This is a genomic window from Shewanella sp. ECSMB14102, from assembly GCF_000813075.1.
GTDB classification, from domain to species: domain Bacteria; phylum Pseudomonadota; class Gammaproteobacteria; order Enterobacterales; family Shewanellaceae; genus Shewanella; species Shewanella indica.
This window is the reverse complement of record NZ_JWGX01000038.1, coordinates 1-57671: the sequence shown is the minus strand read 5'-3', so window position 1 is coordinate 57671 and position 57671 is coordinate 1. Positions and strand designations below refer to the sequence as shown.

The following is a 57671-nucleotide window of genomic DNA, read 5'->3' as shown; positions in this document are numbered from 1 at the left end:
TGAGTAGGTAGTCACAGGCGCCGAGCTCCAACCCCAGGATCTGATCGCCTTCACTATCGCGGGCGGTGAGGAATATCAGCGGGCAGAGATAACAGGCCGCCAAACGAGGGTAGATACAAAAGCCATCTTCACCGGGCAGCATTACATCGCAAAGGATCAGGCTGAAACTGTCACTGTCCTGACGGGCGAGTGCGGCTTCGGCATTGTCCAGATGAACCAGCTCGAAACCTTCGTTGGCCAGATAGGTGCAAATAAGCTCAGCCAGTGGCAGATCATCCTCGATCAGGAGTATTTTTTCTTTCATAGCAGATCCCAACTCAGGCCCCGCCGTCTGCGGCTGACGGGCTCATAGATAGCCACTCTGAGCAAGCGGCTGGCAACTGTGCGGTTTTGCTGATCCCTGAGCTCGATAAGCGTATCCCTGACCAGGCTCAATTGCAGCTTGTAACTGAAGTCTCGGCGTTGATGAAAACAGGTCAAAGGTGCCGTGCTATGGGCCAGCCAAAGGCACAGAGAGCGAGGCTGTTGGCTGTGAAATTCGAGTTGCAGTTGCAGCCTGCATTCCGATTCCTGATTGGTCATGGCGCAGGTATCCGGTGCCAGCCAAAGCTCTTCTCCCAAGGCGCTTGCCCAGGGGCTTGTCAACATGAGTAACCACAGTAGCCATCGACTCATAGAAGCCTCAAAACCGATAACTCAAACCGATGAAACCTGAGAGATAGCCATCCTTGTCTATCATGGGACTGTCGGTGATCCCCGAGTCAAGCCAGGTGTATTCGGTTATCGCCACCAGGTTGATATCCTGCCATAGTGGCAGATTAACCAGCAGACGGGCGTGATAATTGATACTGGCCGAGGGAGTGTAACTCAGTCTCAGCGGGCCGCTTTCTTCCGGCGTAAGCTGATAGTAGTAGCGCACCAGGGATTCACTCTTGCGAATCGCGCCCAGCTCAAGCCCAAGGGCTCCCCAGGAATAGAGCAGGCTCTTTTTCAATCTGAATTGCAGCTCATTGCCGTCATGTACCCCGGAAATGTCCTGAAACAAGCCCAGATTGATATCTGTGTAGGGGGTGATCCAAGTGACGGAAACTCCACCCAGGTAGGAGATGTGGCGCTTGATTTCGTTAAGGGTAGGTTCGCTGTTACTGTTGGGGCGTACGACCTGTCCCTTGTGGGGAGAGAAGCCTATGATGTCGCTTAAAAACAACTTGTTAAGCCCATCAAACTCGAAAAAGAATCCATCTTCATTGAGCTTGGTTTGCAGGTCGAATAGCAAGTTGTCCGACTCATGAAGGCTGTAGCCCAGTGTGAAGTTTTCCAGATAGAAGCGTTTTGAGTAGTAGCTCCAGGATGGCAGCAGGAAGGTTTCTATCGGCTTGGCATGCACTCTGGGATTGTCCAGCCGACCATATCCCAGGGCGAGGGCGAGTCTGAACTCATCCACAGGGACAGTTTCCGTCGCATTTTCTTCAGCTGCTGCAGTCAGGGGCAACTGAAGGCCAAGCATCAATATCGCGTACCACCAAAGCTTCATAGCTTACTTCTACTTCCTGCTAACTTTCATTGAATCTAAATAAACAATTGTTAAAAGTCTGTAAAAATTTAACCAAGTTACAAAATGCTACAAAAGTATTATGTTTTGGGTTCTTTTGTGGTGATTGTATTTGATGTTTTTGTGAATATCTATGCAATTAAAATTGACAGGTGTCAAAAGTGTTGGTAGTCAGCTCAATGCTGGTTGGTTTACTGTGGGTAGGACTATTATTGGTCGTTGTTTTTGTTGCGGTTTATTTTTAGCCAAGTAGCTTTAGGTTTATGGCCATACTCGGTGTTAGCCGTCATTGAATAAATATTAAATGTTTTGCTTATGTTGCTGGGCCGCGCCTGGCGATGGCGTTAAGACAGCCAAGAGACTGTGGTTGATTCCGAACGGATATACTTGCCTACGTGTGGGAAGGTCGAGATTCAGGGGGGGATTTACCGCTATTTTGTCATAAATACAGCTAGTTGAGAGGCTATGGCTGACTCTCAGTTGCCTGTTCATTTGTTTGTCTTGCCGTAAGCCTAAAGACTAAGCCTATGAATATAAGATAAGTGTCACACTTATGTCATACAATGGAGCCAGATCAAACAAGTATAGAGCTAACACAGATGTGGCAGATTTTTGTTCGTTTCTTTTCTTTGGGACTGGTGAGTTTTGGTGGCCCAGCGGCGCATATAGGTTACTTTCGCAAGACTTTTGTCGAAGAGTTGGGCTGGCTTGATGATAAAGATTATGCGTCCTTGGTGGCTTTGAGTCAGTTTCTGCCCGGCCCTGGGTCCAGCCAGGTCGGCTTTGCCATAGGTTACCGCCGCGGAGCCCTTCCCGGGGCGGTACTGGCCTTTATCGGCTTTACTTTGCCCTCGTTTCTATTGATGTTTCTGTTGGCTGTCAGCAGCTATCAATATCTCTCCAGCGATTTATTTCAGGGGGTTATTGCCGGGCTCAAGTTATTGGCTGTGGTGGTGGTCGCCGATGCTGCCTGGGGGATGTTCAAGCAATTTTGTCGCAACCGCACCACTCAGGTATTGGCCTTGTTGAGCACAGTGATCCTGCTTTTATGGCCGGGGAATTTGACTCAGTTGCTGTTGCTGTTTGTCGGTGCCATTAGTGGATTGTTCTGGCTCAATCGTGATGCACCAATGCCGGCCAAGCCGGGAAGCATGCAGCTAAACTGGAGTGCTTTATTGATATTTCTGTTTTTATTGCTGCTTACAGGTCCCTTACTTGCTCACCCTTTGGCTGAACTCTTTAAGCAGTTTTATCAGACCGGCGCTATGGTATTCGGCGGCGGCCATGTGGTACTGCCTTTGCTTGAGAGTCAGTTGGCAAACAGCATAGATCATGACAGGTTCCTTACAGGCTATGCCCTGGCGCAAGCCCTTCCCGGTCCCATGTTCAGTTTGGCTGCTTATCTTGGGGCCGAACTGTGGCTGCAAAATGCCCTTATTGGCGCCTTGGTGGCAACGCTGGGCATTTTTCTGCCCGGTTTCCTGTTGTTGCTGGCGGTGATCCGCGGCTGGCAGGGAATTGCCGAACGCCCGAAAATGGCGGCTATGGTGATGGGGATTAATGCCACAGTCGTAGGTTTGCTGGTGAGCGCTCTCTATCAGCCGGTATTTACCAGTGCCGTGACCCGTCCGGTTGATATCGCCATGGTGTTGACCGGCTTTATGCTGCTTAAACTGTGGCGGTTATCTTTGGTATTTTTGGTATTCGGCTTTGCGGCTATGGGCGCTGTTTTGACTCTCTTTATGTAAGCAAATGGTTTAACTTTGATCTCGGGCATTTATTTATCCGAACTTAAGGTAAACAAAGTTACTATAATTTGTAGAGATTTCATTTCCTGGGGGAAAACCTAAGTGTCCAGTCTAAGTTTACGAAATAAGTTACTCTTACTTGCTCTGTTACCATTGTTGACGGTTTCCATTGTTTTGATGCTGGCGTCCTGGACAGTAGAATCGGATGCGCTTGAAAGCGAAATTACCAACTTCAGAGAAAAGCTGCTTAACGAGCGTCGTCAGGAGTTGATGCATGTGACCGAAGTCGCCAAAGAGATTGTCAGTTTTCAGCGCAGTCAGGGTGGAGACTATAAGGCGGCCTTACGGGATGTTCGCTTTGGCAGCGCAGGTTATTTCTTTGTCTATGATGGTAAAGGTAAAAACCTGTTTCATGCCTTACTGCCTAATCTGGAAGGGACAGATCAGATAGGGATGACAGATCCCAAGGGAACCAAGATCATAGTGGGCTTGCTGAATGCAGCCCGCAATAGTGACGGTATCCTTACTTATTACTATCAAAAACCCGGCACCAACGAGCTGGTGGAAAAAATAGGTTATGCCGCCATGGTTCCAGGCACCGACTGGATCATAGGTACCGGCGCTTATGTCGATGATATTGAGGCTTCTGTAGCAGAGTATCGGCAAACGGCATTGGCAGATATGGAAGAAAAGTTATGGTTGACGCTGATGATAGTCATAATCATCACCCTGATCACCGCTATGCTTATTCTGTTTGCTGCGCAGCGAACAGTGACTCCTATTCGCTACATGCTGGATAACCTCAACGATATCGCTCAGGGAGAAGGGGATTTAACCAAGCGTTTGCAGGTGCGCGGTGATGATGAGATTGCCCAGTTAGGGCAGGCATTCAACCGCTTTGTCGACAAGTTGCAACGTATCATTCGTGACGTGACTACCGCTACCCACGAGGTGCAGGATGCCTCTGGTTCCATTCATGCCCAGACTCAGGCGATAGCGGCGCAGTTGGCCAACCATAACAATGAAACAGATCAGGTGGTGACCGCTATTACCGAGATGTCTTCCACTGCCCAGGAAGTGGCGATGAACACCACCCAGGTGGCGGAGGCGACCCATGTGGCGAGCGATGAAGTGGCTAAGGCCCAGGAGTGTGTTGATACTTCGCTGACCGAAATCTCTACCCTGATGGCAGAGATTAACAGTGCCGCCGATCATATTCAGTCGCTCAACGAACAGTCGCAGAAAATTAACAGCGTGCTGTCTGTCATAGGTGGCATAGCCGAGCAGACCAATCTATTGGCACTCAATGCTGCCATTGAAGCAGCTCGTGCCGGTGAGCAAGGGCGCGGCTTTGCCGTGGTCGCCGATGAGGTACGCAGTCTTGCGAGCCGCACTCAGGCCAGCACATTGGAGATCAACGAGATGCTCAGTGAGTTGCATCGTCTGGTAAGCCAGGCGGTGAGTGCCATGGAAGAGAGCCAGCAAAGCTGCCATCGCAGTGTCGAGTCTTCCAGACTGATTTCCGAAAGTCTGGGGGCGGTGACCAGCTCAGTTACTTCCATCAATGATATGAGTACCCAAATTGCCACAGCTGCCACAGAGCAGAGTTCGGTGACTGAGGAGATTAACCGTAATGTTTATGCGATTCAGGAGATAGTCGCCGAGCTGTTGCATTCCAGCGAAGAAGCGGCCAGAGTCAGCCAGACAGTGTCCCACAGTGGCGATAATCTGGGACAACTGGTGAATCAATTCAGGGTTTAATACCTGTAGCCCTCTAATCTCAATAATTGGGAAAAGAAGAAAACAAAAACGGCGCTCTATATAGGCGCCGTTTTTACTGCTCAGTTTCAAGCTGCCGGAGGTGCCTCGGCGCGCTCAGCCTTGACGGCACACACCTTGAACTCGGGAATGTGAGCCACGGGATCCAGCGCATTAATGGTTAGCTTGTTGGCCGCGGCTTCCACGAAATGGAATGGCAGGAACAGCACCCCAGGCTGAGCCCGGCGGCTGACAAAGGCCTGAATGAATATCTCACCACGGCGGCTTTCCAGTTTGAGCCAGTCGCCCTTGCCGACGCCCAAACGCTCGGCATCCTCAACCGAGATCATCACTCTGGGGGAGCCGAGTTCGTCCAGTCCGGCGGTTTTACGGGTCATGGTGCCGGTGTGGAACTGTTCCAGCAGGCGTCCGGTCGACAGCATCAAGGGGTAATCACCGTCCGGCAGCTCAGCCGGTAAACGATAATTGACCGGCTGCAGTCGCCCTTTGCCGTGAGTAAAGCTGTTGCGGTGCAATACCCGGGTACCCGGATGTTGCTCATCTGGGCAGGGCCACTGCAGCCCGGCCGGGTTATCCGTGGTTCTGCGCCAACTGATCCCGGCGTAGCTGGGGGTCAGGGCGGTGACTTCCTGCCAAATTGCCTGTTCATCGCCATAGTGCCAGTCGGCGCCCATGGCATTGGCCAGCAGCTGTAGTATCTGCCAGTCCGGACGGGCACTACCTGGCGATTGCAAGGCGACTTCCAGTCGTTGAACCCGGCGCTCGGTATTGGTGAAGTGGCCGCGCTTTTCGGCAAAGGCCGCTGCCGGCAATACCACATCGGCCATTTCGGCAGTTTCGGTGAGAAAGATATCCTGTACTACCAAAAATGGCAGTTTTTTCAGCGCTTTGAGCACATGGGCTTGGTCAGGGTCGCTCAGTACCGGGTTTTCGCCCATGACAAACAGGCTCTGCAGCCTGCCATCCAAAATCGCCTGCATCATATGAGAGGCTGGAATACCTGTCTCAGGACTCAGCTTATCTGTGCCCCAGGCCCGCGCCAGTTTCAGCCGCGCAGCATCGTTATCCAGACGTTGATAGCCGCTGAAATAGTTGGGCAGGGCCCCCATATCACAGGCACCCTGGACATTGCTCTGGCCGCGCAAGGGGTTGATCCCGGCGCCGTCGAGTCCGAGGTTGCCCAGCAATAGCTGCAAGTTGGCAATGGCGGTGACATTGTCATGGCCTGTGGTGTGCTGGGTGATCCCCATGGCGTAGTAGAGAGCGGTCTTTTGGGCTGTGCCCAGCATTTTGGCCATGGCCGCTATTTCGCTGCTGCTGACACCTGTCACCCTGGCGGCTTGCTCCAAGCTGTAATCCGGGCGTAACAACTCTTCGCGCAAGGCCTCAAAGCCTGTGGTGCGGCTGCGGATATAGGCCTTGTCATGCCAGTCGTTGAGCAGTATCTGCTGCATGATGGCGTTGAGCAGCATCACATCTGTGCCGGGGCGATGACGCACAAACAGCTCGGCGCTGTCGGCTATGCTGACTCGCTTGGGATCGGCGACCAGGAGTCTGGCCTTGCCGCGATTGACAACCGACTTGATCCTCGAGGCTATGATGGGGTGAGCGCAGTCGGTATCCGAGCCCAGGATAAAGATGAGATCTGAATCCTCTATGCCGGGAATATCATTGGTCATGGCGCCGCTGCCGAGGGCATCGTAGAGCCCGGTGACAGTGGAGGCGTGGCACAGGCGGGCGCAGTGATCTATGTTGTTGCTGCCGATAACGGCTCTGAACAGCTTTTGCAGCAGGAAGTTTTCTTCATTGGTGGCTTTGGCGGATGCCAGTGCACCGAATGAACTCGGGCCAAACTGTTCCAATTGATCTTGCCAGTGGGCGGCAATATAGCTGATGGCCGTTTGCCAGCTACAGGGTTCCAACTTGCCGTTACGGCGTATCAGTGGCTGGGTCAGGCGCTCTTCACTGTTGATAAAGTCGAAGCCGAAGCGGCCCTTGACGCAGAGCATGCCCTGGTTCACAGGTGAGCGCACATCACCTTCGGCCGCCAGGATACGATTCTGGCTAGTGTCTACCTTGAAGCGGATGCGACAACCCACGCCGCAATAGGTGCAGATGGTGCTGGTCACCTTGGTATCGGGTGCTTGTCCTTGGGTCTTGTGGCGGGCATCGACCAGAGCACCGGTCGGGCATACCTGCAGGCAGTTGCCGCACTGAACACAATCGCTGTCGGCCATGGAGACGCTGAAACCGGCTCTGGGGGCCCGGCGTTCGCTATTGCCTCCCGGTAGCGCCGAGAATTGGTCGGCCTCAAAGCTGATCGCCTTGTGGCCGCTGCGACTGTGGCAGATGTCAACACAGGCGCCGCAGCTGATGCAGCGATTGGCGTCGAAACGGATAAAAGGCGCACTCAAGTCCTGGGCAAAGTGTCTGGCCAGCAGCGCCGAGTCGCCACTGCTATCTTGCTCTAGCAAGCCCTGGCTGCTGACCTTGTATTCACTGGCGTAGTCTCGCAGGCGACAGTCCATATTGGCCTGACAGCCGCATTCGAGGCAGCGTTTGGCCTCGGCTTCGGCCATTTGCGGCGTCAGTCCCAGCTCCACTTCGGCAAAGTTACTCAGGCGCTCGGCTACCGGCAGTTCCGGCATCTTGACTCTGGCACTTTTCACCTGTGAGGGGAAAAGACCTTTGGGTAAATCCTGTTGGGACTTGAGCCCTATAGCCTTGCTGGCATTGAACGCCACCGGCGTCAGTGGGCAACTGAGCCCCTGATTGAACAGGGCATCTATGGCCTCGGCGGCGCGGCGACCATCGGCGACCGCTTCCACTGCAGTGGCGGGTCCGCGGCGTACATCACCGATAACAAACAGTTTTTCCAGCCCTGTACTCAGTGTGATGTCGCAGCCGTTGATCGTATTCCAGCGGCTGAGCGCCGGAGCGCCTTGCAGCAGACGGTTTTCGGCCTGTTGCAGAAAGGCCAGATCCGGTGATTGGGACACGGCGGCGATCAGGGTATCAAACTCGCAGTCGAAGGTTTCGCCGCTGGGCTGAGGTCGGCGGCGGCCGGAGGCATCCGGTTCGCCTAAAGACATTTTTTCAAGCGTGACTCGTGCAAGACGGCCGTCACTGCCGGCATGGTTGGCCACAGGATTGGTCAGTAGTAGGAAGTGGATCCCTTCCTGCTCAGCTTCATGAATTTCAAAGGCTTCGGCCGGCATCTCCTCTTTGGTACGCCGGTAGATCAGGGTCACTTCGGCGCCGAGGCGTCTGGCGCTGCGGGCACAATCTATGGCGGTATTGCCGCCGCCGACAACGGCTACCTTTTTACCTGTGACCAGCTGGTGGTCCATTGCCAGATCTTTAAGGTAGTCGACCCCGAGATAGCAGCCGGGCAGGTCACTGCCAGGATAGTCGAGTGGCACAGCCTTTTGCGCGCCCATCGCCAGACAGAGGGCATGATACTCCTCGGCCAGTTTCGGCAGCAGGATATGCTCGCCTATGACTGTGTTGGTGTGAATGCGAATGCCGCTGCGCTCCAGCAGAGCTATCTCTTTATCGAGTATTGCCTTGGGCAGGCGATACTCTGGAATGCCGTATCTTAGCCAGCCACCGGCCTTGGGGGCGGCCTCAAAGATGTCTACTTCATGGCCCTGATTGGCGAGGAAAAACCCGGCGCTGAGCCCGGCGGGACCGGCGCCGATTATGGCGACCTTCTTGCCGCTGGGGTCGGCCTTGGGCGGCTGATAGGGTTCGGCATCGGCCAAATCCAGATCGGCGGCGTGGCGTTTTAGCTGACGTATTGCCAGTGGCTCATCGATTAGGGCGCGGCGACAGGCGCTTTCACAAAATGCCGGGCAGACCCGGCCGATAGACAGCGGCAGAGGCAGCGTCTGCTTGAGGATCCGCACCGCTTCTGTGTGGTTGCCCTGACCTATATGATATAGGTAAGACTGTACATCAACGCCTGCCGGGCAGGCTTGCTGGCAGGGGGCTTCGCAATCGGCGAAGTGATCTTTCAGGATCTGTTTCAGCACTTGCTGCCGATGACTGTGCACTGTCTGGGTATGATTCTTGAGCTGCATTCCGGCGATTGCCGGAGTCGAGCAGGCCAGCAGCGGTCTGTCACCGTCGATCATTACCTGGTCAACTCGGGTCAGTTGGCACAGGTGTTGATCGGCGCCTTCTGTGGTAGCCGCGTGTGCGTCTGTATGGTGACACAGACAAGGAATGTCGATGCCGGCCCGCCGGGCCGCCTGCAACAGGGTCTCGCCCTCAAAGGCGCTGACGGTCTGGCCGTCGATATAGATCTCAAACATGGGCAGCCTTGTTATTTGCTCACCTCGATGGCGGTGAAGTAGGGACTAATTAAGCTGATAACCATGCAGTATATCGATCGAGTGAGTTGCTTCATTGAGCTGGAACAGGCTTTTGCCGGGGAATTCACAAAGCTTGGCGAGTCTGTGCACTTGTCTGAAAAATGGATTTTACTCAGTGTGATCTGGCTCGGCAGGAGATCTTGCTGACAGATATCTGCGCACTAAACTGAGGTGAAGTTGTCGCTTGGGATTTCAATGCGTCAGTCGGGAAAAGCACGCTGGAGTATGTTGCTATTTGGTTGAGGTATGAAGAATACCGGTAGCAGATTCGAGATGATTTGCTCTTGAAAAGGGTACGCATCATTGGCTCGAAGGCCTAGTTTTTGCTTAAAAATCATTGACTCCCTGACAATGGAAATTTCAAATAGATGGCTGCAGGTATCGTTTGTCATTGAAGGCTGCTGCTCGCCATGATCACCTGATTCATTTGTTGATTAAGTTGGCATATTTGATTTTTTGTCACAGTTTTTTCACCGCGGAATTCGCTAGAGTGTGTCAGATGTTTTACCGGAACCGGCTCTGAATGCAGTACCGGCGAAAAAAAATCAAGCTTCTGCCTGCAGTGGCATAGGTTTCAGCGGCTGCTTGGGTTAAAATCCCTCGTTTGCATACGTCCTTAACACCAAAGAAAGTTGAAATCGCATGTTTGAAGTCAATCCGGTAAAAAACAAAATCAAGGAGCTTGCCGACCGCACAATGCTCCTTAGGGGGTATCTTTGACTATGACGCCAAGAAAGAGCGTCTGGAAGAAGTAAGCCGCGAGCTGGAAAGCTCCGAAGTATGGAATGAGCCAGAGCGCGCTCAGGCCCTGGGTAAAGAGCGCTCGGCGCTGGAAGTTGTGGTTAAGACCATAGACGATATGGATGCGGGCCTCGAAGATGTCGAAGGACTGCTGGAGCTGGCCATTGAAGAGGAAGATGAAGAAACCTTCAATGATGCCAACAGTGAACTGGGCGATCTGGAAAAGCGCCTGGAAGAGCTGGAATTCCGCCGTATGTTCTCGGGTCCACAGGACGCTTCCGACTGCTATCTGGATATTCAGTCCGGCTCCGGCGGCACCGAAGCGCAGGACTGGGCCAATATGGTGCTGCGCATGTATTTGCGCTGGGGTGAAGAACATGACTTTAACCCTGAACTTATCGAAGTCTCAGACGGCGATGTGGCCGGTATCAAGAGTGCCACCATCAAGTTCAGTGGTGAATACGCCTATGGCTGGCTGAGAACCGAAACCGGCGTGCATCGCCTGGTACGTAAGTCGCCCTTCGACTCGGGTGGTCGCCGCCATACCTCATTCTGTTCTGTGTTTGTTTACCCTGAGATTGATGATTCCATCGACATCGATATCAATCCGGCCGATCTGCGTATCGACGTGTACCGCGCCTCGGGTGCCGGTGGTCAGCACGTTAACAGAACCGAATCTGCGGTGCGTATTACCCACCTTCCGACCAATACCGTGGTGCAGTGCCAGAACGACCGTTCACAGCACAAGAACAAAGACACAGCAATGAAACAGTTGAAAGCCAAGCTGTTTGAGTTGGAAATGCAAAAGCAAAACGCCGAGAAGCAGGCGGCGGAAGATGCCAAGTCGGACATCGGCTGGGGCAGTCAGATCCGCTCCTACGTGCTGGATGATTCCCGCATCAAGGATCTGCGCACCGGGGTGGAAACCCGTAATACCCAGGCCGTGTTGGACGGTGATCTGGACAGATTTATTGAAGCCAGCCTGAAGTCCGGGCTGTAACAGAGAAGAAGCGGAAAATGACTGAACAAGTATTGGATGAGAACAAGCTGATCGCGGAACGTCGCGCCAAGCTGGAACATGTACGCCAGGGCTGCCCGGCCAATGGTCACCCTAACACTTTCCGTCGCAGCCACAAGGCTGCCGAGCTGCAGGCGCAGTTCGCCGATAAGAGCAAAGAAGAGCTCGAGTCTCTGGGCTTCAAGACCGCCATTGCCGGTCGGATCATGGCCAAGCGCGGCCCCTTCCTGGTTCTGCAGGACGTATCCGGCCGCATTCAGGCCTATGCCGGCAAAGAAGTACAGGCTGATCTGAAAGAACGCTATCAGGGCCTGGATATCGGCGACATAGTTGGCGTTAAAGGCACTCTGCACCTGTCCGGTAAGGGCGACCTGTACGTTAATATGGAAGAGTATCAGCTGCTGACCAAGGCGCTGCGCCCGCTGCCTGAGAAGTTCCACGGTTTGACCGATCAGGAAACCCGTTACCGTCAGCGTTATGTTGACTTGATCGTCAACCAGGATTCCCGTGATGCCTTCGTCATGCGCTCCAAAGTGGTTTCAGCCATACGTAACTTTATGGTGAAAAAAGAGTTTATGGAAGTGGAAACCCCTATGATGCATGTCATCCCGGGTGGTGCCTCCGCGCGTCCATTTATTACTCACCACAATGCGCTGGATATCGATATGTATCTGCGTATTGCGCCTGAGCTGTACCTCAAGCGTCTGGTTGTCGGTGGTTTTGAGCGAGTGTTCGAAATCAACCGTAACTTCCGTAACGAAGGTCTGTCGCCACGCCATAACCCAGAATTCACCATGATGGAATTCTATATGGCCTACGCAGATTACCGCGATCTGATGGATCTCACCGAAGAGATGCTGTCTTCCATCGCTCAGGATCTGCTGGGTGACACCAAGCTGCCTTACGGCGAGCACAGCATAGATTTCGGCGGCCCTTATGCCCGCATGAGCATGCTGGAAGCGATTCAGCACTACAACCCAGACAACGCCACAATTCAGGCCATGACCTATGAAGAGGTCAAGGATCTTGAGTTTATGCGTAAGCTGGCTAAAGACGTAGGGCTGGAAATCGAATCTTTCTGGACCTGTGGTCAACTGCTGGAAGAGATCTTCGGTGAAACCGCCGAGCCTAAACTGATGCAGCCTACCTTCATCACCGGCTACCCAGCGGACATCTCGCCACTGGCCCGTCGCAACGATGACAACGACTTCATCACCGACCGCTTCGAGTTCTTCATCGGTGGTCGTGAAGTGGCCAACGGCTTCAGCGAGCTCAACGACGCCGAAGATCAGGACAACCGCTTCAAGGCTCAGGTTGAAGCCAAGGATGCCGGTGACGACGAAGCCATGTTCTATGATGCCGACTATATTACGGCGCTGGAACATGGTTTGCCACCGACAGCCGGTCAGGGCATAGGTATCGACCGTCTGGTGATGTTGTTTACCAACACTCACACCATTCGTGACGTGATCCTGTTCCCGGCCATGCGCCCACAGGCCTAAGTTCAGTCGCTCGAATTAGACGAGTCAATTCCATGAAGAAGCCGGCCAAGTGCCGGCTTTTTGTTTCCTGTTTTTAGGGCGATTCAGTGCACTCTGGCCCCTTGGCCAGCACAATCCGGTTGCGGCCCTGTGCTTTGGCTTGGTAGAGGGCTGCATCGGCCCTGGAAACCACGGCATCTATATCGGTATCACTGCACTGAAACTCGCTGAGGCCACCGCTGATGCTGGCGCATTCTTCGGCAATCCCCAAGGCTCTGAGGCGCCGGGAGCATTCACTTCGTAAGCGCTCGGCTATGGGTAATGCCTGCTCGGCAGCAGTGTGGGGCATAAGAATGACAAATTCATCGCCGCCGTAACGGGAGGCACTATCCTGGGCCCTGAGATTATCCTGGCAGATATCTGCCAGGGTGGTTATCGCCTTGTCACCCATCAAATGGCCCGAGCTGTCGTTGAGTTTTTTGAGGTTATCGAGATCGAAGATCAATATGCTGGTTGGGGTTCGGTAACGTTGAAACAGGGTTAGGTTTTCTGTTAACAGTTTGAGCAACTTTCGGCGGTTGTATAGTTGAGTGAGCGGATCGCGCTCGCACCTTTCCCTGAGCTCCAGCTCCAAATAATGACGGCGGGTAATATTGCTGGCAACCCAAACTACGGCATCTTCACCATCAACTTGAAAGTCCAATGCTTGGATCCGACCTTCAAACCAGATGGATTCAGTGGGGCCTTGCTCTGTGAGCCCCATAACATCGTTACCGCCCAAGCTATATTCCACCACCCAGAGACGGCGGCTCAGCAAGGCTTGCGCTATTTGGCTCAGAAACCACTCGCACTTGGGGGGTTGGATGACCTGGGAGATGTATTGTCCTATCAAGGCCGTGCCGTCGTGATAGTAGCGACTGTCGGCACCTCCCAGTACCGCGGCATAGCGGCCACTGCGGGTCAGAATAAACACGGGATCCGGTAAAGCGGCGAAGATAGATAAGGTCTGGGACAGAGAAAACATCTTGTCTCCTCCTGGTTTTTTGATTTTATCTTAGTCCAATATATTGAATTTACGGGGCAAAATCGATTTTTTCTGCAGAAACTATACTGAAGATCTCGGTGTTGTTGTATCCGAGTTCAACCTGGAGGCTGGTTTGATGAAAACTTCAGCTCTAATTTTGACTTTGACCCTGTCTTCCTTCGCCAGTGCCACCCATGCCGCACTCACTGAAGCACAGCAGATGATGTTGGATGACGCCCTGAGTGCCGCTCCGCCCACCATACGTGCCAGTGTTACCGTTGTTGATTGGAACAAGAATGTGCTGCAACAAGGTGATGGCAGCTACACCTGCTTTCCTACTCCGCCACAGCTCAAGGGAACGGCTCCCATGTGTATGGACGGCCCTTGGATGGAATGGGCTAATGCCTGGATGGAGAAAAAACCTTTTCAGGCCAATGCAATAGGTATTTCCTACATGTTGGCCGGTGATGGAGGGGCCAGCAATATTGACCCGTATGCGGAAATGGAAACCGCTGATAATCAATGGATTGTCGAAGGACCACACCTGATGATTCTGGTGCCGGATCCCGCCATGCTTGACAGTTTGCCGACCGACCCGGCGCAAGGTGGTCCCTATGTGATGTGGAAGGGCACCCCTTATGCCCACATAATGATCCCGGTTGGAGCCAGAAAATAAAAGTTGATAGTACCAAATGCCGTTCACTTTAATTAAACGGCATTTTTTATGTTTATGGGATCAGAAACTTGCTTGTCAGAGTTCCAGGCCCAGTTGTTTGCTGTGATTTCTTGCATCTTGGGGCTGTTGCAACACAGCTAGAGGTTGGCCGTGTTTGGCTTGCCAACGGTCACTGAGCAGACGCTGTAGACTTATGGCCAGCTCAGGTGCCCGGGCATTATCCGGGGTGTGGATGAACAGATAGGGTTGGCGCCCCTCCTCCAGCCATTGGCATAGCTTGTCCAGCCAAGGCTTGAAGAAACCTTGATTGACCTCGAGCTCCGGGTGGCCGATAAAGCGAACTGTGGGATAGCGGCCGGTGGCTATGGCATGTACCGGCACTCTGGGTTTCTTTTCATGGGCGTCGATGACGGCGGCACTGTTTGGCGGCGCGGCAAATACCGGCCGGGTGTCCATTATGATGCGGTTGACCGAGCGCTGCAGCAGCAAGCGGTTGAGTTGACGCTCGGTTTCTCCCTTGGCAAAGAAGGCCGGGTGGCGCACCTCGACCCCGAGAGGCAACTCGGATGGCAGTTTGCCAAGAAAGGTGTTCAGCGTCCCCAAGGCTTCGGGGCCAAAATAGCCGGGCAACTGAATCTTCCACAGGCCTGTCTTGGCAAACAGTGGCGACATCACCTGCAGGAACTGCTTGAGTTCATCGTCACAGTGCCTCAGTTGCAACTTGTGAGTGATCTCCTGTGGCAGTTTAAAGGTAAAGCGAAAGTCCTCACCCACGGCATCGCGCCAGTTACTGACATTGTTTGCCGATGGGGTGGCATAAAAGCTGGTGTTGCCCTCCACCGTATTGAAAACCTCGGCGTAGTGCGCCAGACGCTCGGCCTGAGGTGTCCCCCTTCCATAAAGGCTTCGCTGCCACTGGTTATGGGACCACATGGCCAGTCCCAATCTCAGCTCTGGTATCTGTTGCTGACCGCTCACCACGGGCTCCGTCAAATGGGTCTCCGGTGCTATTGTGTCTGCGGTCCCTGGCAGGGTCAAGAGTACCGCTGGCACTATGACTGCCACAAAATGCACAGAATTTCAGCAGAGTTTGAGTTAATAATATATTGAGTTTGCAGTGCTTATTTATGCTTACATATAATGAATCGGTGCATTGTAACCTCAGTGCTCACTGACATAAGGACAGGATGTCATTAAATTGGTTCTATACCGACCCGCATTAGCCTATTCCATTCAAATTAAGGATGATTTATGCCCGATACCCAGAGTGCCTCAGCGCAGGATGAGCCGTCGTTCCTGACTGTGACCCTTGCTGACTTACCCGCCGATATTCAATTGAGATTGCCGACAGATAATGCGCCGAGCGCAATAGCCAGGTTGGCCTTGGGGGTATTACTGCTGAGTGCCTCCATTCTCTGGTGGCTGCTGGATGACGCCAGTGCGCTGCAAATAGGCAATCCCATGGTGGCCAATCTGCTGGCGCTGGTTGGAGTTTTGCTGGGCAGTGCCAGTTTTATCAGTGGCAGAAGCGCAATGCAGCAAAGGCAGCAGTGGCGCCAACAGGCCCTGGAACAGCAGTTGGATCAACGAGTCGTTATCAGTGAGCAAGAGATCCCCGAAGGGTTTGACCTGGTTTTTTCCCAGCTGTCAGCCAGTCGCTTTAGAGTGTCGTTGGAACCAATCAACTGAATGTTGAACCAAGAAAAAACGCAGCCTGAGCGCTGCGTTTTGTGTTTAAAGGTTGGCCCTGGGCGCTGTGCTGGAGCTTCTCCAGTTTATTGCCCCTTGGTTAGCCTATCTTGGTCAGTATCCCGGCCATTTGCAGCAGTTGGCTGAGAATAATCACCACCCCGCACAGCGCTGCCAGCATGAGTGCGGGTTTACCACCAGCGACCCGGTAGCTGCCTGCCGGCATAGGCTGGAGCCGCTGTTTCCAGACCATGGCAACGGGCAGGAACACCGCCAATATCACCAAGGCTATCGCCGCATAACCCAGGGCGGCCATAAAGCCCTGAGGGTAGAAGAGGGCAAACCCCAGTGGTGGCAAAAAAGTGATGGCTGCAGTTTGCAGCCTATGGCCGGCACTGTCGTTGCGGCGCAAAATATCACCCATAAAATCAAATAGCCCCAGGCTGACGCCCAAAAAGGAGGTGGCCAGTGCCAGGTCGGCAAATATGGATACTGTCTGGCCTATCATGGGGTTATGCAGCAGTTGCCCCAGGCTATTGATGAATTTGGGCAGTTCTTTGGAAGCCATCAATTCGCTTTGGCTCAAAGCCCCCTGACTGGCCAATTGCCAAAGTAGGTAAACCAGCAGCGGCATAGCTGAGCCGACAATCATGATTTTCTTCAGCGCCTTGAGATCCAGTCCCACATAGCGCACCACAGAGGGGATAGAGCCGTGAAACCCGAAAGAGGTGAAGATTACCGGTAGGGCTGAGATGACCAGGCCTTGCTGCAACGGTAGCTCCAGCAAGTATCCCCCTTGGGCGTGGGGCAACAGCAGCGCCAACATGATGACCAGGGCGACTATTTTGAGGGTGAATAGCACCCGGTTGATCATATCGACTGAATGGGTTCCTATGGCGACCACCAGGGCGATCAGCAGGGCAAAACCTATGGCGCCTACCTGTGGCGGCAGCGTCAGGTCGGCATAACGAACCAGCTTATCGTTGAGCTGGGCACCACCACCGGCGATGTAGGCGGCGCACAGGGCATACAATAGAAACATCATTGCCAGGCTGGCCAGTAACTGCCCCTTACGGCCGAGCAGCTTGTGTGCCAAGGTGTGCAAAGTGGCATGAGCGGGGGCATGTTGATGCACTTCCAGCATCAACAGTGCTGTGTAACTCATCAATCCCCAAAGCAATAGCATCAGTATCGAGGCGACCCCGAAACCCAGGCCGGCAGAGGCCAGCGGCAGCGCCAGCATCCCGGCACCAATTGTGGTGCCTGCTATGATCAGCATGCTACCAAAGGTTTTGTTGTTATTCATTTTATTACATTCTCAACAAGCATTTTCGTAATAGGGACCCAGGCTTTGGATTTGTGGGTACCCAAGAGAACCGGAAAGCCGGTAACGAAACCTGACAGCAAAGCCACAGTGGCTCACAGGAGAGGGAGGTTCAGGTCATTATCCCCGCCCAAGCCACTGTGGCTTGGGATAGAGATAAAGCTTGTGTATTGGCCGCATTGCGAATCTCGGGTTGTGTTTATAAACCCAGGCCAAGCGGGCCCGGAAAAGTGTGATTCACCTTAGCGGCGCGAAAAGAGGGTGTCAATGAGTTTGTACTGCTGTAACGGTACACTGTGACTTGGTTGGCGAAAATTCACTCGGCTGCAGCACTTGAAGCATAAGGGTTTCACTTCAGCGCCAGTTGTTGTCTGACCAGCTCGACCATTGCTTGGGCGGCAAAAGAGAGTGGTTGCCCCCGGCGCCAGAATAGCGATAGCTCCCAGAGCAGATCGGATGCGGCCAGAGGTATGCTGATCACCCCGGCCACCGCATGGCGCTCGGCAATAAAGCTTGGCAGTATCATGGCTCCTGTGCCTGCTGCCACCAGGGCGATACCAAAGTCGGGATGACTGACCCGAGTCACATCTTTGGGGCTGAAGCCGGCTCTCTGGCAGGCATTGATTACCAGCTCATGCAGGGCGTATTCGGGTTCGAACAGTATCTGTGGGATCTCCGCCAACGCCTTGAGGGTCAGCTCTTGACTACCTGCCAGAGGATGTTGTCTTGGCAATACCACCACCATGGGATCGCGGCGGATCCTGATACCATCAAACTCATCCTCAAAGGAGATGATCCCGGTTGCCAGCTCGATTTCCCCTTTCTTGAGGGCCGCGGTTTGCTCTACGCCGCCGCGAACCAATAGATGCATCTGCACCTTGGGATAACGATTACGAAAGCGGGCGATGACAGGAGCAAAGAGTTCGGCACTGCCGAGAGGGGCCAGCCCCAGATGCAGTTCACCCGAGTTGAGACTGCGCTGCGCCGCCAACTCTCTGAGCATGTTGCGGCGTACATTCAATAGTTCCTGGCCGTGACGGTAGACGACCTCTCCGGCTGCTGTAGGACGTAACTGGCTGCCACGCTTGCCTCTTTCCAAGAGTACAAGATCCAGTTCCTGCTCCAACTGGCGAATGGACTTGGACAGCGCAGGTTGGGTCAGGTGGATCTTTTCCGCTGCCTTGGCAAATCCGCCGGCATCCACTATTTCGATAAAGTAGCGAACAACTTTCAGATCCAATTGAATAACCTTATGGAATGCAAACTATGCTTAATATTCATTTTTTTTATTTATATTGCAAGCCTAGAATAAACACCAGTTAAGTTATTCGGTAAAGATATGCACTCCCTCTGCAAACGCCTTGCTTCCCCTCAAAAAGTGGCGAAAGTCATTTGGCTCCAAGGCAAATACATCAGCGCGACCTTGCTGCAAATTGCAGCTATCTGTTTGCTGGCATGGTCTACTCATGCCTTGGCCGCCACATTGCACTCACCCATTCCCGGCAGTGTGCTTGGGATGCTGGTAGTGTTGTTGGCGCTGGGGCTCAAGCTTATCCCGGAAAAGGCGTTGCAACTGGGGGCTGCCTGGTTGATTGGCGATCTCTTGCTGTTTTTTATCCCGCCGGTGATTTCAGTACTCAAGTATGAAACCTTACTCGAGGAGTATGGTTTCAATATTATGCTGACCCTGGTGCTCGGCAGCGCTTCAGTATTGCTGGGAACCGGCTTTGTGGTGGACAGGGTATTTCGTTTCGAGCGGCGCCTTAATTTGAAACGCCAACTGGCCAAACATGGAGTGCAAGGGTAACGCTATGTCTCACAGCTTACTTGCTCTTTTGAGTCTGCTGATCACCCTTATCTGTTATTACGGCGCCAAGGCTTTATACCGCAGGCATCGTAGCTGGTGGTTGGCTCCGATATTTTTGGCGCCTTTGGCCGTGCTGGCTGTGGTGTTGCTGTTGGCGATTCCGCTGCCGACCTATTTTGAGTACACCCATTGGCTGATGGCATTGTTGGCCCCAGCGACCATAGCTTTTGCAGTGCCTATTTACCGCGAGCGCAAGTTGATCCGCCGTTATCCGATCACTATTAGCCTTGGGGTTATGGCCGGGCTCATGTTGGGTTTGGTGTCATCCTGGCTATTGGTCAAATTGGTGCCTCTGCCGAGCGAACTGAGTCACAGCGTACTGGTGCGCTCTGTGTCGACGCCCTTTGCCATGGAGGCCACTGCTGCCTTCGGTGGCGTGCCGGAATTAACCGCTATGTTGGTGTTGCTCACCGGCGTGATAGGTATGCTGGTGTGTGAGCCGTTGTTCAAGTTGGCGCGGATCAAGACCTCTCTTGGTAAAGGAGTGGCACTCGGCGCTTCTGCCCATGGTGCCGGCGCCGCCAAAGCCAGCGAATTCGGTCAGCAGGAAGGCGTGATTGCCAGTCTGACGATGATCTTTACCGGTATCGCCATGGTGCTCGGCGCGCCTTTATTTGCGTTGATTTTTGTTTGATTTAATCGATTTGGATTCAAGTAGATGACCTGACCACAAGGGTTACTGCCGTTTTTGAGTCTATCCATCACCCGATGGCCTTTTCTTGTGGTGACCGCCTGCATCGTCAGGCGTTTTTCCTGAGCCTCTCAGGTAATATGTTGCTTGATTTGCCGGTGCGCCCCACCGGCTTTTTTTTTGCCCATTTTTTGTCCGTGGGACTATCTTCTCCAATCGCGCTCTGCGGGTTTTCTCCTGCTTGCTTTGGTGCTTCTGCTGCCAACTTTCTCTATGGTTTGCCCCTATGATTTTTTCTGTGGCGGTTTTTCTAGCTTGGGGTTGAGTGAGGCGGAAAGTCACTTTGATGACGAAATTAACAAGCAGGATCTGCAGTAAAATGGCAAGCGGCCTAACAAGCTCACTGCTTTGAATTGAAATTCTGGCTGTTAATACTGTTATTTTTGTATTTTTAGATATATTCACTGATAAATATTTTGTATTTGTTGTGGATTTGTTGTTGTGCTGTGCGTTTGTAAACGGGGTAATCCATAGGGTAAATTTTTGACAAAATTTAAAATGGTTTTAAATCAAGTTTTTATCGTTGATTTTTGAGGTTCTTAACATGTTGCGGAGGCACTTTTTGAGCATTTTATCATTGAACTTTTTGGTAGCATGTTTCACTATCCCTTCCCAGAGCGAACAGGGATGATAGTTGTGCATCAGGAACGATGCCGAATTGGAACGTACAATGGCAATACTCAAATCTCTTTCCGGACGGATCTTTATGGGTCTGTTCAGCGGCCTGTTATTGGGCTCTGTGGTGCAATATGGGCTGGGGCATATCGGTTTCTTTTCCGGCACCCTGGTTGAGGTAGCCACCGCGGCGGGCACCATGTTTGTCAATATGATCATGATGCTGGTGATGCCGCTGGTATTTGTCAGCATAGTCTGCGGTGTCTGCGAATTGCAGGACCTCAAGAGCTTCGGTCGCTTGGGCGGCAAGACCTTCAGCTTCTATATCATTAATACCCTGATCGCTATCCTGGCGGCGGTGTGTGTCTCGTTATTGCTGCAGCCCGGTGTCGGAGTGGATATGAGTGGTGGCACGGATGTGGCCATTACCGCGACCGAGTTGCCCAATTTGATCAGCCTGATTGTCGGCATAGTGCCCAGTAACCCTGTCGATGCCTTTATGTCGGGCAACATGTTGCAGGTGATCTTTATGGCGCTGCTGCTGGGTGGGGTCATCAAGTCGCTGGATGACGCCGGCAGCGCAGCGGTTAGAGGTTTTCAAGTCGCCAATGGGATCATGATGAAGCTCATCATGACTGTAATGCAGCTGGCGCCATTTGGAGTGTTTGCGCTGATGTTCAAACTGGGAGCCACTCTGGAAGCCAAAGTTTTTCTCAGTGTACTGGGTTATATGGCCATCATCCTAACCATGCTGCTGCTGTGGATTTTCATTGTTTATCCTCTGGCTGTGGCTGTGTTTACCCCGGTCAGTGCCAAGAGCTTTCGTGCCAAGACCCAAGAGCAGATCCTGTTTTCTCTGTCGACTGCCAGCTCCAATGCCACCATCCCGGTGACTATACGAACCTTGACCGAAAAGCTTGGGGTCAATAAGGCGGTCGCCGGGTTCGGTGTGCCTTTGGGAGCCACCATGAATATGGGCGGCGTGTCGATTTATATCACTATCGCCATCTTCTTTGTTGCCAACGCCTTTGGTCAGCCAATCTCCAGCGAACAGCTGCCTACTCTGATATTCAGTATCTTTCTGCTGTCTGTGGGCGCCGGCGGGGTTCCAGGTGGCGGTATGGTGATGATAGGCGTGTTAATCCATCAACTGGGCTTACCCGTGGAAGCTTTTGCGATAGTGGCAGCGCTGGACAGAATCATAGATATGGTGTTGACTTCCTGCAATGTGGTGGGCGACGCCGCTGTGTTGACCATAGTGGACCAAACCGAGAAGGGACATCAGACAGAGGCGGTTAACGCCTAATAAAAAATCCGACTATTTCACCGGTCAGTTAAGCGAACAACAATGGATTTAAGGGCTTCAGAGAGATTTTTAAGGAATCCTCCAGAAGCCCTCGTTGTAACTATCGTTCGCCGGATAAGCCGCAATTTTTTTAGGGAAATCTTGAATAAAATACGGCTGATTATTTGAAAAAGTTGTTAATTTATCGGGGCCGGCTAGTTGCCGGATTTTTTATGGCTGACAGCAGGATTTGAGCTGTGCCAGCCGGTTTTGAAAATCACTCATCTGGATAGCTGATGAGAAAGAGCCTCCTGAGCGAAACGAGATCACCTCAAGCGATACTGGATCACTGTGGAGTGAGGTCAGTTCGGCCCAGAGATCTTTATCTGGGCAGGCTTGGGTGGTGAGTGTCGTTAATGAGCTCATGCTGTCCAGTTGCAGGGTTTCGCCATCGGCGGTTCTTAACACCAGCACACTGGGATCTTGGCTGTAGGCAAAAGGTTGAGGCACCTTCACTATCAATCTAGGTTGTGGTTGCTCCACCGAGCATTGTACTTGTAGTTGAGTTGCATCTTGGTGGAAGGATATCTCGTGGAAATGTTTTTCATTCCCCAAACATTGAAATGCCATCAAAGCCAACGCGCTTAGCAGAGGTACAGACGGCAGTAACTTATTCATAGTGTCTCCTGGAAAGGTTAACTAACAGCGTCAAATTAACTAACTTTGTCAAAAGCTTGGCGATTTTATGGCGAAGGTTGTTTTTTGGGTAATTATGATTGTTTTTTTGCCTGTGACTTCTCATTTGCGTGACTTTAGGTTTGTATGCTTTACCATGTGTGGTATTTGCCCCTTTACCCTGTTTGAAACCCATTGTCTGGAAGTTTGGTTTTGAGAAATTGTTTCCAGTGAGGGGTCATAAAGTGGGCCAAAACTGGATTGGAATAGGGCTGCGGAGTCTTGATATGCGCGGGATTCTTTGGGTAACGAAATTAAACCTATGCACTTGAAGCTGTGAAATGCCAATAAAAAAGCCAGCTTGCAGCTGGCTTTTCAATATGTTTCTAGGACTATAGGGTTTAGCCCTTGTAACGCTCGGCGCTTGACAGGATTTCGGCGCGGGCGGCTTCGGCATCTTCCCAGCCATCAACTTTAACCCACTTGCCGGATTCCAGATCCTTGTAGTGTTCGAAGAACTGTTTGATCTGGGCTTTCAGCAGCTCAGGCAGATCGTTCACATCCTGGATATGACCGTATTCCTTGGAGATCTTCTCGTGTGGTACGGCAACAATCTTGGCATCTTCACCTGACTCGTCGGTCATTTTCAGTACGCCAACTGGACGGCAACGGATAACGCTGCCTGGCTGCAGTGGATACTGGGTAGGAACCAGCACGTCTACCGGATCACCATCCAGGCTCAGAGTTTGGTTCACATAGCCGTAGTTGCAAGGATAGAACATAGGCGCAGTCATCATGCGATCCACAAACAAGGCACCTGTGTCCTTGTCCACTTCATACTTGATAGGGTCGTGGTTTTGTGGGATTTCGATGATCACGTAGATGTCATCTGGCAGGGATTTGCCCGCAGGCACTGCATTTAAGCTCATGGAAGTATCCTTAGACTGTGTATAAATCTATTTCAGGTCCAGCCTGAAGTTCAGTGTGGCGCGTATTATAGCGCGATTTGACGGCTTGCCAATGAAAGGCCGCGGTCTTAAGACTAATTGCCAACAGTTCATCTAAGGCAATCTGTCTCAGGCCCTGGCCCATACCGCCAATTCAAGGCTGCCGACCCCGGCAGCCTCAAGCGGCGTTTAGAGTTCAGGCTCACCGCTGTAATCCTGTTGATGGTACTCGAGGCAGGCATCGACTTCATTGGCCGAGCCCAGAATGACGGCTACCCGCTGGTGAATTTGCTCCGGTTGAATGTCGAGAATGCGCTGATAACCTGTGCTGGCCTTGCCGCCGGCCTGTTCAACCAGCAGTGCCATTGGGTTGGCTTCGTACATCAGTCTCAGCTTGTAGGGCTTATCCGGATTCTTGTTGTCAGTTGGGTAGGTAAAGATGCCGCCGCGGCTCAATACTCTGTGCACATCGCCCACCATGGCGGCAATCCAGCGCATGTTGAACGACTTCTCTCTCGGGCCGATTTTGCCGAGCAGCAGATCGGCAATATAGGTCTGCATCGGTGCTTCCCAGAATCTCTGGTTGGACATATTGATGGCAAATTCGGCGGTGTCTTTGGGAATACTCACCGCTTCATTGGTTAACAGATACTCGCCGGTTTCCGGATTCAGGGTAAAGAGTTGCACCCCTTGGCCTGTGGTCAGGGCCAACATGGTCGATGGGCCGTAGAGCACATAGGCCGCCGCCAGTTGCTCGCTGCCTTTTTGCAGGAAACTCTGCTCGCTGATCTCCCCCTCGGGTGCCGGCAGCACAGAAAAAATGGTGCCCACCAGCGAGTTGATGTCTATGTTGGAAGAGCCGTCCAGTGGGTCGAAACACACCAGAAACTCACCGCTGTCACCGACTTCAACAATATGATCTTCCTCTTCCGATGCCAGGGCGCGCACTGTGTTTTCGGCCTTGAGGGCATCTTTGAGCATCTCGTTGGTGATCACATCCAGTTTCTTTTGGGTTTCACCCTGAACGTTTTCCTGGGTGGTGGCACCCAGCACACCGGCCAGTGCGCCGTGTCTTACCGCCTGACTGATGGCGACTGAGCTTTGGGCCAGAGTGAGAAGCAATTGGGACAAGGCTGGGGTGACAGCCTGCTGTTTGAGGGTTTGGGCCAGAGTCTGCATCTTGTTTCCTTAAAAGAGGTCTGAGCTTTTTCTGGGACAGGATCATAACCGAGAACCGGCGATATTTCAGCGGCCAATTGCACGGGTTTGCCGATCCCTTGTCAATTGGGGCAGAATGAGGGCTGTTTTTTGGGCTGTGGCCGGATGCCGTGGCTCTTGTCTCTTATAATTCCGGAAATAATAATGAAAAAAACTTGGATGGCTTCGGCGCTTATGGCGATACCTCTGACACTGGCCAGCGGCCACTCCTTCGCTCTGGAAGGTGGCAAAACGCCCTTAACGGTTGAGCGCCTCTATGCTTCACCGGCATTGGCCGGTGCCAGCCCCCGAGGGCTGAAACTGTCTCCCGACGGCAAGCGGGTCACTTACCTGGCGGGCCGTAAAGACAACCAATACTTCTACGACCTTTGGCAGATGGATGTCGCCACAGGTCAGGTCAGTCTGCTGCTGGACGCCTCTAGGCTCGAAGCCGGTGAACTTTCCGATGAAGAGAAGGCCCGCCGCGAGCGGCAGCGAGTGTATGGCCAGGGGATCATGGAATACTTCTGGGCCGACGACAGTCAGGCACTGCTGATCCCGGCGGCCGGTAAGCTCTACTACTTCAGCCTGGCCGATGCCAAGGTGACTCTGCTGCCGACAGGGGATGCCTTTGCCACAGATGCCAAACTGTCGCCCAAGGGCAATTTTGTCTCCTTTGTGGCCGAGCAAAATCTCTATGTACTCCAGCTGAAAGACCATAAGCTCACGGCGCTGACCCAGGATGGCGGCGGGGCCATCAAGAACGCCATGGCCGAGTTTGTGGCTCAGGAAGAGATGGACCGTATGACAGGTTACTGGTGGGCACCGGATGAATCGGCCATCGCCTATACCCGCATCGATGAGTCGGGCGTGGAGCTGGTGACCCGCAATGAGATTTATGCCGATGGCATCAAGCTGACCGAGCAGCGTTATCCCTATGCCGGTAAGCCCAATGTCGAGATTGCCCTGGGGGTGGTGTCACTGGCGTCCGGGAAGACCCAATGGGTGGATCTCGGCAGTGAGAAAGATATCTATCTGCCGCGGGTGAAATGGCTGCCGGACAGCAAGCATTTGTCGTTTCAATGGCAGAATCGCAGTCAACAACAGCTGGATTTGCGTCAAGTAGACAGCCGCGAGGGCAAAGACGCCGTGACTCTGGTGTCCGAGCGCAGCGATGCCTGGGTTAACCTCAACCATGACCTCTATTTTCTCAAGCAGCAGCCGGGCTTTATCTGGGCATCCGAGCGTGATGGTTTCAACCATATCTATCTGTTTGATGACAAGGGCAAGGTCAAACGGCAACTGACTCAGGGGAAATGGGCGGTCGACGAGATAGAACACCTAGATGAAAAGCAGGGTTGGGTCTATTTCAGTGGCCGTAAAGACAGTGTGGTCGAGCGCCATCTGTATCGGGTCAGCCTCAATGGCGGTGAGATAGAGCGCATCAGCCGGCGTGGCGGCATGCACAATGCCGTGTTTGCCGACAAGGAATCTGTCTACCTCGACTATTTCAACAGTCTGTCGCAGCCTCCCCAGGTGAGTCTGCACAACCAAAGCGGTGAGCATCTGGCTTGGGTAGAAGAGAACGCCGTCAAGGCCGGACACCCTCTGTATGACTATGCCGGGCTGTGGCAGTTGCCCGAGTTTGGCACCCTCAAGACCAAAGATGGCAAGGTGTTGCAATACCGTCTGTTCAAGCCGGTGAATTTCGACAGCAAGGCCAAATACCCCGTGGTAGTAAGGGTTTACGGTGGGCCTCACGCCCAGTTGGTGGTCAATAGCTGGAGTGAGCAGGATTACTACACCCAATATCTGTTGCAGCAGGGCTTTGCCGTATTTCAGTTGGATAACCGGGGTTCGGCGCACAGAGGCACGGCCTTCGAGCAGGTGATCTACCGCCATCTTGGTGATGCCGAAGTGGCAGATCAGAAGACAGGTGTCGATTTCCTGCGCACCCTGCCCTGGGTCAAGGCCGACGGTATTGCCATCTATGGCCACAGCTATGGCGGCTATATGGCGCTGATGAGCCTGTTCAAGGCGCCTGACTACTTCAAGGCGGCCATCAGTGGTGCCCCTGTGACCGACTGGGCTCTGTACGACACCCACTACACAGAGCGTTATCTCGGCCATCCTGACGACAACGCCAAGGGCTACGAGGCCAGCAGTGTCTTCCCCTATGTGAGCAAGTATCGTTCAGGCTTGCTGATGTATCACGGCATGGCCGATGACAATGTATTGTTCGAGAACAGTACTCGGGTATATAAGGCACTGCAGGATGAAGGCAAGTTGTTCCGCATGATAGATTACCCCGGCTCCAAACACTCGATGCGGGGCGATAAGGTGCGCACTCATCTGTACCGCTCGCTGACCGACTTCCTTGAGACAGAGTTGAAAGGCAACTGAGCCGGTAAGCTGAAATTATCTGGAAGCATAAAATGCCGCGCCTCATATGGCGCGGCTTTTTATGCTTCGCCCTCCTTGGGCAACAGGCGTCTGAGCAGCAAGGGGCCGAGCAGGGTGGTGATGGCTATCACCAACACCAATTCGGTAAATACCTTGGCCGGAATGATATCCAACTGCCGTCCCACTTCAGCAAAGACCAAACCGACTTCTCCTCTGGGCACCATGGCGCTGCCGACTATCAGCTTTTTCCGCCAAGTGCCGCTGACCACCAAACCGGCCGCCAGCTTACCGATAAATGCCAATAATATCATCGCCAGCAAGAGCAACAGGCTGTAGGGGCTGAGGTTCAGCTGGCTCAAGTCGAGGCTGATACCCACATAGACAAAGAACACAGGCGCAAACACATCGGTCAGTGGCTGCATCGATTTTTCCAGCTTGTGGGTAAAGGGAAAGGGGTTTTGCAGATACTTCTGCCAGGGCCAGATAAACTGCCTTGATAGCGCCAAACCGGCGACAAAACCGCCGAGCAGCGCCGGGGCGCCAAAAAGGTGTGCCAGCCAGGCAAACAGGCAGATCAGTGTCAGCATGACCACGGCCTCATAGCCAGGGGTTTGGGATTGATAGCTGAGCACTCGTAGCGGGTAAATTAACATCCTACCAAGTGGCGGTGCCAGCAGTAGAAACAGCAGCAGTAAGCCGCAGAGTTTAATGATTGCCAGCGGTGCCAGTTGGCCTTCACTGGCAAAGTTAAACAGCAAACTGAGCAGTATGACTCCGGCAATATCGTCAAATACCGCCGCTCCCAGGATCAGATGACCGGCACTGGATTGTTGCTGGCCACTGTCGCTGAGCACCCTGAGAGAGATGCCTATGCTGGTGGCCGTCAGGGTACAGCCGTAGAAGAGGGCGGCAAACAGCGATAGCTCCAACCAATAGAAGGCAGCCAGGCCGGTGAGTAGCAGAGGAGCGATTATGCCGATAATGGCCACCGCCACCACCTGACGTCCGGCGCTGTAGAGGCGCTGTATCGAGGTTTCGGCGCCAATGGAAAACAGCAACAGTATCACCCCGAGCTCGGCGATATTGGCCAGCACTTGGGTTGGTTCCAGCCAGCCGAGCACTGAAGGACCAAGCAACAAGCCTGCCCCTATTTCCCCCACTACCGCAGGCCAGCCGATACGGTTGCAGCACTCTCCCAGCACGCGGGAGAACAGCAAGATCAGGAACAAGGCGATCAACAGACTATCCATCGACATTGAGTATCCCCCATAGGTGCAATTGTTGATCGGGATCAGTATGGTTTATCCTGCACCAGATTAGAGTCTAAAAAGTAGACAATTACCAGAAAGTTTGGAGAAAACAAATGGGTAAGCTTTTTATCATCGAACAACATGAAGAGGCTAACACTGATGCGATTGCCAAAGGATTGGAGGTAGCGGAATTACTTGAGATGCAACCTCAAGTATTTGCTTATTGCTACGAATATTTCTCTGGTGACGAATATTACAGTCCACGGCTTGCCGGGGCCGCCCAGCAGCGGCTGATGAAGGAGAAGCAAGCCGAGGTGTCGGCTCATCTCAAAAAGTTGGATGCAGAGGATGTGCCGCTGCATATTATCTGGAGCAAGTATCTCTACGAACATGTCAGCAGCCATGCCGGTCGCTATGGCTTTGATATGGTGGTTAAGACAGTGCACCAGAGCGAGCATTTTCTGCCGACCGATTGGCATCTTATTCGCAGCACCAAGGTGCCCTTGATGCTGCTCAGCGATAACCCGATCAAGAAGGCATCCAGTATTTTGATGGCGGTGGATCTCGATGCCAAAAGTCAGCAAAAACAGCGCCTCAATCAACTGGTGTTGCAGCATGGTCGAGAGCTGGCGAAGGCCAGTGGTGCCAAGTTGCATCTGGCACATATTATTCGGGTGCCTAAGGTGATCCGCGATCTCGAGGTGCTTAACCTGCATGAAATGGTCAAGTCGGCCTGGCGCAGACATCAAACCCTGTTGGAATTAACTGGGCTCCCCAAAGAGCAGATCCATATTATTGCCGGCGATCCTGACCTCTGTCTGTATCAGTTGTCCTGCAGGCTCAAGAGCGACTATCTGGTGATTGGTGCACGTCAGCGCCAGGGCTTGATGGGGCGGGTGATAGGCAATACCGCTGAGCAGATTTTGCGGCGCGTACGCAGCAATGTGCTGGTTATCCCAACCGATGAGGAACAGGCAAGCTAATAGCCTGCCTGCTCACAACCCCTTTTTACTTAGGGCAACCAAGGCCTCGGCGGCCGGGGTCAAGGGCAGGTTGTTGCGCCAAATCAGCCCTAGCTGCCAGGTGATTTCACTCGCCATAGGTCGATAGCTGAGCGTTTGCTCGCCGAGCTTGTCGCAGATGGGCTCCGGCAGCAGCGCCAGCCCCATTCCGGCCTGTACCATGGCGCCGAGAAAGTCCCATTGACCACTGCGAAAAGCGATATTCAATGTGACCCCGGCTTCGCGGCTCAGGCGGGTCAATAACTTTGCCAGTGAAAAGTCCTCGTTGTAGAGGATGAAAGGATACTCGGCCAGATCCCGCCATTCTATCGCCTGCTTGCTGGTCAGTGGGTGACCTACCGGCAGACAGACCTTCAGCGGATAACCCTGCAGTGGCGATGAAGACAACTGCTCTCCATGGGTGGTAGGCAGTGCAGTGAAGGCGATGTCCAGGGTGTCGGCGAGTAGTGCCTGCTCACAACCAAAGCCGCCGTATTCATGCATCTGCAACTCGACCGCCGGATAGGTGCGGCGAAACTCGGTTAACAGATCTATGGTCAGACTGCTCATCATGGGGCAGACCCCGAGGCGCAGGTGGCCGGATTTGAGGCCACTCAAGTTACTCAAGTCCTGCTCCATTCTGTGCCATTGACCTATTATCTGACAGGCGCTGGCATGAAATATTTCTCCGGCTTGCGTCAGCTCTACCTTTTGATTGCTGCGGATCAAGAGTTGTTGTTCCAGAGTGTCTTCCAGACGCTGGATCATTTTGCTCAGGGTTGGCTGAGTCAGGTACAACTGCTCGGCGGCTCGGGTAAAGTTACCTGTTTCCACCAGGGTCAGAAAGCAGTGTAAGGTCTTGATTGGTACGTTCATGCTTATTTGGAATTCTTGCTATGGAATTAATTCATTTTACTAATAGACCTGGCGGCGTTAATTTGATCAGCGTCCCAAGTAAAGAGGAAATATCGATGAAAGCATATCAAGGTTTGTGGGTTAGCTCCCTGTGGCAAACTGCCACTGAAACTGAGGAACACAAGGCCAAGCCAGTCAAAGCCAAGTCCCAGAGTTTCTGGAAGCTGATGTTCCACAAAAAAGCCAAAGCAGTCTAAAGTGACCCGGCCCGTGCCGGGTTTCTTTTTGTCATTTTAACTATTTTGGCATAGTTATATCCTGCATGATGCAAGGTTATTGTAATAGTGGATGCTCCTTGGGCAATTTGCCGCTGATCCACATCACCAGCCTATGTTTCATATTGGGGCCATCTTCTTTGTCCGATGGCAAAGGCCCTATCAGTTTATCCTGCACCAAGAGGCGATAGACGCACTCGACTTTTTCTTTCTCCGGCACCTTATCCCCAAGAGGGGCAAAGCCACGCTTGAGCGAGTATCCCAAACCTATCTCCAACGCCAGTTTCAACAGAGCCGCTTCATTCTTGTGTTTCTTCATCTGTATCGCTCCCAGCTTATCGCCCCCTGCTTGGGCTCGTTTCTAAACTAGCGCAAAGTGGCTGAGATTACACTTAAAAATACTGCGACAACCTAAGGTGCCCTTGTACCTTATTTGAGCATAACTTAAGCTGGTTGACGGAACGACAACTCAACTTAGGGAGAGTAGTGATGTCCAAAGTCAAATATCAGGCCAAGGCACAACGCACCTTGACTGTCAAAAACACCTCATTCCAATACTACAGCCTCAATGAAGGGCCCCTGGCGGAAATTGCCGAGGTGGCCGCATTACCCAAGAGTTGCAAGGTGCTGCTGGAAAACATTCTGCGGCATCTGGATACCGACCATTGTGATATCGACGATCTGCAGGCGCTGGCCAAGGGCCGTGGCCGCGGCAGCCAGCAGGAGATCGCCTACCATCCGGCGCGGGTATTAATGCAGGACTTTACCGGCGTCCCGGCGATAGTAGACCTGGCCGCCATGCGGGCGGCGCTGGTGGCCAAAGGGCGCGATCCGCAAAAGATCAATCCTCTGTCCAAGGTGGATCTGGTGATTGACCACTCGGTCAGCATCGACAAGTTTGCCAATCCGGATGCCTATCGGGACAATGTGGCGATTGAGATGCAGCGCAACTTCGAGCGTTATCAATTTCTCAAGTGGGGCCAGGGCGCCTTCGATAACTTCTCCGTGGTGCCACCGGGTACCGGCATTTGCCATCAGGTAAACCTCGAGTATCTGGCCAAAGGTGTCTGGCAAGGACTTGGCGAAGAAGGCGCCACTTGGGTCTATCCAGATACACTGGTGGGTACAGACAGCCATACCACTATGATCAACGCCCTGGGGGTACTTGGCTGGGGTGTTGGTGGTATCGAAGCCGAAGCGGCCATGTTGGGGCAACCCATCTCAATGCAGATCCCGGATGTGGTGGGGTTCGAGCTCAAGGGGCAGCTCAGTGAAGGCATTACAGCCACCGACCTGGTGCTCAGAGTCGTGGAGATGCTGCGCCGCCAGGGGGTAGTGGGTAAATTTGTCGAATTCTATGGTGATGGCTTGGATCAGCTGCCGCTGGCCGACCGAGCCACCATCGCCAATATGGCACCTGAATATGGTGCAACCTGTGGCTTCTTCCCGGTGGATGCGCAGACATTGGAGTATCTGCGTCTCAGTGGCCGAGATGAACAGACGCTTGCCTTGGTGGAGGCTTACACCAAGGCGCAAGGGCTGTGGCGAGAGACTGGCGATAGCGCCCCCGAGTTTGCCGATACCCTGAGTCTGGATCTTGCCAGTGTTGAACCCAGCCTGGCCGGGCCCAAGAGGCCCCAGGACAGAGTCGCCGTCAGTCAGCTCAAACAGGCGGCCGAAGATGCCATCCGTCTCTCGGGGCGCAGCGAGCTTGAGCAGGCGTTTGTACTCGAAGGTAGCGAGCTTGCCATGCACCATGGCGATCTGGTGATTGCCGCCATCACCAGTTGTACCAATACTTCCAACCCGGCGGTGATGCTGGCTGCCGGGTTGCTGGCACAAAAGGCGGTGGAGCTGGGGTTGGAGCGCAAGCCCTGGGTCAAGACTTCGTTGGCCCCAGGTTCCAAGGTGGTGACCCAGTATCTGCAACAGGCCGGATTGCAAACGGCGCTCGATAGCCTGGGCTTTAACCTGGTGGGTTATGGCTGCACTACTTGTATAGGTAACTCGGGCCCCTTGCCGGAGGCGGTCACCAAGGCGGTCAGCGAACAGAAGATCCATGTGGGTTCAGTGCTTTCCGGTAACCGTAACTTCGAAGGGCGGATCCACCCCTTGGTGGAGTCCAACTGGCTTTGCTCGCCTCCTCTGGTGGTCGCCTATGCGTTGGCGGGAACCAGCCGTATCGATTTCAGTCGCGATCCCATAGGCAAAGGCCGCGATGGTAAAGCGGTTTTCCTTAAAGACATTTGGCCCAGCAATGCCGAGATAGCCTCCTTAATGGGCAAGGTGAGTCGCAGCATGTTCCAGCAGCAGTACGCCGATGTGTTTCATGGCGATGATGCCTGGCGCGCCATCGACTCGGGCTCGGGCAAAACCTATGCCTTCGATCCCGCCTCCACTTATATTCAGTTACCGCCCTTCTTCGAAGCCGAATACGGCGGTAATGCGGGTGACATTAAGGGGGCCGCGATTCTGGCGCTACTGGGGGACTCTGTCACCACAGACCATATCTCCCCGGCCGGGGTGATCCCCAAAAACAGTCCGGCAGCCGATTACCTGCGCGGTCATGGTGTAGCCGACAAGGACTTCAACTCCTACGGTTCACGCCGTGGGAACCACGAGGTGATGATGCGCGGTACCTTCGGTAATATCCGTATCCGCAATGAGATGGTGCCCGGGCATGAAGGCGGTGTTACCCGAATGCAGGGCGAATCCGAGGTGCGCTTTATCTATGACGCTGCCATGGCCTATCGCGCCAGAAAGCAGGCAAGTGTGGTTATTGCCGGTAAAGAATATGGTACAGGTTCCAGCCGTGACTGGGCCGCCAAGGGGACGCTGTTGCTCGGGGTCAAGGCGGTCATAGTGGAGAGCTTTGAGCGTATTCACCGCTCCAACTTGGTGGGTATGGGCGTGCTGCCATTGCAGTTCCTGCCCGGGGAAACCCGTCAGACTCTGGGCCTGACCGGTGATGAGACAGTGGATATTCTCGGCTTGGATGGCGAGCTTAAGCCAAACCAGAAGCTGCAGGCGCAGATCCATTACGCCAATGGTGAGTCCAAAACCATAGCGCTGCTCAGCCGCCTGGATACCGGCATGGAGGTTGCTTACTACCGTGCCGGTGGTGTGCTGACCTATGTGCTGGAGCGTTTGGCCACCGAATAGCTCAGCTGGTTCAGTCAAAAACCGCCTTCTGGGGGGGCGGTTTTTGCTATTCCACAACAGCAGAGCAAACATGGGATTTGTTTGCACCTTCCCTAGGAGCCGGGGACGGGGTTTGTTAGAGTAGGTGCAGTTTTTGGCGGCGACTGTTGCGGGAAAGTATGAAAGCTCCTGCCCGATAGCCAACCGCCGAGTCAAAGTAATGAGCCAGGCACTGAGCCAAAGCTCTGAATTAGAGCTCTGAGTTAAAGCCTTTAGGCCAAGGCTGTAAAACCAAAGCTGCAAAACCAAAGTCGTTAAACCAAAGCCGTTAAAGTGAACCGAGTCATAGATGAATCCATGCCCCTTGTGTGCCAACACCCAACCTAAACAGACAGTTCCCGCCAGGGTTGCCAGACGTTATTTTCTCTGCCCAGAGTGTCGGCTCATCTTTCTCGACCCTGTGCATTTGCTGCCCTTGAATGAGGAACAGCAGTTTTACGATACCCACGAGAACAGCATTGACGATCCCGGCTATGTGGGCTTTTTGCAGCGCTTGTTGACGCCGGCGATGACCTTTCTGCGCCCGGGCATGCAGGGACTGGACTTTGGCTGTGGCCCTGGGCCGACACTGTCGAAACTCCTGGCCCGGGAAGGGATAGCGTGTGACGATTTCGACCCGCTGTTTTTCCCCAATCCATTGCAGGCACAGTATGACTTTATTCTCTCCAGCGAGTGTTTCGAGCACTTGCACTGGCCTGCCGCCGAGATAAGCGCGCTGCTGGCACATCTGGTTCCGGGGGGCTATTTAGGCATAATGACAGACCGCTGGCAGAGTGAAGCCCAGTTTTATGACTGGCACTATACCCGGGATCCTACCCATTGCAGTTTCTTCCATCGCGCAACATTGGACTGGCTCTGTGAGATGTTTGCTTTGAGCTTATGTTTTGTCGATGAGCGGCGGATTGCCATTTTTCAGAAAAATTGAGGCATCAAAGTGAAGGGCTGGGAAGGGCAGGCAAGCCCCAATCCCTTTGGGGCTGTACCTTGAAACCGGGGCGCCTCCAGGAAGCAGCGACCCGGTTTTTTCGCTATCAGTTGGCAGCGCCAGTGCTGAAGTTATTTTCCACCAGCGGCTGCTTGTTATCGGCCTGAGGCACATGGCACTGGGTACAGAAATAGTTCTGTCCATTGAGGGTGCCCTTGTCGTCGATAACATGGGACTTGGCCACAGGCGTTGCCTTCATGCGCTTGGCCTTGCTCCAGTCATGGCAGTTCATGCAGCTGTTTTTCTTCAGGCTGATGGGGTAGTCGGCCTTGTGAGGAATGAGCGGCGGCTGCTCGGCGTAGTTGCGCTCTATGGCATTGCCACGCATTGGATAGGAAGGCATGGCATCGGCCGGGCGTACAGAGCTAATCTCTGCATCGCCACCGCCAAGAGAACTGACGTTAACCGGCTGAGCCGTTTCTGCCTGCTGTCCTGAGCAGGCGCTGAGTGCCAGCAGCATCGCGGCTGCGCTGAGTGTTTTTTTCATTGCTTGTTCTCCGCCTTGGTGGCAATTCGGTTGCAATCTATTTTGTTGGATTTGTCTTTGGCTTCACCCTTAGGCGAGAGCCGGGTTAATGGCGTATCAAACTCAAAGACCTTCTTGGCACAGACATCGATACAGCGGCCGCAGAGGGTGCAATCGGTACTGGTTATCGTAGGGTTGCTTCCCTTGAGGGCGGGTTTGAGCACCTGTCGTTCGGGACACACGGTAAAACAGTCCATGCAGTTGTTGCAGTCGTTGGCTCTTACCGCCTCGATATTGACCAGTCGCAGCTTGCCCAGCAGGCTGTAGAGGGCGCCACTGGGGCACAGGTGGCTGCACCAGGCGCGCTCGCTGACGAACAGATCCAGCAGCAGTATCGCCAGTAGCAGCCACAGGCCACTGAAGCCACCGAACAACAAGGCCCGGTAGGCCACGGGAACTGGGTTGAGCCACTCCCAGGCCAACAGGCCGGTCAGTGGGGGCAACAGCAACACCAATACCAGCAGATAGTAGCGCAGCGACCTTGGCAGCTCGGGCAATCTGGGCAGGCCCAACTTGCGTCTGAGCCAGGCGGCCGTATCGGTCACCATGTTGACCGGGCAGACCCAGCTGCAGAACACTCGTCCACCCAGCAGACCATAACCCAGGGCGACAATGGCGGCGCCGAGCAGCAGGCTCAGTTCCGGCAGATGGCCACTGGCCAGGCTTTGTAGCGTCACCAGCGGATCGGCCAGTGGCACTGTGTCCAGTAACAGACTGGCCGACAGGTTGCCTTTCAGCAGCCAGAGGCCAAACAGTGGCCCTATGGCAAACAGCAGCAAAACGCTCAGTTGTGACAGGCGTCTGAGCAGCAGGAACCTGTGTGCCTTCCACCAACCCAGGGTGGCGATGGCATCGGCGGCAAAGGCGTCTGAGCTTTGGTTTTTTCTTCGACTCATATTGCGCCTCCGTTACCCAGTCCAGGCAGCCCTTGATTGAGCATCTCCAGGGTGGTCTTTTCCGTGTCTATGTAAGTGTCGTGCTCGGCGGTCTTGCCGCTGGCGAGTTTCTGCGGCAGCACCTTGATCGCCGCTTCTTCCAAAACGCAGGCATGTTCACACTTGCCGCAGCCGGTGCAGATATCGGCATGCACGGTAGGAATAAACATGGCGTGGTGGCCACTGCGCTCATTGCGGGCACGCTCAAGGGTGATGGCCTCATCGATGAGCGGGCAGACGCGGTAGCAGACATCACATCTCAGGCCTTTGAAGTTAAGGCAGTTTTTCTCATCTATTAGTACGGCTGTGCCCATTCTGGCATCCTCGATTTTCTCGAGGCCGGTATCCAGTGCCCCACTGGGACAGGCGCGAGTACAGGGAATGTCCTCGCACATCTCGCAGGGGATACTGCGGGCGCTGAAGAAGGGCGTGCCGGTGGCAGCCCCTTCAAACCAACGCGCCAGTTTCAGGGTGTCATAGGGACAGGCCTCGACACAGAGACCACAGCGAACACAGGCCGAGAGAAAGGCGTCCTCGGCGAGGGCGCCCGGGGGACGTATCGCCTGGGGCGCCAGCGACTGGGACTTGGCCAACGCTGAAATCCCCAGCCCGGCCAACCCCATCACACAGCCGGCTTTGGCCGTGGTCGCCAGAAACTGGCGACGATTGATGTTATTGACACCATTGCGTTTGTCACCCATTACTGCTGCCTCACGCCTTCATCACTTTGACCGGACACTTCTTGTAGTCTGTCTCTTTGGACAGAGGGTCGGTGGCGTCCAGTACCAGCTTGTTGACCAATTGACGGGCATCGAAGAAGGGCATGAACACCACACCTTTGGGCGGCTTGTTACGGCCCTTGGTTTCAACCCGGGTCTTCACTTCGCCGCGAGGCGAGGCGACGATGACTTCATCACCACGCTTGAGGCCACGGCTCTTGGCGTCATCAGGATGCATGAAGATCTGTGCATCCGGATAGGCGCGGTACAACTCGGGCACCCTGGCGGTCATTGAACCTGTGTGCCAGTGCTCCAGCACCCGACCTGTGCTCATCCACAGATCATATTCACTGTTGGGTTCTTCGGCGGCCGGTTCGTAGGGCAGGGCGAAGATCACCGCCTTGCCATCCGGCTTGCCGTAGAACTGATAGCCTGAACCCGGTTTAACATAAGGGTCAGAACCTTCAACGAAGCGGCGCAGGGTTTCCTTGCCATCCACTACCGGCCAGCGCAGACCACGGGTTTCGTGGTAGCGGTCGAACTGGGCCAGATCGTGACCATGGCCGCGACCGAAGGCGGCGTATTCTTCGAAGATCCCCTTCTGCACATAGAAGCCGAAGTGTTCAGATTCATCGTTGAGTTCGGCCTGACAGTCGCTGGCGGGGAACTTGTTGATCACGCCGTTGGCGAACAGCACTTCATAGAGGTTCTTGCCGGCGTATTCAGGTTTCTTGGCAATCAGTTCGGCGGGCCAGACTTCCTCTACCTTGAAGCGCTTGGCGAACTCCATCAGCTGCCACAGATCCGACTTGGCACCTTCAGGGGCTTTCACCTGCTGGTGCCACATATGGGTGCGGCGCTCGGCGTTACCATAGGCACCTTCTTTCTCGACCCACATGGCGGTAGGCAGGATCAGGTCGGCCGCCATGGCGGTGACTGTTGGGTATGGATCTGACACCACGATAAAGTTTTCCGGGTTACGGAAACCGGGATAGATTTCATCGTTGATATTGGGGCCGGCCTGCATATTGTTGGTACACATGGTCCAGTAGCAGTTGAGCTTGCCGTCTTTCAGCATCCGGCTCTGCAACACGGCGTGGAAACCGGGCTTGGGCGGAATAGTGCCTTCAGGCAGCTGCCAGGCCTTTTCTGTGATGGCGCGGTGTTTGTCGTTGTTGACCACCATATCGGCGGGCAGACGGTGGGCAAAGGTGCCGACTTCACGGGCGGTACCACAGGCTGAGGGTTGGCCTGTGAGAGAGAAGGGGCTGTTACCCGGAGTGGCAATCTTGCCGGTCAACAGGTGCAGGTTATAGAGCATGTTGTTGGCCCAAACCCCACGCACGTGTTGGTTGATACCCATGGTCCACAGGCTCATTACCTTGACCTTGGGATCGGCATAGGCCTTGGCCAGCTCCAGCAGGCGCTCTTTTTCCACGCCGCTCATCTCGCTGGCGTATTCCAGAGTGTAGCGGCTGACAAACTTGGCGTACTCATCGAAGCTGATATCGCTGAACTTGCCGTTACCCGGATTCTTGGCTTTTTTCTCCAGCGGATGATCCGGACGCAGGCCATAACCTATGTCATCCACACCCAGAGCAAACTTGGTGTGCTTGTTGACGAAGTCCTTGTTGACCGCGTCGTTTTGGATGATGTAGTTGGCGATATAGTTGAGGATGACCAGATCGGACTGAGGCTTGAACACTATCGGGTTGTCGGCCAAATCGAACGAGCGGTTCTCGAAGGTAGACAGTACATGCACCTTGCCGTCGGGGTGGCTCAGACGGCGATCCGACAGGCGGGCCCAGAGGATGGGGTGCATCTCGGCCATGTTGGCGCCCCAGAGCACAAAGTGATCGGCGGCTTCCAGGTCGTCATAACAACCCATGGGTTCATCGATACCAAAGGTACGCATAAAGCCGACCACGGCCGAGGCCATACAGTGGCGGGCATTGGGGTCGATATTGTTGGTACGGAAACCTGCCTTGTGCAGCTTGGAGGCGGCGTAGCCTTCCCAGATGGTCCACTGGCCTGAGCCGAACATGCCCACAGAAGTCGGGCCCTTGGTGTTGAGCGAGTGCTTCCACTTTTCTGCCATCACATCGAAGGCCTTGTCCCAGCTCACCGGGGTGAACTCACCCTCTTTGGCATACTGGCCGTCTTTCATCCGCAGCAGTGGAGTGGTCAGACGGTCTTTTCCGTACATGATTTTCGACAGGAAGTAGCCCTTGATGCAGTTCAGGCCCTTATTGACCGGGCTCTCAGGATCGCCCTTGGTGGCGACGACCTTGCCCTCTTTTGTGCCTACCAGCACAGAGCAGCCGACACCGCAGAATCGGCAGGGGGCCTTGTCCCATTTGATATTGTCTTTCTGCTCAGCGGCTTCGACGACTTTCACTGGCAGAGTGACTCCAACGGCCGTGGCGGCGGCAACGGCGGCGTTGGCTTTAAGAAACTCGCGGCGGCTTATGCTCATGGTGTTTCCTCACTCTTTATTTCTTTTGTTTGACTGACAGGCTCAGAATCGACCTGATGATAGATAAGACTGCTGGACAGTATCCCGGGCAGACAGTTGATTGCTTCGACGTTATCCAGGATCTCGCCCTGGCTTTCGCCTTCGAGGGTGACTACCAATTTGCCTTCTGGGCTGCTGGCGTGGACTTCGGCGCCTTCAAGGGCCTGGATGGCAGTGGTTACCGCCTCCAGGGTTCCCGGAGCGGCATGCACCACCAGACTGGTGACATGGTATTCCATCTCTGTTTGTTGCTTCATTGAGGCTCACCTCGACAGGTAAGGGCGACAGGCACGGCATGGGCCGAGTCACCGGAACTGAATCAAAGTCTAGACCTCATTAAAAATGTGGGTATACCTCTTGAGAGGTAATGAAAGCGATTGGCGATCCGGATCAACATTTTCAATGTGATCTGAATCCAAGTTTGAAATTTAAACAGATTAGCCGCTTGACTCTTGCAATATTAATGCAACGCCATTTTGAGAATAGTTCTTGTTTACTACCTAAAGAGGGTTATGCAAACGGACGGATACCATTGCCGATAAGCGATTTTTCAAACTGTCTTTCAGGAGGTTATCTGCCCTAGATGCTTAGCGGCTCGGTTATCGAACACTCATACATCGACAACCTAGCCCGATAGCTGGGTTATTCAATAGCCGGTCAGCTCCATATAACCCATGCCGGTTTGTGTGCCCTTGATGGTGATTGGCCCCTCCCAGTAGGGGATAGACAGGTTCATGGCGGCATTGGGATTGAGGGCTTCCAGAGTCAGTGACAGAGACTCTCCCGGCAGCTCCAGTTGCCAGGCTACAGGGTAGCGACCGCTGGCCGTTTGTTGCCAGTCCTTGACGCTGAGGCTGATATCATCGAGCGCCAGCGGGTGGCCACTGCCGTCGGGATACATGCGCTTGCCGCTGAAAAAGGCTTTGTTTTCCTGCTCTCTGAGCTGAAACAGCATCAGGGCCGAGCCGTCATCGAGCCGCAAGGCGAACCAGTCCCAGCCCTGTTGGCCGCGACTGAGAAATTCTGAGCTCCACTCCCTATCGAGCCAGGCATTGCCGGATACCTGCAGCCATTGGTCTTTGTGGCGCACTCTGCCTTCGACCCGAATAAAGGGCTGGCTGTAGTAGTAAGAGGCCACAGTGCCGGCGGCATTTTTACGGCTGAAACCCTTTTCTCCCTGAGGCTGCAGCTCGGCTTGGCTATCGAGTTGCAGCTCGAAGGCAAAGTCCTCTTCGCTGACCTGTAAACTGGCGGGAAACAGCCCGCTATTGGGGCCACTTGCCGCCCGGCTTTGCCAGCGCCAGTTATCGAGCCAGACCCTGAGCGGCAAGCCCACGGCTCCGGCTTGAGTTTTGTCCTGGGCTCCCTGGGGATAGGCTGCTTTGCCTTGGGGCGCGGCAAGCGCGCCCCTGGCCCAGCGCTCGGCGCTTTGGTGACTATGCTGAAAACTGAGTGCGCTGTGAGCCATATAAAGCTGATTCGTCGCCCAGGGAGAGCTGGATTCAGGTTCATCCGGGGAAAGGGCAATACGAAACTGAGTCCATTGCAGTCCGAGGGGCTCACCGCTTTGCGTGGTCAGATTGGCGGTCAGATACCACCACTCCTGGCGAAACTTGGGGTGGGATAAGTGATCTTCCGGAAATTGCAGCGCCGCACCTGGCTCGACTTTCGCATAGCCTTCGCTCGCTGTACCCATCACCCGGCTCATGGCCCGTGAGTCTTGCTGCTGAGCCTGGTCTTGATGAGCCTTATCGCAGCCATTCAGCGCAGCGCCGCCCAGCAGTAGTCCCGCTAACAAGGGCGCGGCGACAGGCCATCGCATTGTAATCAATCGCATTAGAGCACCTCCTGTTGCAGACTGGAGACCAGAGAGCGGCGGCTCTGCCAATAGAGGGGAACTATCACCGCCAGGATGCAGCACAGCAGCGACAAAAGCACCACCCGGCCATAGGCCAGCCAGTCCCACTGCATGGCTATGGTCCAGCCGAAGGCCTGCAGCGTCACCTTATGGATAAGCAGGTATCCGAGAATCGCCCCCATGGGCAGGGCCAACAGACAGGTGAGCAGCACCACCAGCAGCATCTGCAATAGCAACATAGACAAAAGCCGGCCACGGGTAAGCCCGAGCGAGCGTAACATGGCGAGGCTCGCCTGGCGGGATTGGGTCAGCATCAGTACGGCACTGAAAAGCCCCACGGCGGCCACCAGTAAGGTCAGGGTGTTGAGTACCAGGGTAATGCTGAAGGTCTTGTTGAAGACCCGAATTGCCTCGTCGCGAATTTTTTGCTGGCTGTAGACCTGTACCGGACTGAGTCCGAGCTCTTGAATGAGGGTGCGCTCGAGGGCGGCAATGCTTGTGAGTCCTGCCCCCTTGGCGCTTTCTGCACTTGTTGCTATGCCACTCACAGCCAGGCTAACGGCTTCAGTTGGCAGCTTAAGCTGTTGCCAGAGGGATTGCGCCAGCAGGACCTCACCCTTGGGATTACCATAGTCGTAATAGATGGCGCTGATGGGCAGGGTCAGTGGTGTCTTGCAGTCCTTATCCGGGCAGAGACTGAGCTGGTCGCCCGGCGCCAGCCCCAGGGTCAGCGCCAAGGGCTCGCTGATAGCCAGAGCCTGGCCTTGGATCACAGTCAGCAGCGCTTGCTGTTGCTGGTTTTGGGCTCCTTGCACCTGTTCCTGGGAAGCAACTTGTTCTTTGGAGGCAACTTGGGCCGAGGTCTTCAGCGCCGTGGTGCGCGCGATAGAGTCGGCGTCCCGGCTGATAAGGTTTATCTCCAGTGCATTGCCGCTCCCCTTGGCATAGAAGGGCGCCTGCCATTGGTAGAAGTGAGCCAGTCCGGGGGCTTGCTGCTCAAGAAAATGCTCCAGATTCGCCATATTGCCGGCGCCCGGGCGGATATAAAGCTCGGCATGCAGGCGGGTGTCGAGCCAACTTCTGAGGGTCTTGTCAAAGCTGCCTACCAGGGTATTCATAGCGATATTGGCACACAGGGCCAGTAGCAACGCCATCATGGCCAGCGCCAGCGGTGCCACCAGCTCTCGGGTATCGGCGATGGCGTACTTGCTGAGCCCGGACGGAAACAGCCGCGCCAATAGCCCGAGTAAAGACTGCAACAGTTGCGGCAACAGCAGCGGGATAGCCAGGGTCAAGAGCCCCATCAAGCCCAGGCTGTGTTGGTGGGTTTGGCTCAAGGGGTAAAGCAGCGCCGTCAGGGCAAGCAGCGCAACCCCGATGAGAAACAGGCGTTTGTGCATGCTTCTGTGTCTGTGGGCATGCCATTGGCTCTGGGTATTTTGTGCCAGGCTCTGATGACAAAGCTCAAGATACAGGGGCACGCAGGCCAGCAGTGCGGCGATAAGTGTCAGACCGGCACCTTCAGCCAGCCATTGCCAGCGCCAGTTCCCCGGCAGCAGAGTCGCACCATAGAGCTGCTCCAAGGTCAGCGCCACCATGGGCTGCAGCCACTGGCTGAGCTGCAGCGCCAGAATAAAGCCGCTGGCCGAGCCGATGAACACCAGCAACAACAACTCCAGCAGTAGCGCCAGCATCAGGGCGCGCCGTCCCAGCCCCTGCTTGAGCAACAAGAGCAACAAACGGCGGCGTTTCATCAGGCTGTAGCGTACGCCGTTGTAGGCGATAAACAGCCCCACCACGAAGGCCAACATCCCCATGGCGTTGAGGTTCAAATGAAAGCTGCGGGTGAGCGCGGTCAGGGCGGCGCCCTTGTCCTGCTCGCTGATATTCAGCTTATCCAGCGGCAGTCCGCTTTGCTTGAGTCGCTCTTTGAGCCTTTGCGGCTCGCCAAAGAGGGCGATATAGCTAAGGGTGCCCTCGCGCTTTAATAGCTGCTGGGCCAGCGAGATATCCAGATAGAGGCGGTTACCGAGCTGCCGTGAGTCGGCGAGCGCCAGCACTTCGAGCGTGCGCCCACCGAGGGACAGGGTTGGCGGCGCCTTGAGTCCTTGATGCAGGCTGTCGCTCATGACAATGATGGGCTCACCGGCGAGCAGTCTATTCAAGGGCAGATGGTTGCGGCCATTGCCCCTTTGCTCGAAGGTGCCGAGGGCGGCAATGATATCGCTGCCTTCCACTTGCCACTGGCGACCCTGAGTGTCATCAAGGACGCCGCTGATCACCGGCAGCGCTTGGATACCGCTTTGGCGCAGCTGGAAATAGAGCGCTTCATCGAGGCTGGCCCCGCGGGCCTTGGGGGTGATAAAAAGGCTGGCTTGTTGTCCCAGGGCTTCGCCCGCCTCACGGTAGCTGTTGATGGCGTTGTCATTGGTGGCCTTGACGCCAATCAGCAGAGTCACCGCCAACACCACTCCCAGCAGTATGGCGCCGGCCTGCAGTGGCGCCTTGCGATAGTGGGCCAGGGTGACTTTCAGGGCCTGCCAGGCCAACTTGATTGTGGTCAGCGCCCCAGTGTCATTCATGAATGCGCCCTTGCTGCAGGTGCCAGCGGCGCTGCATATAGGCGGCGGCCGTTTCGCTGTGGGTGACCATAAGAATGGCACTGCCGGCATCGGCGGCGAGAGAGCACAAAAGCTGCATCACCTCATCACCGGCGGCGGCATCCAGGTTGCCTGTCGGCTCATCGGCCAGCAGCAGTTCAGGCTTATGGGCCAGGGCGCGGGCAATGGCGACTCTCTGCTGTTGACCACCGCTGAGACTTTCGACTTCCCGGTTTAACAGTGGCGTCAGCCCCAGTGCCTGCACCAGGTGATCGCACCAGGTTTGCCAGCCTTCACCGAGCAGCGACAGGGGAAAGAGAATATTGTCGCGAACATTGAGCGGCGTCAGTAGGTTGAATTGCTGGAATACCACCCCCAGATGGCGGCGGCGAAAGGCGCTCCACTGTTTGTCCTGCCAGCGGCTGCTGTCTTGACCTGCCAGCAGAATGCGGCCTTTGTCCGGGTGCTCAAAACCGGCTATCAGATTCAGCAGTGTACTCTTGCCGCTGCCGCTGGGGCCGGTCAATGCCACCGTCTCACCGGGTTTGATCTCCAGGCTGAGATTTTCCAGCACCCTGTGGGGGCGATCGCCGTCCAAAAATCCTTTGCTTACCCCTTCCAGCAACACCTGGCTCTGCATTTGAACTCCTGTGAATCGCAGTAATCTGCTACAGCATAACAAGTTTTTTTAATCGGTGAACTCGACTTTCAGCTGTTGTTATTGCGTAAACCGAACCGGGTTCGGTCGCTCGGGGTGTAGGTCGAGGTCAAATTTTTTGCAGCAAACAGGATTAGGGGGGGCTTTGCCCCTTGAGCCGGAGGCCATTTAGGCGCAAACTGTGTCACCTGCCACGAATAACGTGGCAATCCGTTCGGATGAAGGTAGCAGGAGAGTGGGGAATCGCCCCCACACCGACGAGGCAATTTCCACCGGTTAACCCGGTTGGAGGTACTCTTTCAGGTGCCGGTCAGCATTGACGGCGTGGACTGTTACTGGACGAGCCTCTGGAGAGACCGGGCATGCCCCGGCGCCGAAGGCGAAAGTGCCGGCTTAGGCCAGCGCGAAACGCTCAGGCAAAAGGACAGAGGAGAGGATGATTGCACCGCCTTGCCTCTGGTGATCTTTCGCTTTTGGCCTTTGCTGCCGCGGTTTCGCAGCCATTTCTTTTCCTCCTCCGTTTATTAATTTAGATGTTTAATAACTGAGGAATCTATGGATTTTCATGCACTTCTTACCCAGATAAACGCTATTGTCTGGGGACCTGCCACCTTACTCTTGCTGGTGGGAACCGGTATTTATCTGAGCTTCAGGCTGGGATTCATTCAACTGTTGCGTCTACCGCTGGCGCTGCAATTGCTGTTCAAACCCGCCAATGGCAAGGGGGAGCTCTCCTCTTTTGCCGCCCTCTGTACCGCACTGTCTGCCACCATAGGCACGGGTAATATTGTCGGGGTGGCTACTGCCATCAAACTCGGTGGCCCCGGAGCTCTGTTCTGGATGTGGGTTGCTGCCTTGTTTGGCATGGCCACCAAGTACGCCGAGTGTCTATTGGCGCTTAAGTTTCGCACCACAGATCGCCACGGTAATATTGCCGGTGGCCCGATGTACTACATAGAAAAAGGCCTGGGGCTCGGTTGGTTGGCCAAGCTGTTTGCGGTTTTCGGTGTCGGAGTGGCATTTTTCGGTATAGGGACTTTTGCCCAGGTCAACGCGATTTCCGAAGCCATGACCATTGCCTTTGATGTGCCAGCCTGGATCACGGCTGTGGTACTGACCTCGCTGGTGGCTGCCGTGACCTTAGGGGGAGTTAAACGGATTGCGGCTGTGGCACAAAAGTTGGTGCCCACTATGGCTATAGGCTATGTGGTTGCCTGTCTTTGGGTGCTGCTGAGCGCCAGTGAGGCGATTCCGGATGCTATTGCGCTGGTGTTGCATTCTGCCTTCAATCCAGTGGCGGCTGGCGGTGGCTTTTTGGGGGCCGGTATCGCCCTGGCGATTCAAACCGGGATTGCTCGCGGAGTGTTCTCCAACGAGTCGGGTTTAGGCAGTGCCCCGATAGCGGCGGCAGCCGCCAAGACCAAGGAACCGGTTGAGCAGGGGCTGGTGAGCATGACGGGTACCTTCTTCGATACCATTATTATCTGCACCATGACGGGTTTGGTACTTATTCTTACCGGTGTTTGGAATGGCGATAGCGCCGGGGCCGGTATGACCAGCGCTGCTTTCTCCAGTGCTACCACACCGCTGATTGGCCAGTATTTGGTGACTGTGGCGCTAGTGTGTTTTGCCTTTACCACCATTCTTGGCTGGAACTATTATGGCGATCGCTGCTGGAGCTATCTCACCAAGGGCCGCTGGATCCCGCTCTATCGTTGGGTTTTCCTTGGGCTCATTGCTTCGGGCGCCTTTATCACGCTGGATCTCATCTGGCTGCTCGCCGACATAGTCAACGGCTTGATGGCGATACCCAATCTGATAGCCATCATAGGTCTGCGCCACCTGGTGCTGGCAGAAACCCGCAGTTATTTTCAGCGTCTGCGCGGCTGCAGTGATGAGGTTTTGCCTCAGGCCGATGCCTGAGTCTTGAGCGAAGCAATCAAGGTCAGCAACCAGTCTTCAAACCGCCTTATTGGCTAATGTGGCAGGCGGTTTAAGGTTATCACTAGTTAGCGGCTGCTATTCGGTAACTGTTGCTTATATATTGCTGGGCTATCTGGCGGAAAGGGGCTGATAGCTCAGTGTTATGCGCCATGTCAGCAAGAGTCTATTTCACGCCGTGAGTTTAGTTTGCTGTTAGCCGGCAGTGTATTATCCGGCGCTCGCCGATGGATGAATTTTATGTAAATTCGCGCCGAGTTACTTGTGTAACATTATGGCTAATGCTTAAATGACAAGGTTAATTTTTGACCTTTAATCAGTTGGTTGACTTCAGTCGCCTGATGTACTTCGGCATTGAATGCCCAAGAGGGGGGTGCCTGACAATAGGACTTTGCTGTTGCAGAGTCGCAAGGAAATCGTCAGAGAGGCAGAGTTATGCCGGATACCGCGACACTCAGAACTTTTCGCAGCCGTATTCTGTTGCAGATAGCCATTCCCTTAATCACTATCATGACTGTGATTTCGGGGGTTACCGGCTGGTATAACTATCAGGATGAAGAAAAGGCCTTCTTTACCGATCTGGCTGAAAAGGCCGATTTTGCTGCCAAGCGGCTTGAGTTTGAATTGTCTCTGGCGCAGCGCAATACCCAAACTCTGGCCTACAGCATTGGGCATCTTGAGTCATTCGAGCGTCTGCAGCAAGCTGACAATCTTTATCAACTGCTTAAAGACAGATTGCAGCGCAACCCCAACTTTTACGGCAGCGCCATCGCCTTTCAGCCCGGATTTCTGCCCGGGCAAAAACGCTTCGCGCCCTATGCTTTCCGCCAGGATCTTTCTATTGCGATTATGGACATAGGTCAGGAAGCCTATGATTACACCAGCGGCGAATGGGGATGGTGGACCGAGGCGCTTAAGCATCCTGACGGTTATTGGTCTCCTCCTTATTTCGACGAGGGTGCCGGCAATGCTTTGATGATCACCTTCTCACAGCCTTTCGGCAGTGAAGCGGCACCTTTGGGAGTCATAACCACAGATCTGGCGCTTTCCAGCTTACCGATTCGCTTGGGAATCGATCCCAAAAAGCTGTTGGTGTTGGATAACCAGGGGCGGCTCATTTATCACCCGGACAATAACCTTAGCCGCAATGCCAAATTGGAAGATTGGCTCGCCAATACCGCTGCAGGAAAGGAAGCGGCGCAACATATCTACGCCGCCGACACCCCTGAAGTGGCTCTGAGTGACCTCAATGGCGTGCAGTACCTTGCCAGTGTTGCCAGAGTGGCACCATTGGAATGGCGGGTATTGGTGATTACCCCACAAAAACAGTTGCTGCGTTCTTTCCTGCAGGATTTCAGCTCGTTAACAATCAATCTGTTGTTATTGGCTATATTGCTGCTGGTGACCAGTTACTGGAGTGCCAAGCGTCTCACCCAGCCCCTGGAGCTGTTGGAAACCGGGATAGTGGACTTCAGCAAGGGGTTGATAAAACGCTTGCAAAAGCCTGAAGGCGTGGTGCGGGAGATTGCTACTCTCAGTAATAAATTCAATGAGATGGCTGAAATTCTCGAAGAGAGGGAACAAGCACTGCTCGACTCCCGTGGCAACAGGTTTGCCAAGCTTATCGATGGCATGAGTGATAAGTCCTTTTACTGCTCTATGGATCCTTACGGCGCCATAGTGCAGGCCAGCGACGGTGTGGAGAAGGTATTGGGCATCTCCCCTGAGGTGCTCAGGCGCAAGTATCAGCGGCTGTTTTCCAGCAACAGTATCAATGAAGCCAACTGGCAGTATATGGAACAGGCGCTGGCCGGTGAGTCCGTACCGCCACATCAGGTGGAGTTGGCCGACGCCGAAGGTGGCTTGAGACGTTTGGATCTGTTTATGCAGCCCTTGCTCGATGATGAAGGTAAGCTGATTTCGGTGGAGATGTTGTTCAACGATGTTACCGAGCAGTTTTCCGCCGCGGCCTGGTCCAACGCAGTGCTGGAAGCGGCGCCGGAGGCGATGCTGATTGTCGATGAAAATGGCATGCTGGTGTTCTCCAACAGCCGCTGTCAGGAGCTATTCGGTTATAACGCTGAAGAGATGCTCAAACTCAACATAGATCAATTGTTGCCGGAAGTCGATCGTTTGCAGCATGCGGCCAAGCGTCATACCTTTGTGACTGACGGTAAGGATCGCATGATGGCCAAGGGCAAGGCGCTGCAGGCGCTCAAGTGTGATGGCTCCCAGTTTCCGGTGCAGATAGGTTTGAGCCTGTTACCGGCCGATCATAAGGGTAAACACCAGGTGGCGGCATCGATTCGGGATCTGACCGAGCAACTGGCAGTAGAGCGTAAAATTCGCGAGAGCGAAAGCCGTTTTCGCGGTCTGGTATCCAACATCCCCGGCGCTGTTTATCGTACCCGGGTCGATGAACATTGGACCATGGAGTATGTCAGCGACAATATCACTGAGATAAGCGGTTATCCGGCCTGGCACTTTATCGACAGCAAGAAGCGCAGTTATGGCTCCCTGGTTATTGATGAAGACAAGCAACTGTGTATTGACACCATAAATTCGGCTCTGGCCGAGCAGCAAGCCTTCGATGTTGAGTATCGTATTCGCCACCGGGATGGCAGCGTGCGTTGGATCCATGAAAAGGGTAAGGCCAGTTACGACGAAGACGGCAATCCACTGTGGTTCGATGGCAGCCTCAACGACATTACCGACAGCAAGCTGGCTCAGGAAAAGATGGAGCAGTCGCGGGAGCAACTGGAAACCATCACAGAGTCTGTGCCCAGTACTGTGTATCAACTATTTTGGCAAAGCCCGCAGCAACGCAGATTCACCTTCCTTTCCAGTGCAGCCATTGCCACTCTGGGCCACCACAAGAATGAGGTAATGGCCGACTTTGATCTGGTGGCCGAGCGGATTGTTGCCGAAGACAGGGGCAGCATTATTCGGCTGCTTTCCGGTGAGGGGGGACTGCAGTGGATCAAAGAGTTTCGCTACCGTCACCCTTCCGGCGAGGTGCGTTGGCTCGAGGCCGGTGCCAAAGGCAGCAAACAGCAGGATGGCATGCTCTGGAACGGTTATCTGACCGATATCAGCGGCCGTAAAAAGATGGAAACCGAACTGGCCCAGAGTGAGGCACACTTCCGCGCCCTGTTTGATAACGCAGGCATAGGCATAGTCAACCTGGATGATCGCGGCACCATAATGGATTGTAATGGTCAATTCTGCACTGATATGGGCATGAGTGCCGAACAGCTGAAACGTCGCTCGTTTGCCGATCTGATGGTGCCGGAAGACAGAAGCAAAGCCAACGAGTTGTACGAGCGCTTGCAACAGAGTGACGATCACAGTGTCAGCGGCGAGTGGCGCCTGCTCAGTGCTTCTGGCGAGCCGATGTGGATGGCCGTCAACGCTTCTGAAATTGAGGAAGAAGGTGATCGTGAACGCTCAGTGGTTATGAGCATTGCCAACATCACCCGCTTGAAACTCTTGTCCAATGAGCTGATGACGGCCAAGGATGAAGCCGATGCTGCCAACAAGGCCAAGAGTGACTTTCTTGCCAATATGTCCCACGAGATACGCACCCCGATGAATGCCATTATCGGTATGTCACAACTGTGTCTGCAGACCAAGCTGGATAACAAGCAGCGTAACTATGTGGAAAAAATTGAACGGGCTTCGCAATCCCTGCTGGGGATCATCAATGACATTCTCGACTTTTCCAAGATTGAGGCCGGCAAACTGGATATCGAAGTGGTGCCGTTCCAGCTCGACAATATTCTGGAAGATCTCGGGGATATGTTCTCGGAGCGTGCCGCCGACAAACAATTGGAGCTGTTGTTTGCCGTGGCCCCCAGTGTGCCCAGCTATCTGGAAGGGGATCCGCTACGCCTCAGTCAGGTGTTGATCAACCTGATGAACAACGCCATTAAATTCACCGAGCGCGGTGAAGTGATGCTGTCGATAACTGAGCTTAGCCGAGAGCAGAATGAGGTGCTTCTGAGATTCGCAGTGCGTGACAGTGGCATAGGTCTGACGGCCGAGCAGCAGGCCAGATTATTCAAGTCTTTCAGCCAGGCGGACACTTCAACCACACGTAAATACGGTGGTACCGGGCTTGGGCTGGCGATCTCCAAACAGCTGGTGGAACTGATGGGCGGTGAAATCGGCGTTGAAAGCCAGTTTGGTAACGGCAGTTGTTTCTTCTTTACCGTGCGACTCAAGGTTGCGGAAAACGACAAGCTCAATGTAGAGCAGGAACTGGAAGGTATGCCGATTCTGGTGGTTGATGACAACGGCACCGCCAGAGATATATTGCGTACTACGCTCGAGAGTATGGGCTTTGCCGTCGACTGTGCCCGCAGCGGCATGGAGGCGCTGGAGAAGGTGAAGCGCAAGTCCTACAAGATGGCCCTGATCGATTGGAAGATGCCTGAGCTGGACGGCATGGAAACCGCCCGGCAAATATTGCAGCTAAAGGAGCCGCCACTGATCCTCATGGTATCGGCCCACGCCAACAATGACTTTATCGAACAGTTGGAGCAACTCGGGATCAACGGCTATATCACCAAGCCGGTCAGTGCCTCCAGGCTGCTGGACGGCATTATGTTGGCGCTTGGACGTCAGGGCCATATTCCCGTCAGGCGCAAGGTACTGGATCTTGAATCGCTGCAATTGGCGGCTCTTGCCGGCAAACGAGTGCTGCTGGTGGAAGACAACGAGATGAATCAGGAGGTGGCGACCGAGTTTCTCGAGCAGGTAGGCATAGACCTGTCTATCGCAGAAAACGGCCAGATAGCGCTGGAAAAGTTGGCGCAGCAGCAGTTTGATCTTGTGCTGATGGACTGTCAAATGCCTGTGATGGACGGCTATCAGGCCACAGAAGCGCTGCGTAAGATGCCAGGGCTTGAGCAGTTGCCAGTGGTCGCCATGACGGCCAACGCCATGGCCGGTGACAAGGAGATGTGCCTGATGGCCGGCATGAATGATCACATTGCCAAGCCGATAGAAGTCAGCCTCTTGTATCAGGTGTTGTTGCAGTATCTGGGAGGGGGGCAAGCCCCTGCTGCAGGGAATAATAACACTGGGATGGCCGATGGTGATGCTCCTGATGATCTGGTGAGCTGGCCGGAACAAGAGAGCTTGGATATCGACCGGGGCTTGCAGCTGGTGCAGCATTCAGAACGCCTCTATCGACGCATCCTCGAGCGTTTCCTCGCTAGTCAGGGCAATGTTGGCAAACGGATCCGCAAAGCGCTCAAGGAACAGCAGCAGGAAGAAGCGGTTAGGGCGGCGCATACTTTGAAGGGACTGGCGGGCAATCTTTGCTCTGAGGCTTTGGTGGAAGAGGCTCGGCAATTGGAAGCTAAGTTGGCGGCCGCTGAAGAATGTGAGCAAGAGTTGCAGGCAGTGGAAAAGCGGGTCGCCGTCATTGTCGACGCCATTGCAGATTGGATGGGTGATAAGCCACAAAGCGCTCTTCAGACGCAAGCCGATGCGGCCGAGGAGATGGATGTCGAGACGCTTAAAACCGCTTTGAAGCAACTGCAAAGCAGTCTGGAAGATGCCGATGCTGATGCCGTCGTTCAACTGGAAGCATTGAGCCGCCGGGTGAGTAAACCTTTGTGGCAGCGCTTGAAACCTGTCAGCAGCATGGTTGGCAGCTATCAATTTGATGATGCTGCCGACCTTATTCGCGAATTACAGCAAGAGCTGAACGAGGCGGAATAAGCCTGACTATACTCAACGGGTAATTACGGGCTACGGCGGAACCTGCTGTGCCGAGATGCAAATCGGTGTCTGGAGCAAGAGGGAGATTGGGATGGAAAAAGCCACTGTGTTGGTCGTGGATGATACACCGGAGAATATTGATATTTTGCTCGGGATCCTCGGCGATGACTATAAGCTCAAGGTGGCGATAGATGGCCCAAGAGCGCTGGCGTTGGCGCAGAAGAGCCCTCCGGATCTGATCCTCCTGGATGTGATGATGCCGGGTATGAATGGCTATGAAGTCTGTAAGCGTCTCAAGCAAGAGCCTATGACTTGCCATATTCCGGTGATCTTTGTCACTGCTCTCTCTGAAGTGGCCGATGAGACCCAGGGCTTTGATTTGGGCGCTGTCGACTACATCACCAAGCCTGTCAGTGCCCCGATAGTTAAGGCGCGGGTGCGGAACCACCTGGCCCTCTATGATCAGCAGCGCTTGCTGGAACAACAGGTGCGTGAACGCACTCACGAGCTGGAACAGACCCGTTTCGAGATCATTCGTCGTCTGGGCCGCGCTGCCGAATACAAGGATAACGAAACCGGCTTACACGTTATTCGCATGAGCCACTACGCCAAGCTACTGGCGCAGCAAGCCCAGTTGCCGGAACACTTCTGTGAACTACTCTATAATGCGGCGCCCATGCATGATATCGGCAAGATAGGTACGCCGGACGCCGTGCTGAAAAAGCCGGCCAAGCTGGATGCCGAAGAGTGGAGAATCATGCAACAACACGCCGAAATTGGCGCCGAGATTATTGGTGAACACCCGGATCCTCTGTTGCAGATGTCCCGGAGGATAGCATTGACCCACCACGAAAAGTGGGACGGCTCAGGTTATCCCAAAGGTTTAAAAGGCGAAGATATTCCCATTGAGGGGCGAATCGTCGCCATTGCCGATGTCTTTGATGCCCTGACTTCGATTCGACCTTACAAGAAGGCCTGGAGCATAGAAGATACCATGGCGTTACTGGAGTCTGAGGCAGGGAAACACTTTGACCCTGAACTGGTGGAGCACTTCAAACAGATATTGCCCCAGGTGATTGAAGTGCGTGACACTCATATGGAAACCGAGTCCGACGCCGAATAGCGACAAACTGCTGATAAAAATAAAGGCGCCGACGGCGCCTTTATTGGGTGATTTATTGTTACTCCTGCTCTTCCAGAGAGTAGGGTAGAGGCATTACCGTCAGTTCGCTGTTTTCATCATCGGCGATACGGAATTTGGCACCGACTTCTGTGTCATTGGCCAGTACTGCGGTCAGCAGTAACTCGCCATTTCGTTGTACGGCTTCAATAATGCTGCCACCCTTACGAAAACCTCTTTCCAGCGCCATCTCCAGCGTGGTTTCCGGGGTGACATCGACAGTGGCTTTGCCCTTGAGAATATAGAGGGCTCGCTTGTTGCCGCCGCGATACTTCATTCTGGCCACGGTTTCCTGGCCCATGTAGCAACCCTTGGTGAAGCTGATGCCGTTGATGGCTTGCAGGTTGCACATTTGCGGTACAAATTGGCCCATGTGTGCTGCCGGCAGGTTAGGGTAGGCGGCAAGGATTTCCAGCTCTTGCCAGGCACTGGCATCGACTGGAGGCTGCTGGCAGATGGCATCGGCCTGGGCTTTGGGCAGTACCAGAATAAAGCGCTCGCCGTCCTGCAGCACTGCGCCGCCATCGACAGCGCTGACTTGTTGCTCGGCGTTGAAGCCCGGAAGCTGCTCTGTCAGCCAAGTGCTCGCCTTGGCACCGGCAACACCCAAGAGGCTGTAATCGTCGCTGACATCGACCAGTTCGGCCTTACTGAATACCGCATACTTCTTCAATTGCGGCAAGTCGGCTGCCAGGGTATCTTTTGGCATCATCAATATCAGGGCGTCACCCAGAGTAAAGGTTCTGAAGCTTGAAAGCATCTTGCCTTTGGGGTCGCAGTGAGCGCCCCAGCGCCACTGCTCTGTCGTGAGAGAGCTGATATCTGTGGTGACCTGACCGTGGATAAAGCTGCGGCCCTGTTCACCGGTAACGGCAAGCAGACCCAAGTGAGAGAGGCGGGAAATAAGCAGATCCGGAATGCCGGCATCCAGAGGCCAATCGGGCTGAGAAACGCAAATGCTCATAACAAGATCCTGAGATTGAAGGCATTAAGAGATCTGCGATTGTAGCGGATTTGACAGAAATAAACAGGGCGCCAAGGGTAATAAGGCGCCCTGTGAAAATCAGAACAGCAAACGAGTACGGATAGTGCCTTCGATAGACTTGAGTTCTGTTAGTGCTTCTTCTGCCTGAGTGGTATCCACTTCCATTACCACATAACCTATGGTCGGCGTGGTTTGCAGGTACTGGGCTGAAATGTTGATGCCTTTTTCTGAAAACGCCTGGTTAATCTTGATCAGAATACCTGGACGGTTATGGTGAATATGCAGCAGGCGAGAGGCATCTTTATGCTGCGGCAGCGATACTTCCGGGAAGTTGACTGCCGACAGGGTAGAGCCGTTGTCTGAGTATTTGGCCAGCTTGCCGGCAACTTCAATACCTATGTTTTCCTGAGCTTCTTCTGTGCTGCCACCTATGTGAGGGGTCAGCAGCACATTGTCCAGACCGCGCAGCGGGCTTTGGAATTCATCTGTGTTGGACTTGGGCTCAGCCGGAAACACGTCGATGGCAGCACCAGCCAACTGCTGCTCCTTGAGGGCGACGGCCAGGGCGTCGATATCCACCACTGTGCCGCGGGAAGCGTTGATCAATATGCTCCCTTTGCGCATCATCGCCAGTTCGGCCTGGGCAATCATCTCTTTGGTCTGTGGTGTTTCAGGTACATGCAGGCTGACCACATCGGCCTGAGACAGCAGTTGCTCCATGGAGTGAACTTGTTGGGCGTTACCCAGCGGCAGCTTATCTTCGATATCGAAGAAGATCACTTTCATCCCTAAAGTTTCGGCAAGGATCCCAAGCTGGGTGCCGATATGACCATAACCTATAACCCCAAGGGTTTTGCCGCGGGCTTCAAAGCTGCCATTGGCGCTCTTGAGCCAGCCACCACGATGGGCCAGGGCGTTGCGCTGCGGGATCCCGCGCAGCAACATGATGATTTCACCGAGTACCAGTTCGGCCACGCTGCGGGTATTGGAGAAGGGTGCGTTGAATACTGGAATACCCAGTTGCTCGGCAGCCTTGAGATCGACCTGGTTGGTACCGATACAGAAACATCCTATGGCAACCAGCTTTTCAGCTTGTTGCAAGACTTCTTGGGTTAGTTGGGTACGGGAGCGGATTCCGACGAAATGGGCATCTTTGATCGACTGCTGCAGCTCAGTGCCGGAAAGTGATGCCTTATGATACTCGATATTGGTGTAGCCAGCCCTTTCCAGCACATCAACGGCTGATTGGTGGACGCCTTCCAACAACAGGATTTTAATTTTATCCTTGTCCAGCGAGTGTTTCGCCATGATATAGGTACCCTCTTGATTATTAACTAATGTACGTATGCTATGATATTTTCGCTCATGCCCAACCAAAGTAGCACTTTTTTCAGATTAAGTGGAGGGCTAGATGGCTAAAGTATTTTTTCCTAATAGAGAACAATCACTGGCATAAGGAAAGTGGCTTGAAAAACACAATTATCTGGCTGGTCATTTATTTTGCGGTACTTATCTGGTCGGCGATAGCCCCCAAAGATAATTTTACTTGGTGGCTGGAAGCGCTGCCGGGTATGCTGGCGCTGCCGATACTGTTTTTTACCCGTAAGCGTTTCCCGTTGACTCCACTGCTTTATGGCCTGATTTGGGTGCACTGCCTGATCCTCTTTGTCGGTGCCCACTACACCTACGCCGAGGTGCCACTGTTCGATACCTTGGCACAGTGGATGGGTTCTGAGCGCAATAACTACGATAAACTGGGTCACTTGGCGCAAGGGTTTATCCCGGCCATGATTGCTCGGGAGATACTGCTGCGTAATCGGGCAGTGAAGCCGGGTGCCTGGTGTGCCTTTCTAGTCAGTTGTTTTGCCTTGGCCTTATCGGCTTTCTATGAACTGATAGAATGGTGGGTCGCCGTTGCCACCGGAACCGGCGCCGAGGCCTTTCTCGGCACCCAAGGCTACGTTTGGGATACCCAGTCGGATATGCTGATGGCCCTTGTCGGTGCTATCGCTGCCTTGTTCTTCTTATCCTCATTTCATGACCGTCAATTGCGGCATTTAAACGTAGATTGACAGTTGGAACAAAGAGTTTTGAATACACTCTTTACAATCTTCCGTCTGAAAAATCTGTTAAAGATTGTTAGAATAATACTTTATGGTGATGAAAACCGGACGTTATCTGGTCAGAATCGTCTGATGCTTTTTGTGTAGTCGCACTTAAAGTGATTAAGGAAGCTATCCCTTTAGGGATATAAGCAAGACTTTTCAGGGAGAAGAGTAAAAATGAGTAGTATCAATGAGTTGGTTTTTATAAATCAAATAGCCGCCCCTTGTCATTTGGCCATACTGGCCGAGTCCATCGGTCTTAAGACTCGTATAGTACGCCACCCGGAGCAGTTGGAACCGCAGAAGAGTGATAGTACTTTTTATCTAATCTCTCAGAAGGGGGCAGCGCTGGATAATAAGGGGATCCCTTTATTGGCCAGTCGTTTGGTTTCTCATGTTCCGGTCGCCCTTTATCAAGTCAGCAGAGGGTCACTGGATCAGGAATCAGCGATGTTGCTGGGGATCCGCGGAGTGCTCTACTCAGATCAGCGTATCGATCTTATGCTCACTGGTCTACGCAAGATGGTGGCCGATGAGCTCTGGTACGACAGAACCCTTATCAGTAAGATGTTCCGTAAGTTGGTCAAAACTCTGGACACTGGCAATGAGATGTCGGCCGATACGGTTTCCATGCTGCAGATGTTGACCCGGCGTGAACGTACCATTATTCAGCTGGTTTCCAGTGGTGCCAGGAATAAAGAGATAGCCCAGCGTCTGTGTATCAGTGAGCATACGGTCAAGGCGCATATCTCATCGATTTTCCGCAAGACACAATCTCGTAATCGAGTCGAATTGTTGCGTTGGGCCCAGACCTATCAGAGTCACTTCGATCTCATCAGTTGATTTGTCGCTGGATTCAGCCTGAACTTGGCCCCGAATGGGGCTTGTTTATGTTTTGATGGCTTTTTATGTAAGCCAAGTCAGTGGAAAATTCCTGTCAGAGTGCGGCAATCGCCGCTGCTTTGTGCTTTTTTACGCGTTGGGAATGGCTTTCAGCCAAAGCTATGATAGTTGTTGTGCCTGTGGCGAAAGTCGTGGGGCTTAAGCATTCCAATCTGTTCATAGCTTGCGTTCATAAGCACGCTCGCCACCGGCGAGCATTCGCCCTCAGCCACGTTATTTGCGCCAACGGCTGTCGGCGACACCGAGGAGGGATTGGAGCAATTCTGTGAGAGCTAACTTGTTTGAAGTTACCTATATGCCTGCGGACATACGCCTCATTTTCAGGCACAGGCGGAACTGTGACCTTCCGAGCCAGGGATGG

The 57671-nt window shown here is 54.0% G+C and carries 44 protein-coding genes and 1 riboswitch (1 of these 45 running past the window's edge); of the genes, 19 read left to right on the top strand and 25 right to left on the bottom strand.

From position 1 onward, the window contains the following. The 3 genes in view from RC73_RS12975 to RC73_RS12965 are tightly spaced (at most 34 nt apart) and all read right to left on the bottom strand, a layout consistent with a single transcriptional unit that may run on beyond the window. Window positions 1-304 carry the 5' end (the start) of a response regulator transcription factor gene (locus RC73_RS12975; RefSeq protein ID WP_039035037.1) on the bottom strand. 407 nt of this gene lie to the left of the window's left edge, so the window shows 304 of its 711 coding nt (coding positions 1-304); it begins with the start codon at window positions 302-304; the stop codon falls past the left edge of the window. Further along, entirely contained in the window at window positions 301-648 is a 348-nt protein-coding gene (locus tag RC73_RS12970; protein ID WP_052248186.1) for a DUF3019 domain-containing protein, read from the bottom strand. The genes RC73_RS12975 and RC73_RS12970 overlap by 4 nt, the downstream gene beginning before the upstream one ends. Before the next feature lie 34 nt (window positions 649-682). Then, window positions 683-1534, bottom strand: a complete 852-nt coding sequence (locus tag RC73_RS12965; protein ID WP_039035036.1) for a MipA/OmpV family protein — start codon at window positions 1532-1534, stop codon at window positions 683-685. Window positions 1535-2151: 617 nt separating this feature from the next. On the opposite strand from RC73_RS12965, the gene chrA reads away from it, so the two are divergent. Then, window positions 2152-3300 carry a chromate efflux transporter gene (gene chrA / locus RC73_RS12960; protein WP_039035035.1) on the top strand — a complete coding sequence of 383 codons (1149 nt, stop codon included), beginning with the start codon at window positions 2152-2154 and terminating at the stop codon, window positions 3298-3300. Window positions 3301-3402: 102 nt separating this feature from the next. After that, window positions 3403-5061, top strand: a complete 1659-nt coding sequence (locus tag RC73_RS12955; RefSeq protein ID WP_039035034.1) for a methyl-accepting chemotaxis protein — start codon at window positions 3403-3405, stop codon at window positions 5059-5061. A gap of 86 nt (window positions 5062-5147) precedes the next feature. Here the strand turns inward: RC73_RS12955 and fdhF are convergent, their stop codons facing one another. Next, window positions 5148-9395, bottom strand: a complete 4248-nt coding sequence (fdhF, locus tag RC73_RS12950; protein ID WP_039035033.1) for a formate dehydrogenase subunit alpha — start codon at window positions 9393-9395, stop codon at window positions 5148-5150. Between the two features lie 702 nt (window positions 9396-10097). On the opposite strand from fdhF, the gene prfB reads away from it, so the two are divergent. Then, a protein-coding gene (prfB, locus tag RC73_RS12940; RefSeq protein WP_162206727.1) for a peptide chain release factor 2 occupies window positions 10098-11196 on the top strand; the annotation gives its coding sequence in 2 pieces (ribosomal slippage) (window positions 10098-10172 and window positions 10174-11196; 1098 coding nt in all). Window positions 11197-11213: 17 nt separating this feature from the next. Then, window positions 11214-12716: a lysine--tRNA ligase gene (lysS, locus tag RC73_RS12935; RefSeq protein WP_028779438.1), complete on the top strand. Its 1503-nt coding sequence runs from the start codon at window positions 11214-11216 to the stop codon at window positions 12714-12716. A 73-nt stretch (window positions 12717-12789) separates the two neighbouring features. On the opposite strand, the gene RC73_RS12930 is transcribed toward lysS, so the two are convergent. Continuing rightward, window positions 12790-13719, bottom strand: coding sequence for a GGDEF domain-containing protein (locus RC73_RS12930; RefSeq protein ID WP_039035031.1), 930 nt, complete (start codon window positions 13717-13719; stop codon window positions 12790-12792). 136 nt (window positions 13720-13855) lie between these two features. Here RC73_RS12930 and RC73_RS12925 point away from each other — a divergent pair, with 136 nt between their 5' ends. Then, window positions 13856-14395 (top strand): hypothetical protein, encoded by a 540-nt coding sequence (locus tag RC73_RS12925; RefSeq protein WP_039035030.1) that lies wholly within the window; start codon window positions 13856-13858, stop codon window positions 14393-14395. A 75-nt stretch (window positions 14396-14470) separates the two neighbouring features. Here the strand turns inward: RC73_RS12925 and RC73_RS12920 are convergent, their stop codons facing one another. Continuing rightward, window positions 14471-15328 carry a DUF72 domain-containing protein gene (locus RC73_RS12920; RefSeq protein ID WP_052248187.1) on the bottom strand — a complete coding sequence of 286 codons (858 nt, stop codon included), beginning with the start codon at window positions 15326-15328 and terminating at the stop codon, window positions 14471-14473. A gap of 318 nt (window positions 15329-15646) precedes the next feature. On the opposite strand from RC73_RS12920, the gene RC73_RS12915 reads away from it, so the two are divergent. Further along, on the top strand, window positions 15647-16084 hold the full coding sequence (locus tag RC73_RS12915) for a hypothetical protein (RefSeq protein WP_039035029.1): 438 nt from the start codon (window positions 15647-15649) through the stop codon (window positions 16082-16084). A gap of 100 nt (window positions 16085-16184) precedes the next feature. Here the strand turns inward: RC73_RS12915 and RC73_RS12910 are convergent, their stop codons facing one another. Both RC73_RS12910 and RC73_RS12905 read right to left on the bottom strand, forming a co-directional pair. Next, window positions 16185-17390 carry an aromatic amino acid transport family protein gene (locus RC73_RS12910; RefSeq protein WP_039035028.1) on the bottom strand — a complete coding sequence of 402 codons (1206 nt, stop codon included), beginning with the start codon at window positions 17388-17390 and terminating at the stop codon, window positions 16185-16187. A gap of 367 nt (window positions 17391-17757) precedes the next feature. Continuing rightward, window positions 17758-18648, bottom strand: a complete 891-nt coding sequence (locus RC73_RS12905) for a LysR family transcriptional regulator (RefSeq protein WP_039035027.1) — start codon at window positions 18646-18648, stop codon at window positions 17758-17760. 138 nt (window positions 18649-18786) lie between these two features. On the opposite strand from RC73_RS12905, the gene RC73_RS12900 reads away from it, so the two are divergent. Beyond that, window positions 18787-19215 (top strand): CidA/LrgA family protein, encoded by a 429-nt coding sequence (locus RC73_RS12900; RefSeq protein ID WP_039035061.1) that lies wholly within the window; start codon window positions 18787-18789, stop codon window positions 19213-19215. A gap of 4 nt (window positions 19216-19219) precedes the next feature. Beyond that, window positions 19220-19909, top strand: coding sequence for an LrgB family protein (locus RC73_RS12895; RefSeq protein ID WP_082014321.1), 690 nt, complete (start codon window positions 19220-19222; stop codon window positions 19907-19909). A 60-nt stretch (window positions 19910-19969) separates the two neighbouring features. Here RC73_RS12895 and RC73_RS12890 read toward each other — a convergent pair whose 3' ends face one another. Then, complete coding sequence (locus RC73_RS12890) at window positions 19970-20371, bottom strand: hypothetical protein (RefSeq protein WP_039035025.1); 402 nt, start codon at window positions 20369-20371, stop codon at window positions 19970-19972. 271 nt (window positions 20372-20642) lie between these two features. Here RC73_RS12890 and RC73_RS12880 point away from each other — a divergent pair, with 271 nt between their 5' ends. Beyond that, window positions 20643-21887, top strand: a complete 1245-nt coding sequence (locus tag RC73_RS12880) for a dicarboxylate/amino acid:cation symporter (protein WP_039035060.1) — start codon at window positions 20643-20645, stop codon at window positions 21885-21887. Window positions 21888-22097: 210 nt separating this feature from the next. On the opposite strand, the gene RC73_RS12875 is transcribed toward RC73_RS12880, so the two are convergent. The 3 genes from RC73_RS12875 to RC73_RS12865 form a co-directional block, all read right to left on the bottom strand. Beyond that, complete coding sequence (locus RC73_RS12875; RefSeq protein ID WP_039035023.1) at window positions 22098-22544, bottom strand: hypothetical protein; 447 nt, start codon at window positions 22542-22544, stop codon at window positions 22098-22100. 398 nt (window positions 22545-22942) lie between these two features. Further along, window positions 22943-23470, bottom strand: coding sequence for an inorganic diphosphatase (ppa, locus tag RC73_RS12870; protein WP_025008962.1), 528 nt, complete (start codon window positions 23468-23470; stop codon window positions 22943-22945). Window positions 23471-23677: 207 nt separating this feature from the next. Continuing rightward, entirely contained in the window at window positions 23678-24667 is a 990-nt protein-coding gene (locus RC73_RS12865; protein WP_039035022.1) for a class 1 fructose-bisphosphatase, read from the bottom strand. 183 nt (window positions 24668-24850) lie between these two features. Here RC73_RS12865 and RC73_RS12860 point away from each other — a divergent pair, with 183 nt between their 5' ends. Beyond that, window positions 24851-27088 carry a S9 family peptidase gene (locus tag RC73_RS12860; RefSeq protein WP_039035021.1) on the top strand — a complete coding sequence of 746 codons (2238 nt, stop codon included), beginning with the start codon at window positions 24851-24853 and terminating at the stop codon, window positions 27086-27088. Between the two features lie 59 nt (window positions 27089-27147). Here the strand turns inward: RC73_RS12860 and RC73_RS12855 are convergent, their stop codons facing one another. Further along, the gene (locus RC73_RS12855) at window positions 27148-28344 is read right to left on the bottom strand and encodes a cation:proton antiporter (RefSeq protein ID WP_039035020.1); all 1197 of its coding nucleotides are present in this window, start codon (window positions 28342-28344) and stop codon (window positions 27148-27150) included. Window positions 28345-28451: 107 nt separating this feature from the next. On the opposite strand from RC73_RS12855, the gene RC73_RS12850 reads away from it, so the two are divergent. Further along, window positions 28452-29321 carry a universal stress protein gene (locus tag RC73_RS12850; RefSeq protein ID WP_039035019.1) on the top strand — a complete coding sequence of 290 codons (870 nt, stop codon included), beginning with the start codon at window positions 28452-28454 and terminating at the stop codon, window positions 29319-29321. A gap of 12 nt (window positions 29322-29333) precedes the next feature. On the opposite strand, the gene RC73_RS12845 is transcribed toward RC73_RS12850, so the two are convergent. Further along, a complete protein-coding gene (locus tag RC73_RS12845; RefSeq protein WP_039035018.1) occupies window positions 29334-30215 on the bottom strand; it encodes a LysR family transcriptional regulator in 882 nt (293 codons plus the stop codon). Window positions 30216-30310: 95 nt separating this feature from the next. Between RC73_RS12845 and RC73_RS20785 the strand changes: the two genes are divergently transcribed. Beyond that, complete coding sequence (locus RC73_RS20785) at window positions 30311-30451, top strand: hypothetical protein (RefSeq protein ID WP_157823006.1); 141 nt, start codon at window positions 30311-30313, stop codon at window positions 30449-30451. A gap of 76 nt (window positions 30452-30527) precedes the next feature. Here the strand turns inward: RC73_RS20785 and RC73_RS12840 are convergent, their stop codons facing one another. After that, entirely contained in the window at window positions 30528-30788 is a 261-nt protein-coding gene (locus tag RC73_RS12840; RefSeq protein ID WP_025008966.1) for a DUF5062 family protein, read from the bottom strand. Window positions 30789-30958: 170 nt separating this feature from the next. On the opposite strand from RC73_RS12840, the gene acnA reads away from it, so the two are divergent. Both acnA and RC73_RS12830 read left to right on the top strand, forming a co-directional pair. Continuing rightward, complete coding sequence (gene acnA / locus RC73_RS12835) at window positions 30959-33631, top strand: aconitate hydratase AcnA (RefSeq protein WP_039035017.1); 2673 nt, start codon at window positions 30959-30961, stop codon at window positions 33629-33631. A 328-nt stretch (window positions 33632-33959) separates the two neighbouring features. Next, complete coding sequence (locus RC73_RS12830) at window positions 33960-34595, top strand: class I SAM-dependent methyltransferase (RefSeq protein ID WP_039035016.1); 636 nt, start codon at window positions 33960-33962, stop codon at window positions 34593-34595. A 106-nt stretch (window positions 34596-34701) separates the two neighbouring features. Here RC73_RS12830 and RC73_RS12825 read toward each other — a convergent pair whose 3' ends face one another. From RC73_RS12825 to RC73_RS12790, 8 genes are all read right to left on the bottom strand, one after another. Then, window positions 34702-35142 carry a nitrate reductase cytochrome c-type subunit gene (locus tag RC73_RS12825; protein WP_025889974.1) on the bottom strand — a complete coding sequence of 147 codons (441 nt, stop codon included), beginning with the start codon at window positions 35140-35142 and terminating at the stop codon, window positions 34702-34704. Further along, a complete protein-coding gene (napH, locus tag RC73_RS12820) occupies window positions 35139-36077 on the bottom strand; it encodes a quinol dehydrogenase ferredoxin subunit NapH (RefSeq protein ID WP_039035015.1) in 939 nt (312 codons plus the stop codon). The genes RC73_RS12825 and napH overlap by 4 nt, the downstream gene beginning before the upstream one ends. Continuing rightward, window positions 36074-36817, bottom strand: a complete 744-nt coding sequence (napG, locus tag RC73_RS12815; protein WP_039035014.1) for a ferredoxin-type protein NapG — start codon at window positions 36815-36817, stop codon at window positions 36074-36076. Before napG ends, napH begins: the two co-directional genes overlap by 4 nt. Window positions 36818-36827: 10 nt before the next feature. Continuing rightward, window positions 36828-39311, bottom strand: coding sequence for a nitrate reductase catalytic subunit NapA (napA, locus tag RC73_RS12810; RefSeq protein ID WP_039035013.1), 2484 nt, complete (start codon window positions 39309-39311; stop codon window positions 36828-36830). Beyond that, on the bottom strand, window positions 39308-39607 hold the full coding sequence (locus RC73_RS12805) for a chaperone NapD (RefSeq protein ID WP_233962644.1): 300 nt from the start codon (window positions 39605-39607) through the stop codon (window positions 39308-39310). Before RC73_RS12805 ends, napA begins: the two co-directional genes overlap by 4 nt. Before the next feature lie 389 nt (window positions 39608-39996). Next, window positions 39997-41187 (bottom strand): lipocalin-like domain-containing protein, encoded by a 1191-nt coding sequence (locus RC73_RS12800; RefSeq protein ID WP_039035012.1) that lies wholly within the window; start codon window positions 41185-41187, stop codon window positions 39997-39999. Then, window positions 41187-43790 (bottom strand): ABC transporter permease, encoded by a 2604-nt coding sequence (locus RC73_RS12795; RefSeq protein ID WP_039035011.1) that lies wholly within the window; start codon window positions 43788-43790, stop codon window positions 41187-41189. The genes RC73_RS12800 and RC73_RS12795 overlap by 1 nt, the downstream gene beginning before the upstream one ends. Next, window positions 43783-44448 carry an ABC transporter ATP-binding protein gene (locus tag RC73_RS12790; protein ID WP_039035010.1) on the bottom strand — a complete coding sequence of 222 codons (666 nt, stop codon included), beginning with the start codon at window positions 44446-44448 and terminating at the stop codon, window positions 43783-43785. The genes RC73_RS12795 and RC73_RS12790 overlap by 8 nt, the downstream gene beginning before the upstream one ends. 355 nt (window positions 44449-44803) lie before the next feature. After that, window positions 44804-44904, top strand: a riboswitch (glycine riboswitch). Window positions 44905-45021: 117 nt separating this feature from the next. Between RC73_RS12790 and RC73_RS12780 the strand changes: the two genes are divergently transcribed. The 3 genes from RC73_RS12780 to RC73_RS12770 all read left to right on the top strand — a co-directional run bounded on the left by RC73_RS12780 (window position 45022) and on the right by RC73_RS12770 (window position 53260). Then, complete coding sequence (locus RC73_RS12780) at window positions 45022-46389, top strand: alanine/glycine:cation symporter family protein (RefSeq protein WP_039035009.1); 1368 nt, start codon at window positions 45022-45024, stop codon at window positions 46387-46389. Window positions 46390-46842: 453 nt separating this feature from the next. After that, complete coding sequence (locus tag RC73_RS12775) at window positions 46843-52137, top strand: PAS domain S-box protein (protein WP_039035008.1); 5295 nt, start codon at window positions 46843-46845, stop codon at window positions 52135-52137. A gap of 91 nt (window positions 52138-52228) precedes the next feature. Beyond that, complete coding sequence (locus tag RC73_RS12770; protein ID WP_039035007.1) at window positions 52229-53260, top strand: response regulator; 1032 nt, start codon at window positions 52229-52231, stop codon at window positions 53258-53260. A 58-nt stretch (window positions 53261-53318) separates the two neighbouring features. Here the strand turns inward: RC73_RS12770 and ygfZ are convergent, their stop codons facing one another. Together ygfZ and serA are read right to left on the bottom strand one after the other, a co-directional pair. Then, on the bottom strand, window positions 53319-54281 hold the full coding sequence (gene ygfZ, locus RC73_RS12765) for a tRNA-modifying protein YgfZ (RefSeq protein ID WP_039035006.1): 963 nt from the start codon (window positions 54279-54281) through the stop codon (window positions 53319-53321). Window positions 54282-54380: 99 nt separating this feature from the next. Continuing rightward, complete coding sequence (serA, locus tag RC73_RS12760) at window positions 54381-55610, bottom strand: phosphoglycerate dehydrogenase (RefSeq protein WP_039035005.1); 1230 nt, start codon at window positions 55608-55610, stop codon at window positions 54381-54383. Between the two features lie 158 nt (window positions 55611-55768). On the opposite strand from serA, the gene RC73_RS12755 reads away from it, so the two are divergent. Together RC73_RS12755 and RC73_RS12750 are read left to right on the top strand one after the other, a co-directional pair. Further along, window positions 55769-56374, top strand: a complete 606-nt coding sequence (locus RC73_RS12755) for a DUF2238 domain-containing protein (protein ID WP_039035004.1) — start codon at window positions 55769-55771, stop codon at window positions 56372-56374. 210 nt (window positions 56375-56584) lie between these two features. Then, complete coding sequence (locus RC73_RS12750; protein WP_039035003.1) at window positions 56585-57250, top strand: helix-turn-helix transcriptional regulator; 666 nt, start codon at window positions 56585-56587, stop codon at window positions 57248-57250. The last annotated feature ends 421 nt before the right edge of the window (window positions 57251-57671 follow it).

Excerpts from the sequence above, each read along its gene's own strand:
- RC73_RS12860 (WP_039035021.1), top strand. The coding sequence starts at position 24,851 with ATGAAAAAAACTTGGATGGCTTCGGCGCTTATGGCGATACCTCTGACA.
- RC73_RS12930 (WP_039035031.1), bottom strand. The coding sequence starts at position 13,719 with ATGTTTTCTCTGTCCCAGACCTTATCTATCTTCGCCGCTTTACCGGAT.
- RC73_RS12915 (WP_039035029.1), top strand. The coding sequence starts at position 15,647 with ATGCCCGATACCCAGAGTGCCTCAGCGCAGGATGAGCCGTCGTTCCTG.
- RC73_RS12780 (WP_039035009.1), top strand. The coding sequence starts at position 45,022 with ATGGATTTTCATGCACTTCTTACCCAGATAAACGCTATTGTCTGGGGA.
- RC73_RS12830 (WP_039035016.1), top strand. The coding sequence starts at position 33,960 with ATGAATCCATGCCCCTTGTGTGCCAACACCCAACCTAAACAGACAGTT.
- RC73_RS12845 (WP_039035018.1), bottom strand. The coding sequence starts at position 30,215 with ATGAACGTACCAATCAAGACCTTACACTGCTTTCTGACCCTGGTGGAA.
- RC73_RS12855 (WP_039035020.1), bottom strand. The coding sequence starts at position 28,344 with ATGTCGATGGATAGTCTGTTGATCGCCTTGTTCCTGATCTTGCTGTTC.
- lysS (WP_028779438.1), top strand. The coding sequence starts at position 11,214 with ATGACTGAACAAGTATTGGATGAGAACAAGCTGATCGCGGAACGTCGC.
- RC73_RS12775 (WP_039035008.1), top strand. The coding sequence starts at position 46,843 with ATGCCGGATACCGCGACACTCAGAACTTTTCGCAGCCGTATTCTGTTG.
- RC73_RS12805 (WP_233962644.1), bottom strand. The coding sequence starts at position 39,607 with ATGAAGCAACAAACAGAGATGGAATACCATGTCACCAGTCTGGTGGTG.
- RC73_RS20785 (WP_157823006.1), top strand. The coding sequence starts at position 30,311 with ATGAAAGCATATCAAGGTTTGTGGGTTAGCTCCCTGTGGCAAACTGCC.
- RC73_RS12800 (WP_039035012.1), bottom strand. The coding sequence starts at position 41,187 with ATGCGATTGATTACAATGCGATGGCCTGTCGCCGCGCCCTTGTTAGCG.
- RC73_RS12965 (WP_039035036.1), bottom strand. The coding sequence starts at position 1,534 with ATGAAGCTTTGGTGGTACGCGATATTGATGCTTGGCCTTCAGTTGCCC.
- ygfZ (WP_039035006.1), bottom strand. The coding sequence starts at position 54,281 with ATGAGCATTTGCGTTTCTCAGCCCGATTGGCCTCTGGATGCCGGCATT.
- ppa (WP_025008962.1), bottom strand. The coding sequence starts at position 23,470 with ATGAGCTTAAATGCAGTGCCTGCGGGCAAATCCCTGCCAGATGACATC.
- RC73_RS12770 (WP_039035007.1), top strand. The coding sequence starts at position 52,229 with ATGGAAAAAGCCACTGTGTTGGTCGTGGATGATACACCGGAGAATATT.
- RC73_RS12840 (WP_025008966.1), bottom strand. The coding sequence starts at position 30,788 with ATGAAGAAACACAAGAATGAAGCGGCTCTGTTGAAACTGGCGTTGGAG.
- RC73_RS12895 (WP_082014321.1), top strand. The coding sequence starts at position 19,220 with ATGTCTCACAGCTTACTTGCTCTTTTGAGTCTGCTGATCACCCTTATC.
- RC73_RS12795 (WP_039035011.1), bottom strand. The coding sequence starts at position 43,790 with ATGAATGACACTGGGGCGCTGACCACAATCAAGTTGGCCTGGCAGGCC.
- RC73_RS12750 (WP_039035003.1), top strand. The coding sequence starts at position 56,585 with ATGAGTAGTATCAATGAGTTGGTTTTTATAAATCAAATAGCCGCCCCT.
- RC73_RS12825 (WP_025889974.1), bottom strand. The coding sequence starts at position 35,142 with ATGAAAAAAACACTCAGCGCAGCCGCGATGCTGCTGGCACTCAGCGCC.
- napA (WP_039035013.1), bottom strand. The coding sequence starts at position 39,311 with ATGAGCATAAGCCGCCGCGAGTTTCTTAAAGCCAACGCCGCCGTTGCC.
- RC73_RS12920 (WP_052248187.1), bottom strand. The coding sequence starts at position 15,328 with ATGTGGTCCCATAACCAGTGGCAGCGAAGCCTTTATGGAAGGGGGACA.
- fdhF (WP_039035033.1), bottom strand. The coding sequence starts at position 9,395 with ATGTTTGAGATCTATATCGACGGCCAGACCGTCAGCGCCTTTGAGGGC.
- serA (WP_039035005.1), bottom strand. The coding sequence starts at position 55,610 with ATGGCGAAACACTCGCTGGACAAGGATAAAATTAAAATCCTGTTGTTG.
- RC73_RS12970 (WP_052248186.1), bottom strand. The coding sequence starts at position 648 with ATGTTGACAAGCCCCTGGGCAAGCGCCTTGGGAGAAGAGCTTTGGCTG.
- napG (WP_039035014.1), bottom strand. The coding sequence starts at position 36,817 with ATGGGTGACAAACGCAATGGTGTCAATAACATCAATCGTCGCCAGTTT.
- RC73_RS12875 (WP_039035023.1), bottom strand. The coding sequence starts at position 22,544 with ATGAATAAGTTACTGCCGTCTGTACCTCTGCTAAGCGCGTTGGCTTTG.
- RC73_RS12925 (WP_039035030.1), top strand. The coding sequence starts at position 13,856 with ATGAAAACTTCAGCTCTAATTTTGACTTTGACCCTGTCTTCCTTCGCC.
- RC73_RS12910 (WP_039035028.1), bottom strand. The coding sequence starts at position 17,390 with ATGAATAACAACAAAACCTTTGGTAGCATGCTGATCATAGCAGGCACC.
- acnA (WP_039035017.1), top strand. The coding sequence starts at position 30,959 with ATGTCCAAAGTCAAATATCAGGCCAAGGCACAACGCACCTTGACTGTC.
- RC73_RS12850 (WP_039035019.1), top strand. The coding sequence starts at position 28,452 with ATGGGTAAGCTTTTTATCATCGAACAACATGAAGAGGCTAACACTGAT.
- RC73_RS12790 (WP_039035010.1), bottom strand. The coding sequence starts at position 44,448 with ATGCAGAGCCAGGTGTTGCTGGAAGGGGTAAGCAAAGGATTTTTGGAC.
- napH (WP_039035015.1), bottom strand. The coding sequence starts at position 36,077 with ATGAGTCGAAGAAAAAACCAAAGCTCAGACGCCTTTGCCGCCGATGCC.
- chrA (WP_039035035.1), top strand. The coding sequence starts at position 2,152 with ATGTGGCAGATTTTTGTTCGTTTCTTTTCTTTGGGACTGGTGAGTTTT.
- RC73_RS12865 (WP_039035022.1), bottom strand. The coding sequence starts at position 24,667 with ATGCAGACTCTGGCCCAAACCCTCAAACAGCAGGCTGTCACCCCAGCC.